This is a genomic window from Salipiger mangrovisoli, assembly GCF_015223355.1.
Taxonomy (GTDB): Bacteria; Pseudomonadota; Alphaproteobacteria; order Rhodobacterales; family Rhodobacteraceae; genus Salipiger; species Salipiger mangrovisoli.
Genome location: NZ_JADFFK010000003.1, coordinates 55,364 through 113,034 on the forward strand (window position 1 = coordinate 55,364; position 57,671 = coordinate 113,034).

Sequence of the window (57,671 nt, forward strand, 5' to 3'; positions counted from 1 at the left end):
GATCGCGGTGATGGTGGCGGTGACCCTTGTGCAGGTGTTCTGCCGCTACGTGCTGGGCAATGCGCTGCCCTGGCCGGACGAGGCGGCGCGCTTCTGCATGCTGTGGATGGCAGGGCTGATGGCGCCGACGGCCTTTCGCCGCGGCGGCTTCGTCGCCATCGACATCCTGCCCTCGATGCTGCCGCGCCGTCCGGCCAGCCTTTTGAACCTCGTGTTGCTGGTGATCAGCCTGATGGTTCTGGTGGTCGCGCTGCAGATCGGCTGGAAAGAGGTCACCGGGCTTGGCGGGCGCTTCGCCTCGGCTTCGCTCTACGTGCCAATGGCGCTGGATTTCAGTGAATGGCACCGGGTGCCGCGCAGCTGGATGATGGCCTCGCTGCTGGTCGGCATGGGGCTGCTGGTGCTGGTCAATATCGAGCTCATCCTGCGCAATCTCGCCGAGCTCTGCTCGGGCCGGGCGCTGGATCTAGTCCCGCAGGGCAAGGCGCAGGGAGCCGAATGACATGCTGATCTGGTTCCTTCCGCTCTTCCTTGTCTTCCTGCTGATCGGCCTGCCGGTGGTCTTCGGCCTCTTGGCGGCGCCGGGTATCCTTCTGTTCCTGAACGGGCAGGAGCGTGACATCACGTTGCTCTACCGCAACCTCTACAACGGCATGGACAGCTTCCCGCTGATGGCGATCCCCTTCTTCATGCTGGCGGGCGAGATCATGAACCGCGGCGGGATCACCCATCGCCTCGTCGAGTTCAGCCAGGCCTTCATGGGGCACCTGCGCGGCGGGCTGGCACATGTGAACGTGCTGTCTTCCATGCTGTTCGCCGGGCTCTCGGGCTCGGCGGTGGCCGACACTTCGGCGCTCGGCTCGATGCTGATCCCGGCGATGGAGAAGCAGGGCTACACCCGCCGTTTCGCCGCCGCGATCACTGCGGCGAGCTCGGTGATCGGGCCGATCATCCCGCCCTCGGGGATCATGATCATCTACGCCTACGTCATGGGCGAGAGCGTCGCGGCGCTGTTCCTTGCGGGGCTGGTGCCGGGGGTCCTCGTCGGCGTCGGGCTGATGCTGCTGATCAAGGTCATGGCCAACCGCTACGACTTCCCCGTCGCCTCGCGCCGGTACAGCTGGGGCGAGCGCGGGCAGGCGAGCCTCAAGGCCTTCTTCCCGCTGCTGACGCCGGTGATCATCCTCGGCGGCATCCTCGCAGGGGTCTTCACCCCGACCGAGGCAGCGGCGGTGGCAGTGTTCTACGCGCTCTTCATAAGCCTCTTCGTGCTGAAGACCCTGCGCTTCGCCGAGTTGCCCGACGTCCTGGGCCGCGCCGGGCTGACCTCGGCGGTGGTGCTGCTGCTGGTGGGCGCGGCCATGTCGTTCAAGACGGTGGTGTCGCTCTCGCACGCGCCGCAGCAGATGGCCGACTTCATCCTGTCGCTGACCGAGAACCCGCTGCTGCTGCTGTTCCTGATCAACCTGCTGCTCTTCGCGGTCGGCATGTTCCTCGACGCCGGCCCGGCGATCATCATCCTCGGACCGATCCTCGGCCCGGTGTTCACCGGCATGGGCGTCGATTCAGTGCATTTCGCCATCATCATGTGCGTGAACCTGACTGTCGGGCTGGCGACGCCGCCGATGGGGCTGGTGCTCTTCGTCGCCTCGGCGGTCTCGGGCGAGCGGGTGACGACGATTTCCAGGGCCATCGTGCCATTCCTCGCGGTCGAGATCGTGGTGATCTTCCTGATCACCTATTTCCCCGCGATTTCCATGACGATCCCGCGACTGACCGGGTTCGCGAACTAAGAAAATCCAGAGCTATCAGGGAGGATATCATGCTCAGGAAGACCCTTACGCTGGCGGCATCGCTGGCCCTCACGACGGCCCTCGCCATCCCGGCGATGGCGCAGGACTACACCATCCGCGCGGTCGCCAACTCGAACGAGAACGACGAGGATTACGACGGGCTCGAGGTCTTCAAGTCCTATGTAGAGAGCGCTTCGAACGGCGCGATCGCGGTCGAGATCTACATGGGCACGCAGCTCTGCTCGAACGGGGCCGAGTGCCTGCAGGGCGTGGCCGACGGCTCGATCGACGTCTACATCTCGACCTCGGGCGGCGCGGCGGGGCTGTTCCCCTACGTTCAGGTGCTGGACCTGCCGTACCTGATGCAGGATGACCGGGTGGCCGAGAAGGTGCTCTCGGGCGACTTCACCCGCACCATGCGGTCGATGGCGCTGGAAGATTCCGGCGGCATGATCCGCCTGATGACCATCGGCAACACCGGCGGCTGGCGCAACTTCGCCAACACCAAGCAGCGAGTGCAGACGCCCGGGGACCTCAAGGGCATGAAGATCCGCACGGTGGTTGCCGACCTGCCGCAGGAACTGGTGCGCGCGCTGGATGCCGCGCCGACGCCGATCCCGTGGCCCGAGCTTTTCACCTCGCTGCAGACCGGCGTGGTCGAGGGCACCAAGAACGGCATCACCGACATCATGTCGATGAAGTTCCCCGAGGCCGGACTGAAATACGTCACGCTCGACGGCCACGCCTACATGGGCGCGCTGTGGTGGATGTCGAACGAGAAGTTCCTGGCGATGCCCGAGGACATGCGCCGGGTGGTGGTCGATGGCTTCTACCAGTTGCAGCAGGCGACCTTCGCCTCGCCCAAGCGCAAGTCGATCCCGGCCTACAAGGAATTCACCGAGGCGGGCGGCGATCTCTACGTGCCCTCGCCCGAGGAGAAGCAGGCCTTTGCCGAGGCGGCACAGCCTGTCTACGAGTGGTTCACCGCCAATGTCGAAGGCGGGCAAGAGGTCTTCGACGCCATGCAGGCGGCGGTGCAAACCGCGACCGAGGAACTGGACGCCGAGCGCGCGAGCGACATCGAGTAACAGCAGGCAAAGACAGGCACGCCCCAAGCCGGGCGTGCCTGATCCGGCGCGGCTCCGCCTGGGACGCGCAGGACGGAAGCACAGGACGACCGCAGGGGCGGCACGGCCCCGCATCGAGGACAGGACATGAGCGCACACACCGCCACTCTTACCGATCCCCGCCGGCTTCTCGCCCGCGCGAAGGTCCTCGCCCCCGGCACGGCGCTGGCGATCGTGCTCGCGATGGCGGCGCAGTTCCTGTCGAACCATTACGGCGCGCCGGTCATGCTGATGGCGATCCTGCTCGGCATCCCGTTCCATTTCCTGTCGGAGCACGAAAATACCGGCCCCGGCATCACCTTCGCCGCCAAGGGGCTGCTGCGCATCGGCGTGGCGCTGCTTGGGCTGCGCGTCTCGCTCGACATGGTGCGGCAAATCGGCTGGGGCTTCGTGTTGATCATCGGACTCTGCGTGGCGGTGACCATCCTTGGTTCGATCCTGCTGGCGCGGGTCGTCGGCAAGGACCGCGCTTTCGGCTTCCTGACCGGCGGCTCGGTGGCGATCTGCGGGGCCTCGGCGGCGATGGCGATCTCGTCGATCCTGCCGCAGCGCGAGACCGCAGAGCGGGACCTGTCGTTCACGGTGATCTCGGTCACCGCCTTCTCGACGGTGGCGATGATCGTCTACCCCATCCTCGCCCAGTCGCTCGGGCTCGACCAACATCTGACGGGTCTTTTCCTTGGCGGCACGATCCACGACGTGGCGCAGGTTGTGGGCGCGGGCTATTCGGTCTCGGACGAGACCGGCGACATTGCCACGGTGGTCAAGCTGATCCGGGTGACCATGCTGGCCCCGGTTGTGCTGATCGGAGCGCTGGCCATGCGCCGCCATGCCCCCGCCGCCGAAGCGCGACCGCCGTTGCTGCCGGGCTTCGTCGCGGCCTTCCTGCTGCTGGCGGCGCTGAATTCCTTCCACCTGGTGCCGGAGGCGGTGATCGAGCCCGCCTCGGCCCTGTCGCGCGCGCTTTTGGTCACCGCGGTGGCCGCGGTGGGCATGAAGACCTCGCTCGCCAAGCTCGCCGACGTGGGCGGCACGGCCATCGCAATGCTGGCGGTGCAGACCGCCGTGCTTGCGGCGCTGGTGCTGATCCCGCTGATGCTGGGGCTGGTCTGAGCAGCAACCCGGCTTTCGGGTCGCGCGAAGCGCGGAAGCCGCCGCCCGGATGCGCCGCGAGCGCACAGGTCCTGCGCTTGGGCAAACAGCGCGCACGGTTGCGGGAGGGGGCGCACAATGACTAGCTATGCACCAAACGGGACCGGCAGCCGGGTGTTTCCCCTGCCGCAACAGCCCGAGGAGTATCGCTATGAAAAAAATCGGCTTCCTGTCCTTCGGACATTGGTCACCGCAGCGCGGCTCGGCCACGCGCACCGCTTCCGATGCCCTGCTTCAGGCCATCGACCTTTCCGTTGCCGCCGAGGAACTGGGGCTCGACGGGGCCTATTTCCGCGTGCACCATTTCGCACGCCAGCACGCCAGCCCCTTCCCGCTGCTGGCCGCGGTGGGTGCCCGCACATCAAGGATCGAGATCGGCACGGGCGTCATCGACATGCGCTATGAGAACCCGCTTTACATGGCCGAGGATGCCGGGGCCGCCGACCTGATCAGCCGGGGCCGCCTGCAGCTGGGCATCAGCCGCGGCAGCCCCGAGCAGGTGATCGAGGGGTGGCGCTACTTCGGCTACGGTCCGGCCGAGGATGAAACCGACGCCGACATGGGACGCCGCCACGCGCAGGTGTTCCTGCAGATGCTCGAGGGCCATGGCTTCGCCGAGCCGAACCCGCGCCCGATGTTCCCCAACCCGCCGGGCAAACTGCGGCTCGAGCCCCATTCCGAGGGGCTGAAGGACCGCATCTGGTGGGGTGCGGGCTCGAACAAGACCGCCGAATGGGCCGCCATGCTGGGCATGAACCTGCAAAGTTCGACGTTGAAGGACGACGAGACCGGCGAACCCTTCCACCTCCAGCAGGCGCAGCAGATCCGCGCCTACCGCGAGGCATGGAAGTCGGCGGGTCATTCGCGCAAGCCGCGCGTTTCGGTGAGCCGCTCGATCTTTGCCATCACCAGCGACGAGGACCGGATGTATTTCGGCCGCGGCGGCAAGGAGCAGGATTCGGTGGGCTTCATCGAACAGCAGCGCTCGATCTTCGGCCGCTCCTACGCCGACGAGCCGGACAAGCTGATCGAGCAGCTGAAGGGCGACGAGGGCATCAGAGAGGCGGACACGCTGCTGCTGACCATCCCCAACTCGCTGGGCGTCGATTACAATACCCATGTGATCGAGAATATCCTGACCCACGTGGCCCCGGCCCTCGGTTGGCGCTGAACACTCGATGCCCGGCCGCAAGGCCGGGCAGCGCGCGGCCCCGCGATGGTATAACGTCATGCAAACGTCATGCCGTGGTATCATAGCCGTCACAGATCGCGCTTACCCCGTCGCCGAACAAGAACGGGGGACACCACATGTTCAAGACCACCGGAATGGCGATCGGCTCGATGCTGCTCGCCTCGACCGCATTCGCCGCTACCGACATCACCTGGTGGCACGGCATGGGCGGGCGCAACGGCGAGGTGATCAACGAGATCTCGCAGCAGTTCAACGCCGCGCAGGACGCCTGCCACCTGACCCCGATCTCCAAGGGCACCTACGAAGAGGCGCTCTCGTCGGGCATCGCCGCCTTCCGCTCGGGCGAACAGCCGAACATCCTGCAGGTGTTCGACGCCGGTGCCGCCACGATCATCGCCGCCAAGGGCGCGACGATTGCCGCCGAGGATCTGATCACCGGCGCGGGTGAAGAGTTCAACCGCGAGAACTTCATCGCGGGTGTCCGGAACTTCTACGCCGACAGCGACGGCAAGTTCATCGGCATGCCGTTCAACTCGTCGGCACCGATCATGTATTTCAACACCGAGGCCTTCGAGAAGGCCGGTGTGCAGCCGCCGAAGACCTGGGAAGAGTTCGAAGAGGTCGCCCCGAAGCTGAAAGAGGCCGGCTACCTGCCGATGACCGCCTCGCAGCTGACCTGGATGATGGTCGAGAACTTCAAGTCGCGGAACAACCAGCAGTTCGCCACGAACAACAACGGCTATGACGCGACCCAGGGCACCGAGATCATCGTCAACGACGAGAACCAGGTGATGATGTTCGAGAAGCTGAAGGCATGGGCCGACGACGGTCTCTACGGCTTCTACGGCGCCGGCTGGGCCGACAACCTCAAGCCCTTCGAGGAAGGCAAGGCGGCGATGTGGATCGGTTCGTCGGGCAGCTTCGGCGGGTTGCAGAAATCGGCGGACTTCGACTTCGGCGCCGGGTTCATGCCCTATTGGGACAGCATCGAGGGTGCCGGCACCCAGAGCTTCATCGGTGGCGCGGCGCTTTTCGCCATGGCCGGCAAGCCCGAAGAGCAGAACACCTGCACCGCGCAGTTCTTCTCGTTCCTGACCTCGCCCGAGACGCAGGTCTACTGGCACAAGAACACCGGCTATGTGCCGATCACCGAGGCCGCCTACGAGATGGCCAAGGGGGAAGGCTACTACGATGAGCAGCCGGTGGCCGAGGTCGGCATCCAGCAGCTGATGCTGGAGACCGGTGAGTGGTCGAAGGGCTACCGCCTGGGCTTCTACCCGCAGATCCGCACCGTGATGGAACGCGAGTTCAACCGCATCTTCTCGGGCGAGACCGAGGTGAAGGCGGCCTTCGACACCATCCAGCAAGAGGGCAACGCGCTGCTCGCGCGCTTCGCCAAGACCGCCAACTAAGGACCGGCTCCGCCGAGTTCCGGGGTCCCGGGCAGCTGCCCGGGGCCCCGATGCCATTGCCGCGCCGCGCGGCGGCGCCTTTCCCGATCAGGACACAGCCCGTGACCGATACCCCGCTCAACATGGTGGAGGCCGACCAGACGCTGGTCACGCGCCTCCGCGCCTGGTGGTCCGGCGAGACCGCCAACCCCGCCAAGCGCGTGCAGTTCGACCGCCCGCTCACCCCCTGGCTTTTCCTGCTGCCGCAGCTCGCGGTGGTGGTGATCTTCTTCTACTGGCCCTCGGTGCAGGCGGTGACCTCCTCCTTCTACCTCGAGGACCCCTTCGGCTTCGGCGCGACCTTCGTCGGAATGGAGAATTACGCCGACGCGCTGAACAGCTCGGAATACCTCGGCACCGCCGCCTTCACCGCCTTCTTCTGCGTGGTCGTCACGACGCTGGCGCTGGGGATCGGCCTGCTGATGGCGGTCAAGGCCGACAAGGTGATCCGCGGCGCCGAAAGCTACAAGACGCTGCTGATCTCGGTCTACGCCATCGCGCCACCGGTCGCCGGGCTGATCGGCATGATGTTCTTCGACATGCACATGGGGCCGCTCAAGGATCTGGCGGCCTTCTTCGGCTACGACCTCAAGGTCGGCATCAACTACTGGGACACCGCCACCGCGCTGATCGTCATCGCCGTGTGGAAGCAGATCCCCTACAACTTCATCTTCTTCCTGTCGGGGCTGCAATCGGTGCCCGTCTCGGTGCGCGAGGCGGCGCTGATCGACGCGCAGTCCGGCTGGCGGCGGTTCTGGGACATCACCCTGCCGCTGCTCGCGCCCACCGCCTTCTTCCTGCTGGTGATCAACATCACCTACACGATGTTCGACACCTTCCCGATCATCGACGTCATCGTGAAGGACAAGCCCGCCAACAACCCGATGACGCTGGTCTACAAGGTCTATCTCGACGGGTTCAAAGGCAATGACATCGGCGGCAGTTCGGCGCAGTCGGTGATCCTGATGGGCGTCGTGGCGCTGCTGACCGTGTTGCAGTTCCGCTTCCTCGAACGCCGCGTGCACTACGGATAAGCCCATGCAGAAGATCAAACCCTTCGATCACCTGATCCTCATCCTCGGCGTGTTGTTTCTCTGCGCCCCGGTGGTGATGGCGCTGATGTCCTCGACCCACGCGGCGATCGACATCCACTCCAACGGCCTGTCGCTGCTGCCCGGCGGCAATGGCATCGAGACCTACACCAAGGTGCTGACCCACCGCGGCGGCTTTACCGGCGACGTCACCGGCCTTTTGATGCTGCGCAACTCGCTGATCATGGGGCTCGGCTTCGCTGTCGGGAAGATCGCGCTGTCGATGATGGCCGCCTACGCGCTGGTCTACTTCCGCTTCCGCTTCGCGACGCTGCTCTTCTGGGCGATCTTCGCGACGCTGCTCTTGCCGCTGGAAGTGCGGATCATGCCCTCTTACCAGGTCATGTCCGAGCTGCACCTGCTGAACACCTACACCGGCCTGATCGTGCCGCTGCTGGCCTCGGCCACCGGCACCTTCTTCTTCCGGCAGTTCTTCCGCTCGGTGCCCGACGAGCTGCTCGAGGCGGCGCGCATCGACGGGGCCGGGCCGGTGAAGTTCTTCATCGACATACTGGTGCCGCTGTCGAAGACGATGATGGCGGCGATCTTCATCATCATGTTCATCTATGGCTGGAACCAGTACCTCTGGCCGCTGCTGATGACCACGGACGAGAGCTTCTACACGCTCATGCGCGGCATCAAGTCGATCCTGCAGGTCTGGGTCGGCAGCCAGATCCCCGATTACAACGAAGCCTTTGCCCTCGCGGTGCTGGCCATGGTCCCCCCGGTTGCCGTGGTGGTGATCTTCCAGCGCATGTTCATCAAGGGCCTGACGGAAAGCGACAAATAATGGCTGAGCTTACTCTGAAGTCGGTCGGCAAGACCTATGCGGGCGGTGTCGATGCCGTCACGGACGTGAACATCGACATCAAGGACGGCGAGTTCATCGTTCTGGTTGGCCCCTCGGGCTGCGGCAAGTCCACGCTCCTGCGCATGGTGGCGGGGCTCGAGACGGTGACCCGCGGCGACGTGCATATCGGCGGGCGGCGGGTCAATGACCTCGACCCGGCCGAGCGCGACATCGCCATGGTGTTCCAGAACTACGCGCTCTATCCGCACATGAGCGTGCGCGACAACATGGCCTACGGGCTGAAGAACCGCGGCGAGAGCAAGGCCGTCATCGAGGAGCGCGTCGCCGAAGCCGCACGGATGCTGGAGCTTGGCCAGTACCTCGACCGCAAGCCGCGCGCGCTCTCGGGCGGGCAACGGCAGCGGGTGGCCATGGGCCGGGCGATCGTGCGCCAGCCCAAGGCGTTCCTCTTCGACGAGCCACTGTCGAACCTTGACGCCAAGCTGCGGGTCTCGATGCGCATGGAGATCCGCAAGCTGCAGCAGCGGCTCGGGACGACCTCGCTTTACGTGACCCACGACCAACTCGAGGCGATGACGCTCGCCGACCGTCTGGTGGTGCTGAACGGCGGACGGGTCGAGCAGATCGGCGCGCCTCTCGAGGTCTACCGCAAGCCTGCCTCGACCTTCGTCGCCTCCTTCATCGGGGCACCTGCCATGAGCCTTCTGGATGCGCAGATCGAGGGCGGGCAACTGCTGCTGGCCGGGCAGGCGCTCGCCGGTGTCGGCATTGCGCCGGGGCCGGTCACGCTCGGTCTGCGTGCCGAGGATTTGCGGATCGTGGCCAACGGCCTGCGGATGCGGGTCGAATACGTCGAGGAGTTGGGTGCGCAGCGTATCGTGCACGGCATGGTGGGCGATCAGGCGGTTGCGGTCATCGACCAGCACGACACGCCGCTTGGTCCGGACGTCCGGATCGCCGTCGATCCGACCCGGCTGCACCTCTTCGATGCGCGCAGCGGGCGGCGCATGGAGACGCGGCTGCACCGCGTGGCGGAGCCCGCGCAGTGATCCGCGAGACCAGTCCCGCGCTGCCTTCGCCCAGCCCGGCGGAGCTGGCCATCCGTGACCTGCCACGCAGCGTCGCGAGCCATGACGCCCATTTGGAGACGGTGCGCGGCATGAGCCTGATCGAGGTCGGCGGCGCCGTGCCCCATGCGCGGCTGCCGATGCCGCTGACCGTGGGCGCCTGGAACCTCGAACGCTGTCTCTTTCCCGAGGCTTCGGCCGCTCATGCGGGCGACTGCGACCTGCTGCTCGTCTCGGAGATGGACCACGGCATGGCGCGCACCAAGCAGCGCAACACCACAGCCGAGATGGCCGGAGCGCGGGGCATGAGCTATGCCTACGCGGTGGAGTTCCTTGAGCTGGGCCTCGGGTCGCCCATCGAGCACCAGTTCTGCGACGACAGCCACAATGCACGCGGCTATCATGGCAACGGCCTTATGGCGCGCGGCCCGCTGCACGAACCCTTTGCGCTGCGGCTCTGGGGCAAGCGGCAATGGTTCTTCGATGACGAGCAGCCGCGGCTCGGAGAGCGCATTGCGGTCGGCGCGCGCGTCGAGACCGAGGAGGGGCCTTTCGTTGCCGTCTCGACCCACCTCGAAAGCGCCTGTGGTCCCGACCATCGCGCCCGGCAGATGGCGGGGCTGATTGCCGCGCTGGATGCGGAGTTTCCCGGCCTGCCGGTGCTGATCGGCGGCGATCTCAACACCGGCAACCATGCAGGTGGCGACTGGCGCGCCGAGGGGCTTTTCGACCTCGCCCGCGCCGCCGGCTTCAGCATGCACGGCGGTCCGGAGGAGCAGACGACCACCCGTCCGAGCCTGATCACCCGCTGGCCTGAACGCGCAATGAAACTCGACTGGTTCCTTGCGCGCGGGATGACGCTCGGCCCGGTCGAGATCCGGCCCTCGCTGGGTGCCGACGGCACCCCGCTGTCCGACCACGACCTGATCGTGGCCCGCATCGAGGGCCTGTCTGCCGCGGGCTGAAGGCCCGCTCCGCTCAGATCAACCCGCTCATCTCTAGGAAGGTTTGAAGCTTGTCCTGCTGCGCCGGCGTGAGCGGCCAGGCCGAGGGGGGGCGGGTCGGCCCGCAGTCGAGGCCCGTCGCCAGCAGGGCGGCCTTCACGCCGGTCACATTGGTGCCGTTCAGCTCTTCGGCGCGGATGTCCTCGAAGGCCTGCATCTCGCCGATCAGGCGGTTGGCCTCGACGTAGTCCGACGCCTCGAGCGCGGCATGGATCGCCAGCGAGCGCTCGGGCCAGACGTTGATCAGCCCCGAGGTGAAGCCGCGCGCGCCGACCGCGTAGAAGGTTGGCGCCCAGACCTCGGCCAGTCCGCCCACCCAGGTAATCGAGGGATCGCAGGCGGCCTTGGCGGCGGCCAGCTTCTGCGGGTTCGGGGTGGCCCATTTCACGCCCTTGACGCCCGGCACGGCGCAGAGGTCGGCGATGGCACCGGTGCCGATCGCGTCGTTGCGCAGGTAGAGCATCATCGGCAGCCCGCCCGAGGCGTCGGCGATGGCCTTGACGTAGTCTACCGTGCCGCGCGGTGCGACGAAGGGGTCGGGCGGCTGGTGGATCATCAGCGCGGTGGCGCCTGCCTCGGCGCTGGCCTTGGCCAATTCGCAGGCGTCGCGGATGCCGCGGCCGATGCCGGCCAGAACCGGGGCGCGGCCGTCCACCATGGCACAAACCTCGCGGGCCATGGTGATCGCCTCGTCGGTGGTCAGCGCGTAGAACTCGCCGGTGTTGCCATTGACCACGGGCATGTGCAGCCCGGCGCCGAGCGCGCGGTCGAGGATCGGGGTCAGCCTGCCGGGCGCGATGTCGCCCGCCTCGTCGTAGGGGGTGACGAGGATGCCGGAAATGCCGGCGAGGGCGGTATCGAGGTCAAGCATCTGTGTCTCCTCAGAAAATGTCGGGCTCGCCGGCCGCGCGGCCGAAATCGCGTTCCAGGTAGTCGAAGTCGCAGCCCTTGTCGGCCTGTGTCACGTGGCGCGAGAACATGTAGCCCCAGCCGCGCTCGAAGCGCGGTTCAGGCGGCGTCCATTCGGCCTTGCGGCGGGCGATCTCGTCTTCGTCCACCAGCATGTCGAGACGGCGGTTCGGCAGGTCGAGCCGCACGATGTCGCCGGTTTTAAGCAGTGCCAACGGGCCGCCGACAAAGCTTTCGGGTGCGACGTGCAGAACGCAGGCGCCGTAGGAGGTGCCGGACATGCGCGCATCCGAGATCCGCAGCATGTCGCGGTGCCCCTGCTTGATCAGCGCCTTGGGGATCGGCAGCATGCCCCATTCGGGGAAGCCCGGGCCGCCGAGAGGGCCGGCGTTGCGCAGCACCATCACGTGATCGGGGGTGACATCGAGGGTCTCGTCGTCCACCGCTTTCTTCATCTCTGGGTAGCTGTCGAAGACCAGCGCAGGTCCTTCGTGGACGTGGTACTTGGGGTCGCAGGCGGCGGGCTTGATCACCGCACCATCGGGGCAGAGGTTGCCGCGCAGCACCGCCAGCGAGCCCTCGTGGTAGACCGGGTTCGACAGCGGGCGAATGACGTCGTCATTGTACACCTCGGCGCTGGCGATCTCTTCGCCCAGCGAGCGGCCGGTGACGGTGACGCAGCTGAGGTCGAGCATGTCCTGCATCTGCTTCATCAGCGCCCGCAGGCCGCCGGCGTAGAAGAAGTCCTCCATCAGGTAGTCCTTGCCCGAGGGGCGGACATTGGCGATCAGCGGCGTGACACGGCCAAGCGCGTCGAGGTGATCGAGCGTCAGATCGACCCCGGCGCGGCGCGCCATGGCGATGAGGTGCACCACGGCATTGGTCGAACAGCCGGTGGCCATGGCGACCTTGGCGGCGTTCTGCACCGAGGCGGGGGTGATGATCGTCTCGGGGGTCATGTCCTCCCAGACCATCTCGACCACGCGGCGGCCACAGTCGGCGCCCATGCGCTGGTGGCCCGAGTCGACCGCGGGGATCGAGGAGGCGCCGGGCAGGGTCAGCCCCATGGCATCGGTGATCGCGGTCATGGTCGAGGCGGTGCCCATGGTCATGCAGGTGCCCGCCGAGCGCGCGATGCCGCCCTGCAGGCCGAGCCATTCCTCGTCGGTGATGTTGCCGGCGCGGCGCTCGTCCCAGTACTTCCAGGCGTCAGAGCCCGACCCGAGGATCTTGCCCGCGTAATTGCCGCGCAGCATCGGCCCGGCGGGCAGGTAGATGAAAGGAACGCCCGCCGAGATCGCCCCCATGACAAGGCCCGGCGTGGTCTTGTCGCAGCCGCCCATCAGCACCACGCCGTCGAGCGGGTGGGCGCGGATCTGCTCCTCGGTCTCCATCGCCAGCATGTTGCGGTAGAGCATGGAGGTCGGCTTGTTGAAGCTCTCGTCGACCGAAAGCGCGGGCATCTCGACCGGCAGGCCGCCGGCCTGAAGCACGCCGCGCTTCACGTCCTTGACGCGCTCGGGGAAGTGGCTGTGGCAGGAGTTCAGCTCGGACCAGGTGTTGAGGATGCCGATGATCGGCTTGTCGCGGAAGTCTTCCTCGGCGTAGCCGAGTTGCATCATCCGCGAGCGGTGCCCGAAGCTGCGCAGGTCGTCGGGGGCGAACCAGCGGGCCGAGCGCAGCTCGGCCGGCGTCTTTCGGGGCGCTTGCGTCATGACTCTCCTCCAGTTCATTGCGCGTCTTTGGGAATTGTGTATGCGCATACATCGAGTCTCGTCAAGCGAGGGCCACAGATAATATGACGAAATGTGCGCTTGAGTGAAATCCTTGACAGGAGGCATGCGTGTGTGCTTCCCATTCATGTATGCGCTTACATAGCGTGGGGCGGAAAGGAGACCGTCCAGAGGAAAAGCTGGCCGTGCAGCGGTCACGAGGGAGGAAATCGATGAAATTTACCCGCAGAACCCTACTTGCCGCCGCTTCGGCTGCGGCATTGCTCGCCGCGCCGCTGGCTGCCGAGGCGCAGAACCTGCCGCGCAACATGCGCATGGTGATCGGCTCGACCTCGACGGGCGGCGACACCTATCAGAACTCCGCCATTGTCGCCGAGGCGCTGTCCGAGAAGCTGGGGATCAACATCAAGGTCGACGCCGTCGGCGCGACCGAGGCATTCAAGGCGGTCGGCCGCGACAAGCGTGGCACGACCATCATGATGTTCCACGACCAGAGCTTTCTGGGAAATCTCTACGGCGTGAGCGGCTACGACGATCCCTTCGCCAACTACGCGGTCGGCCCGACCGTGGCGATCAATCCGGGCAATGCCTACCTTGTGCCCGCCGACAGCCCCTACCAGACGATGGACGACATCTTCGCGGCCGCCGAGTCGGGAACGCGAGTGCGCGTCGCGATCCAGCCGGGCGGGGTGTCGGAGATCGGCTTCACCGCGATGAAGAACGCTGCCAAGCTGCGCGCGCCCGGCTCGGAGGAGAACATCGTCGCGGTCAACACCGGCTCGCAGTCCGACAAGAACCAGGCGATGTGGGATGACCTTGCCGACGTGATCAACGGTTCGATCCAGGCCAACGAGCAGTTCACCCAGCTCGACCCGTCGGACCAGAAGGCGATGCGCTTCGTCTGGATCACCGCACGTCCCGAGACGCTTGAGCAGGCCCCCGAAGCGGGCATGGGCAACACCACCCGCGACGACCTGCTGAGCTATGCCAGCCCAAAGACCCATGTGCCGCTGAACGAGTCCGAGGACTTCACCTTCGACAAGGAGTTCTTCTTCCTCTTCAACAAGGACATGGACCCGGCGATCATCGACGCGATCGACGCCGCGCTGACCGAGGTCTTTGACGAGGGCAAGATCCAGGAACGCCAGAAGGAGTCGTTCTTTATCCCCGACTTCCTGCCGACGGCCGAGGCACGCGAGCACCTGACCAAGAAGCGCGACACCTATCGCAAGGTGATCGACGATATCTCGGCGGGGTCGTGATCGCCTGACACGCCTGCACCCGGCCGGGGCTGCTCCGGCCGGGCTGACCTGCTCTCGCCCCTCAAAGGGAGGACCCAATGGGCGACATGACCCGCGTGACCATCGATTTCGACACGTCGCACCTGATCTTTCCCACACTCATCGCGATCATCCTCGGTCTGCTCGGCCTTGCGATCGTCCTGCGCGACCACGCGCGGCTCGCAGAAGCGGGCGTCCACTGGCACCGGACCTGGCAGCACATGGACAAGCCGCGCTTCCTGGGCGTGCTGGGTCTGACGCTGCTCTACTTCACGATGATGGTGCCGGTGGGGGAGATCTGGCCGAACACCGGCATGGGGTTCCTGCTGTGCTCGATCCCCTACGTGATGGCGGCCGGGCTGCTGTTCATGCACGCGCGCGCGCCCCGGCAGGTGCTGCCGCTGCTCATCGTCGCGCTGGTCGGGCCGACCTTCGTGTGGTGGCTCTTCACCTATCCGCTCTTCCTGACGCTTCCCTGAGGTCCGGACCATGTTCGAGTTCATCTCTCCGCTCTTCGTTTCGCTGGTCCTCGGCGGAACGCTGGTCGGCATCATCTTCGGCGCCATCCCCGGCATGACCGCCACCATGGCGGTCGCGGTCTGCCTGCCCCTGACCTATTCGCTGGGGCTCGAAAACGGGCTGGCGCTGCTGCTCGGCCTGTACGTGGGCGGCATCTCGGGCGGGCTGGTGCCGGCGATCCTGCTCGGCATTCCCGGCACGCCAAGTTCGATCACCACAACCTTCGACGGCTACCCCATGGCGCAGAGGGGAGAGGGCGAGAAGGCGCTGCGCATCGGCATCGTTGCCTCGCTGGTCGGCGGGCTGATCTCGCTGCTGGTGCTCGACCTCTTTGCGCCGACGCTGGCGGATTTCGCGATCAAGTTCTCCTACGTCGAGAAGTTCCTGATCATCCTCTTCGCGCTCACGGTCATGGCGGCGCTCTCGTCGGACATGCTGCTCGGCATCTTCTCGGGGGTGCTGGGGATCTTCATCAGCCTGATCGGCACCTACGACATCTCGGACGGCGGCAACGGCGAGCTGCGCCTGGTGCCGCCGGGCACCGAGTACTGGCTGGAAAGCGGCTTCTCGCTGCTGCCGGTGCTGATCGGTCTCTTCGGCCTTGCGGCGATCCTCGAACAGGCCGAGATCGGCGTGCCGAGGGGGCATTCCGCCAGCGAGGTCAAGGTCGGCAAGCATTCGCGCTTCTCCTTCGGCGTGTTCCGGGGCCAGGGTGTGAACCTCGTGCGCTCGTCGCTGATCGGCACCTTCATAGGCATCCTGCCGGGGGTCGGCGGCTCGGCGGCGTCGATCATCAGCTACACCAACGCCAAGACCTTCTCGAAGACCCCCGAGCGCTTCGGCAAGGGCGAGCCGGGGGGCATCATCGCCTCGGAGTCGGGCAACAACGGTCTGACCGGCGGGGCGTTGGTGCCGCTGCTGTCGCTGGGCATTCCCGGCGATTCCACCACGGCGCTTCTGATCGGGGCCTTCACCCTTCAGGGCGTGCAGGTCGGCCCGCTGTTCATCGGCAACAATCCCGGGACATGGGACGCGATGATCTTCGCCATGCTGATCGCCAACATCGCGATGTTCGCCATGATGTATTTCGCCATTCGTTACTTCGCGATGGTGGTGACCATCCCCAAGCACATCCTGTTCCCGGTGATCCTGATGATGTGCGTGATCGGGGCCTACACGATCAACTACGGCATCATGTTCGACGTCTGGACATTGCTGATCTTCGGTGTGCTGGGCTGGCTGTTCACCAAGCTGAGGCTCGAGGTCGCGCCCTTCATCATCGGCTTCATTCTCGGACCTTCGGCGGAAATCTACTTCGTCAAAAGCCTCGAGAGCTTCGGTGACGTGACCATCTTCTTCACCAAGAGCTGGATCGCCGTGGTGCTCTGGCTGCTGATCGTCGGCTCGGTCGCCGGGGCGGTCTTGATGTCGAAAAAGAAACAGCGGATCGCGGAAGAGCCGGTCTGAGCCTTGCGTCCGCCGTGTGGTGGATCGAGAATGCGCGCGATGAACGACGAACACGTGAAAAAGCCGCGTGCCCCCCGCAAGGGACAGGGCCGTGGCGTGACCATGGAAACGGTGGGACGGTTGGCCGGCGTGAGCCAGGTGACGGTCTCGCGCGCGCTGTCCGACCCCTCCAAGGTCTCGCCCGCCACGTTGGCCAAGATCCACGAGGCGATCGCCCAGACCGGATTTGTGCCCAATGCGTTGGCCGGGGCGCTGGCCTCGAGCAAGTCGATGCTGATCTCGGCGCTGGTGCCCTCGATCACCAACATCGTCTATTCGTCGATGGTGAAGGCCTTCTCCGAGGAGATGCGCCGCGAGGGCTATGAGATCCTGCTGTCCGAGACGGGGTTCAACGCCGAGGAAGAGGAAAAGCTGATCGCCGCGCACCTGTCGCGCCGCCCCGACGCCATGTTCCTCACCGGCATCCACCACAGCGCGCAGGCACGCCGGATGCTGCTGGCGGCCGAGATCCCCGTGGCCGAAGTCTGGGACATCACCGACAGTCCCATCGACTTCTGCGTCGGCTTCAACCACGCCGAGACTGGCCGCGCCGCGGCGGATTTCGCGCGCCGGAAAAGCTATCCTCAGGTCGGTGTGGTCTCTGCCGGGGACGAGCGGGCCCGGCGCCGCAGCGAGGCGTTCCTGCGCCAATGGCACCGCAGCGGTGAAGGGGCGTCCGTCTCCATGCTGTTCGATGCGCCGGCGACGCTCGCCAACGGCCGGGCGGGGTTCCGCGGCCTGCTCGACAAGGGATTTACCGGCGGGCTGGTGCATTGCTCGTCCGACCTGCTGGCGCATGGGGTGATCATCGAGGCGCAGTCCCGCGGGCTCGACGTGCCCGGTCGGATCGCGGTGCTCGGCTTCGGGGATCAGCCCTTTGCCGATGCTGTTGAGCCGCGGATCACCACGGTGCGGGTGGACATGGCCGCCTTCGGCCGTGCCGCGGCGCAGTCCATGCTGGCGCGCCTCGGGGGTGATCGGACCGGGCCGCCGGTCATCGACCTCGGTTTCGAGATCGTCGAGCGCGAGTCAACCTGACCCCTTCATCCCCTGTGTCCCTCCGCCCCTGCGGCCGTCCCGATCGCAGAGGCGGCGCGTGGCCTGCCGCGGTCAGGATTGGGTGTAACAGTGCGTACACGCATGGGCCCCGAGGGGGGAGAATTGCCCGCGCAACATGGCTCGTCGGTCTGAATGATCCTCACCAAGGCATAGGACACACCCGAAAAATCCGTCCTATCCCGGCCGCTGACGTGGTTGATGGTCCTGCTGGGCGTGCGCGTCGCGCTGGCGGGGCTCGCGCTTCTCGTCTCCGGCATCCAGATCGCGCGGCGCGCCCGCGGGCGCGGTGCTCTATTCGGTGGCCTTCGCGCTGACCGTGATCTAGGCCTTCTGGCAAGCGGGCCTCGACTTCTGGGCGCTGCCCGCGCGCATCTTCACCTTCCTCTGCGCCTTCGTGGCGAACATCGCGCTGCATCCTCTGACGCTGAAGCGCGCGGGCCGAAAGCCGATGGCTGGTGCATGGCTCGGCATGGCTGCGGTGGCGCTGGTCGCCGCGCTCGGCATGGACTGGGGGATGTTCCAGCCGCAGGGCAGGTACATCTCGCAGGTTGCCGCCGGCGAAACCCCGGCACCGGTGGATGCCGCTCAGGACTGGACCAGCCACGGCACCCATGGCGACGAGACCCGTTTCGCCGCGCTTGACCAGATCATCCCCGACAACGTCGGCGGACTGGAGATTGCGTGGACCTTCCGCGCCTGCGACACCCCGGTCAGCCTTTGTGGTGGCGCCGCCGAGGATCAGGGCATCCCGCGTCAGGTTAGCGATGACCTCTGTCTCTGCGCGCCGAACAATATGGTGATCTCGATCGACGCCACCTCGGGCGCCGAGACTTGGCGCCATGACGTCCCGACCGAGACCCGTACCTGGGTGCGCTGCCGCGGTCTGGCCCATGTCGACACCGCGGGGCCGCTGCCGCAGCTGACGCTGCCGGGCACCACCGTCGTCGTGGGTGGCCGCGCGGCCGACAACGTGGCGCTCGACATGTCGGGCGGCGTGATGCGCGGCTTCGACGCGATCACCGGCGCGATGACATGGGCCTTCGATCCGGGCACCCCCGAGGACCGCGCGGCCCTTGCGGAAGGCAGCGCCTACACACGTTCGCCCCCGACCGTCTGGGCGCCGAAGAGTTATGACGCGGCCTTCAATTCGGTCTTCATGCCGGTCGGCACCGCCGCCATCGGCCTTCGGAGCGTCAAGCGATCAACGGAAGACGAGAAATACAGCGCCTCGATCCGCGCCCTTGTCGCCACCTCCGGCGACGAAAGGGGGGTCTACCAGACCGTGCACCATGACCCGTGGGACTTCGACGTGCCGATGCAGCCGACACTGATGGACTTCAAGGGCCCGCCCGCACTGGCCTTCGGCACAAACGCGGGGCAGATCTGCGGGCGCGACCGGGTCACCGGCCAGCCGCTCACCGAGGCCGACAAGTGGGGCGCAACCCCCTTCGATCAGGTGATATACCGGGTGATCTTCGAGGGCTGCCGCTCCGAGGGCCTGTTCACTGCGCCGGGCACGGACCACTCGCTGTCCTCTCCGGGCTCGCTCGGCGGGATTGAGCTGGGGCGGCTTGGCCGATGACCCGAGGGGCAACACCGTCTTCGTCAACGGCACGCGTCTCGGTCTCCGGGTGCACATGATGGAGCAGGATCCCGAGGCGGGGTCCTCGGTCGGGGTGACGATGCCGCAGTGGATACCGCCGAGCAGGATCACCGGCAGCATCTGCGCGGGGAAGCTCCGCGGGGTGGCGCGGGGCAGCTGCGAGAGGGGCACTGCCCCGTCGATGGGGACCTGCGCCTGCGGGCGATGACGGCGTTCATAAGGCGGCTGAGCCGCTGCCAAAGAGAGCGGAGGGTCATTATGCGGGATCCTGTCCCGAGGTGCGGGGAAGGGGTAAGGCGCAGGCCCAGCCACCCGCGATGTGCGTTGCCGGAGAATACGCTGGCTTGCTTGCCGACGGCGGAGACCGCGTCGATCATCTCCGCAAGCCAGTCGGCCGAGGACTTCGAGCCCTTGTAGACCGCGATCACATGGGTCTGGAAGGCGGCGTTGTCCGGCGTTTGGACGTCGAGGCCGTTGGCCCCCATGTCAGCCGCCTGATCGAGCGTGATCTTGTCGAGCGCGGCCTTGCCGAGGGGATTGAGCACCCCCGTCGGACTTTACGCTGCGCGTCGCCGGGATGCCGTTGTCCCGCCTGTCGATCACGCACGTCTGCAACGCGGTGTAGACCTCGGCAAAGGGCACCGGCACCGGGGTCGCGCCCAAGGCGGTTCCGACGACCTGCCAGCCCTCGCCCGGCGGCATCCGCAGCTTGTGGCCGTCGAGACCCTCGGGGGTCATGATCCGCTTGTTGCCGACAGAGCCGAGGCGGCGCGCCTGTGCAGGGGATGGAGAGGAACTTTGTCTTCTCCTCGATTTCCGCCAACATCTCGTCCAACGCATTGGAATCGTGGACCGCGCGCATGTGCAGGTAGTCGCGGAACGGGACCGGCGTGCCCGGCACCGAGGTCGAGGGCGCCTGGTTGCAGACCTCGAAGATCGCGAGGTTGCCCAGGTCGAGCTTGCCGCACCGCATTGCGGTCAGCTCGGCGCCCTGCTTGAGCAGCCTCGCGCCGTGGAAGGACTTGAAGTCGACCGCCTCGCCAAGACAGGCGCCCAAGCTCTCGCGCAGAGCGGAGGTGCAAATGTCGTTCTCGGAGACGCTGTACGACCAGCCCAGCTCGACCTTGGCACCGGCGCTTGCGGGCGCGGCAAGAGCGACTGCGGACGCGGCGATGCCGGATCATTGCCGTCGCCACGCGCGAAATCCTGCGTCACGGTTTTGACAGGGCCAGCATCGACGAGATCGCCTCGGACACCGCGACGCCGAGCGGATGGCCTATTATCATGTCGCCTCGAAGCTCGGCCTATACCGGGCAGTGCCCGAGACCACTTACGTGCGCGTCGGTCAACGCTGTAGGGGGTGGCGAGGAACCGGAGATCCCGGCGATGTTGCCTGCAGCCGCGCCGCCGTCCGCCTTCAGGCCCCTTGAGCGCGGCGACACGAGCCGGGCGCAAGAGCGATAGGTCGGGACGGCGCAATGTGCTAAGGATCCTGCATGTCTCTGGAGGACCGAGCATGAAATCAATGTCCCTGCTTCTTATTGCGTGTTTGGCCGGTCAGGCTGCCCTGGCAGAGGACCCGCTTGTCCAGCCGGTGATCGATGGCTGCATCGATGCGCTGGCGGCGCGCGGCGACGCCTCGCGCCCCGGCGGCGAGGTGATCGACACCATGTATTCCGAGGCCGGGTCGATGATCTTTCTTCAGGATGCGGACGGCCAGATCTGGCAATGCTTCGGCTACCGTGACGGGACGATCGAGTCGCTCGACCCTGCCGATGCGCAGGCCGCCGAGGCGGCGCGGGCGCGCGCCGCCGAGACCGCGGCCCTCGCGCCCGAGCGCATCGCCTTCGCGCCGGGACGCAGCGGCGCAGAGGTGTCCCGCGAGCTTGCCGCGGGCGAGGCGACGCAGTTCGTGCTGGGGGCGCGGCAAGGCCAAGTGCTCGATCTGCGCATCGTGCCGGACGGCGGCGCGATGTATTACATCCTGCGCAATCCCGACGGCTCCATCCTGCTGCCGGGCACGGATGTCGCAACCCCCTTCCGCGGGCCCCTGCCGCAGACGGGCGACGTCAACGTCGAGGTGGTGAGCCAGGACAGCACACCGCGGACCTTCGCGCTGACGGTGACCATCGAGTGAGCGGCGCACGGTGGAGAAGGGGCGGGCGGGGCAGGGTGCCATGACCGCCGCGGCTCCGATCCGCAGCCCTCGCCGCTTGCCCATCGCGCTTGCGACGCTGGTCGCCTGGATGGGAGTCACGATCTTCGGGGTCGGTTTGCGGGACGCGCCGGTGGAACTCGAGGACATCGCGACGAACAGCATTGCCTGGCAGGTGCTGATGGCGGGGCTGGTTCTGGTTGCCGTGATTGTCTGGCGCGGCTGGCGGGACCTCGGGTTCCAGGGGCCGGAGCCCGCGACGCTCAGGCTGCTCTGGCTGCCGGGGCTGGTCGTGCTGCTGCTCTTCGCGCTGGCCCTGGTGCTGGGGCTGCCCGCGCCGATGACGATGCTGCTGGTGCTGGTCAATACGCTGCTTGTCGGCTTCTCCGAAGAGGTGATGTTTCGCGGCGTGCTGTTCGCCGCCCTGCGCGAGCGTCTGCGGATCTGGCCGGCGATCCTCTGGACCACGGCTGCCTTCGGAGCGGTACATGTGCTCAACGGCTTCCTGACAGGAAGCTTCCTGCTGGCCGGGCTACAGGCGATCGCGGCCTGCTGTTCGGGGCTGCTGCTGATGGCACTTCTGCTGCGCACCGGCTCGATCTGGGTGCCGATCGTGTTTCACGCGCTCTGGGACTGGGCGACTTTCACCGTGGTACTGAGCGCCGGGGCCCTCGCGGATCTCCAAGAGGGAGAGCCCGGCGGCGGCATGACCGAGCTCGCGCCGCAACACTTCGTGCTGCCGTTCCTGCTGGTCCTGCCAAACCTGCTCTATGGTCTTTGGCTGCTGCGCCGAATCCACCGCAGGGCAGTCGCGGACGAGGCGTCGGTAGAAGGGCGCGGCCTTCGCAATCCATGATAGAGTTGACGGCATCCCACGTTCGTTAGGCGTGATCTTTTGCCTAAAATATGTGCGGATGGGTCGGGGCAGGTCGGTAGCGGTGCGCAAAGCATGTCGCGGGCTTGACCGAACAGGCCGTTCGCGCTGATTAACAATGTGAACATAGTTGGCAAACGCGCCTCGCGATCCCGCATCCCGTCCATCCGGACGGCAGGGATCTGCGGGGCTTTTTCGTTTCTGGAGGCCCTGTGACCCGCGAAATCGACCTTGGGATCCTGTTTTCCCGCTCCGGCACCTACAGCCTCATCAGCGAGGCAAGCAGGGCTGGCGCGCTGAAGGCCGTGGCGCAGGTCAACGCGGACCCATCACTCGACATCACCTTCCGCCCGGTCGAGCGCGACCCGAAGGGCAATGTCGATGCCTATGCGCCGCTCTGCGAGGAAATCCTGCAAGGCAGCGGCGCGCGCCACGTGATCGGCTGCACCACGTCGTGGAGCCGAAAAGAGGTGATCCCCGCCCTCGAGCGGATGGACGGGGCGCTGTGGTATCCCACCCCCTACGAGGGCTTCGAGGCTTCGGACCGCATCGTTTACACCCACGCGAGCCCCAATCAGCACCTGCTGCCGCTGCTCGACTATGTCTTTGCCGAGTTCGGCGCGCGCGCCTATCTGACCGGCTCGAACTACATCTGGGGCTGGGAGATGAACCGGCTGGCGCGTGAGATCGGCACGCGCGCCGGGGGCGAGGTGCTCGGCGAGCGCTACCTGCCGCTCGGCTCCATAGAGATCAGCCGCATCGTCGAGGAGATTGCCGATCTCCGTCCGGATTTCGTGTTGAACCAGCTGATAGGCCCGTCTCAATATGCCTTCCTCGAAGCCATCGCGGATCTGCGCCAGCGCGCCCCCTATTTTGCCGCGGGCAATTGCCCGGTGCTGTCGTGCAACGTCACCGAATGCGAGTTGCCGGCGATGGGCGCGGCGGCCGAGGGGCTGATCTCGGCCGGGCCGTGGTTCCGCAATCTGCATCCGGCTCTGCCGGGCAACTTCGGGCGCGAGGACTTCGGCTCGTCGCTGGAGGCCGCGGGACACGCCTCGGTGATGATGCTGGCGCGGCTGCTGGCGGACGCGCCAGGCTCCGAGGCGCTGCCGCTGTCCGAGTTGCTGGACCAGCCGCGCGCGGCGCGCATGGGGCTGAGTGCCCGCACGCATCACACCCGCCTGCCGGTGGCCATCGCGCAGGTCAGGAATGGGGCGTTCGTTCCGCTGCGCACCGGCGCGCCGGTCGAGGGTGATCCCTACCTGACGCGCGAGCGCGAGGCCGCGCTGACCAAGCTGCGGGTGATCAAATGAGGCGGCGGCTGCGCATTCCCGACTTGGGCGGCGCAAGAGCCGCCATCCTGCACCGGCCCCATGCCACGGTGACAGCGCTGGTGCGCCAGTTGCAGGCCATCGGGCTCGAGGTCGATTGCCACTGGCCGGACCTGCCGGTCTCGGCGCGCGGGGCGGACTATCTCTTCATCGACGTCGACACCGCCTATGACGAGCAGTTCCCCTGGCCGCCGGGCGAGGCGCCGCTGCCGACGATCGCGCTGATCGGATCGGAGGCGCCGGGCCGCATCGAATGGCTGATGACCTTCGGCGCCGATGCGCAAATCCTCAAGCCCGTCGGCGATGGCGGCGTCTATTCCGCCTTGCTGATCGCCCGCGCGACCTTCGATGCTCGGCGCGAGCTGTCGGGCGAAATCGACGCGCTGCGGCGCCGCCTCGGTCAGCGCCAGACCGTGGTGCGTGCCGTGGCCACGCTCGCCGCGCGCGGCAAGACCGAGGACCAGGCCTACGAGCAGCTGCGCGCCATGGCGATGGCCTGGCGGGTGAGCTTCGAAGAGGCCGCGGACCGGATCGTCGCCGCTTCCACCCCTCCCAAAGACGAAGGCAGCACGCATGGCTGACACCGCCGCCTCCCTCCCCCCGACCGCACCGGCGAGCGCCCTGCGCCGCCTGCTGCGCCGAAAGCTGGCGCTTTTCGGTCTGGCGATCATCGTGCTGGTGGTCGGAGGCGCCGTCTGCGCGCCCTGGATCGCGCCTTTTGCCCCCGACGAGCAACTCTTTGACGGGCTGACGCTGTTCGGCGAGCCTCTGCCGCCGGGCGGGCAATTCCTGATGGGCACCGACCTGCTCGGGCGCGACCTCTTCACCCGGATGCTCTACGGTGCGCGAACGTCGCTGATCATCGGCGTGGCCGCCAATGGCGTGGCGCTGGTGATCGGCACGCTGGTGGGCGTGCTGGCAGGCTTCAGGCGCGGCTGGCTCGGTGCGCTGCTGATGCGCTTCACCGATCTGATGATGGCCTTCCCGGCGCTGCTGCTGGCGATCTGCCTCGCGGCGATCTTCCAGCCTTCGCTGTGGATTGTCGCCATGGTGATCGCGCTGGTGAACTGGGTGCAGACCGCCCGCGTGGTCTACACCGAGACCACCAGCCTGGCCGAGCGCGAGTTCGTCGCCGCCGAGAAGACGCTGGGGGCCTCGCAGGCGCGCATCCTCTTCCGCCACATCCTGCCGCACCTCGTGCCGACGCTGATCGTCTGGGGCACGCTCGGCATCTCGGTCACCGTGCTGCTCGAGGCGACGCTGAGCTTCCTTGGCGTGGGCGTGCAGCCGCCGACGCCGAGCTGGGGCAACATCATCTTCGAGAACCAGACCTATTTCCAGGCGGCACCCTGGCTGGTCTTCATCCCCGGCGCGGCGATCCTGCTGCTGGCGCTGGCCTTCAACCTCGTCGGCGACGCGCTGCGCGACGTGCTCGACCCGACGCAGAGGGGGAACGACTGATGCTCGGCTACCTGACCCGCCGCCTGATCCAGTCCGCGCTGATCCTGCTGGGCGTCAGCTTCATCACCTTCCTGCTGCTCTACGTGCTGCCGGCCGACCCGGTGCGTCAGATCGCCGGGCGCTCGGCCACGGCGCAGACGGTCGAGAACATCCGCCACCAGCTCGGCCTCGATCAACCGCTGATGGTGCAATACTGGCGCTACCTCACCGGGCTGGTCCAAGGCGACATGGGTCGCAGCTACCTGCAGAAGACAGAGGTTTCGACGCTGATCGCCGCGCGGCTCCCGGCCTCGTTGCTGCTGATGGCAGGGGGCATCGCCTGCGAGTTGCTGATCGGGCTGACGCTCGGCATCGTCGCCGCCGTGTTCCGCGGCCGGCCGCTGGATCAGGGGCTGATGGTCACCAGCTTCGTCGCGGTTTCGGCGCCGCAATTCGTGGTGGGTCTTCTGCTGCTCTACGTCTTCGCGGTGCAGCTGGGATGGTTCCCGATCGGCGGCTATGGCACCTTTGCCCATCTCGTTCTGCCGGCGGTGACGCTCGGGATCATGGGCTCGGGCTGGTATAGCCGGATGATGCGCTCGTCGATGGTCGAGGTGCTGCGGCAGGACTACATCCGCACCGCCCGCGCCAAGGGGCTGACGCGCGGCCGCGTGCTGCTTCGCCACGCGCTACCCAACGCCATCCTGCCGATCATCGCGATGATCGGCATCGACATCGGCATCTTCATGGGGGGCATCGTCGTGGTCGAGAGCGTCTTCGGCTGGCCCGGCATCGGCCAGCTGGCCTGGCAAGCGATCCAGCGCGTCGACATCCCGATCATCATGGGCGTCACCATGGTGTCGGCCACCGCCATCGTGCTCGGCAACCTGCTGGCCGACCTGATCACCCCCTTCATCGATCCGCGCATCAAGCTGCGCTGAGCTCCATTACCCCAAACCCCGGCATTTTCCGGGGAGTCACGACCACCACTCACGACCCGACAACCACTCACCAAGAAGACCAAGGCCACCACTCACGGACGACGGTCGACAAAACCAACAGGGAGAACGACAAGATGAAAGCACTGCTGACTTCCACCGCGATCCTGCTCGCCTCGGCGATCCCGGCGCTCGCGCAGGACTACACGCCCGATCCCAATGCCAAGGCGGGCGGGACGATCACCGTCACCTACAAGGACGACGTCGCCACGCTCGATCCGGCCATCGGCTACGACTGGCAGAACTGGTCGATGATCAAGTCGCTCTTCGACGGGCTCATGGACTACGTGCCCGGCACCACCGAGCTGCGCCCCGGCCTCGCCGAAAGCTACGAGGTGAGCGAGGACGGCACCGTCTTCACCTTCAAGCTGCGCGAGGGGGTGAAGTTCCACAACGGCCGCGAAATGACCGCCGAGGACGTGAAATACTCGCTCGATCGCGTGACCAACCCCGAGACGCTTTCGCCGGGTGCGGGCTTCTTCGCCTCGATCGCCGGCTTCGACGAGATCTCGTCGGGCGCGGCCGACACGCTCTCGGGCGTCGAAGTGGTGGACCCGCTCACGGTCAAGATCACCCTCTCGCGCCCCGACGCGACCTTCCTGCACGTGATGGCGCTGAACTTTGCCTCGGTTGTGCCCAAAGAAGCGGTGGACGAATACGGCACCGATTTCGGCAAGCACCCGGTCGGCACCGGCGCCTTCAGCCTTGGTGAATGGACCATCGGCCAGCGGCTCGTCTTCGAGAAGAACGCAGACTACTGGCGGGACGGCGTGCCCTATCTCGACGGCGTGACCTTCGAAGTCGGGCAGGAGCCGATCGTGGCGCTGCTGCGCCTGCAGCAGGGTGAGGTGGATGTGCCCGGCGACGGCATCCCCCCGGCGAAGTTCCAGGAAGTGATGGCTGACCCGGCGCAGGCTGCGCGCGTGGTCGAGGGCGGGCAGCTGCATACCGGCTACATCACCCTCAACGTCGGCATGGAGCCCCTCGACAAGCTGGAGGTGCGCGAGGCGATCAATATGGCGATCAACAAGGAGCGCATCACCCAGATCATCAACGGCCGTGCGGTTCCGGCCACCCAGCCGTTGCCGCCGTCGATGCCCGGCTACACCGAGGGCTACGAGGGCTATGCCTTCGACGTCGAGGGTGCCAAGGCCAAGCTCGCCGAGGCGGGTCTGGAAGGCGGCTTCTCGACCGAGCTCTACGTGATGAACACCGATCCCAACCCGCGCATCGCGCAGGCGATCCAGCAGGACCTGAAGGCGATCGGCGTCGAGGTGGACATCCGCTCGCTCGCGCAGGCCAACGTGATCGAGGCCGGCGGCGCTGGCGCGGCGCCGATGATCTGGTCGGGCGGCATGGCGTGGATCGCCGACTTCCCCGATCCCTCGAACTTCTACGGCCCGATCCTCGGCTGCGCCGGCGCGGGCGAGGGCGGCTGGAACTGGTCGAAGTTCTGCGACGAGAGCATTGATGCCATGGCCACCGAAGCCGACAGCTTCACCGACCCCTCGGCGCCCGAGCGCATGAACATGTGGTCCGACGTCTACATGAAGGTCATGGAGGCCGCGCCCTGGGTGCCGGTGTTCAACGAGCAGCGCTACACGATGAAGTCCGAGCGCATGGGCGGCGACGACGCGCTTTACGTCGATCCGGTGTCGATCCCGGTGAACTACGACTACGTCTACATGACCGAGTGATCCCATGTGCAAGCACTGCGACTACACCATCCACGGCGCGCAGCACCATTTCGGCTGGGACAACTCCGTTGCCCCGGCCCTGACGGTCGCGCCGGGCAGCACGATCCTGTTCAACTGCATGGATTCTTCGGCGGGCCAGCTTGGCCCGTCGAGCACCGTCGCGGACGTGGCCGCGCTTGATTTCTCGAAGATCAACCCGGTGTCGGGGCCGATCTACATCGACGGGGCCGAGCCCGGCGACGCGCTGAAGATCACCCTCGAGGGCTTTGCCCCTCGGGTCCAGGAGGGCTCGGCCTGGGGCTGGACGGCGAATATTCCCGGCTTCGGCCTGCTTGCCGATCAGTTCACCGACCCGGCCCTGACCCTGTGGAAGTATGACGCCGAGACGTTGGCTCCGGCGCTCTGGGGCAGCACCGGCAAGGTGCCGCTGAAGCCGTTCACCGGCACCATCGGCGTGGCCCTTGCGGAGCCGGGGTTGCACTCCATCGTGCCGCCGCGGCGCACGGGCGGGAATCTAGATATCCGCGACATCTCGACGGGCACGGTGCTCTACCTGCCGGTCGAGGTGGCCGGGGCGCTCTTCTCGGTGGGCGACACTCACGCGGCGCAGGGCGACGGCGAGGTCTGCGGCACTGCCATCGAAAGCCCGATGGATGTGACGCTGACGCTCGACCTGGTGAAGGGCGCCAACCTCAAGATGCCGCGCTTCACCACGGCCGGGCCGGTGACGAACCACCTCGACGCCAAGGGCTACGAGGTCACCACCGGCGTCGGGCCAGACCTGATGAGCGGCGCGCGCGACGCGGTGGCGGGGATGGTCGACCTGCTCTGCGCGCAGCACGGCATGTCGGCGGTCGACGCCTACATGCTCGTCTCGACCTGCGGCGACCTGCGCATCTCCGAGATCGTGGATGCGCCGAACTGGGTGGTCTCCTTCTACTTCCCGCGCGCGGTCTTCGAATGACGCTCGCGGCGCAAACCATGGCTGCCCCCGTTCAGGGGGCGGCTGCCACGCCGCTCTTGTCGGTGCGGGACCTGACGGTTTCGGTGCGCGATCGCGGCGTGCTGCGGCCGCTGGTCGAGGGGCTGAGTTTCGATCTTGCCGCCGGCGAGACGCTGGCCATCGCCGGCGAGTCCGGCTCGGGCAAGTCGATCACCTCGCTGGCGCTGATGGGGCTGCTGCCCAACAACGTTGCGGTCACCGCTGGCCAGGCGCTGCTCGACGGCACCGATCTTCCGCGGCTGCCCGAGGCCGAGATGCGCGGCCTGCGCGGGGCGAAGGTGGCGATGATCTTCCAGGAGCCGATGACCTCGCTCAACCCGGTGCACCGCATCGGCACGCAGCTGATCGAGGCGATCCGTGCGCACGAGCCGGTGCCGCAGCGCGCCGCCCGCGCCGCCGCCATCGAGGCACTGCGGCGGGTGCGCATCTCCGAGCCCGAGCGGCGGATGGGGCAATATCCGCACGAGCTTTCCGGGGGAATGCGGCAGCGCGTGATGATCGCCATGGCGCTGGCCATGCGCCCGGCGCTGCTGATCGCCGACGAGCCCACCACGGCGCTCGACGTCACCGTCCAGCGCGAGGTGCTGGAGCTGCTGCGCGACCTTCAGGCAGAGACCGGCACCGCCATCATCCTCATCACCCATGATATGGGCGTGGTGGCCGAGACCGCCGACCGCGTCGTCGTCATGAAGGCCGGGCAGGTGGTGGAATCCGGCCCGGTGGCGCAGATTTTCGACGCCCCTGCGCAGCCTTACACCCGCGACCTCCTGGCCGCTGTGCCGCGGCTCGGGGCGGGGGCCGAGCGCGGCGCGCTGCTGCCGCCCGAAGCGCCCGTGCCTGTCGCCCGGCTGATCGATGCGCAGGTACGCTTCGACATAGGCGCCAATTTCTTCGGCCGCCCGACCCATCGCGTGCACGCGGTCGAGGGCGTGAGCTTCGATATCCGCCCCGGCGAGACCTTCGGCCTGGTCGGCGAGTCCGGCTGCGGCAAGTCCACCATCGCCAAGGCGCTGGCGGGGCTCGTGCCGCACCGGGGGCTGATCGAGGTGGCGGGCAAGAAGCTTTCGGAGCTGACCGCGCAGGGCCGCAAGGAGATCTGCCGCGACGTGCAGATGGTCTTCCAGGACCCGATGGCGGCGCTCGATCCGCGCATGACCGTGGGCGAGGCGGTGGCCGAGCCGCTGCTGATCCACGGCGTGGGCAACGCCGAAGAGCGCCGCGACCGCGCCGCGGATCTCTTCCAGCGCGTCGGCCTCACGCCCGAACAGATGACCCGCTACCCGCATGAATTCTCAGGGGGGCAGCGGCAACGCATCTGCGTCGCCCGCGCCCTGGCGTTGAAGCCGAAGCTGATCATCTGCGACGAGAGCGTCTCGGCGCTGGATGTGTCGGTGCAGGCGCGGGTGCTGGCGCTGCTCGAGGAGTTGCAGCAGGAGATGGGCGTCTCCTATCTCTTCATCAGCCACGACATGGCGGTGGTCGAGAATGTCGTCGACCGGCTGGCGGTCATGTACCTAGGCCAGATCGTCGAGATGGGCACACGCGATCAGGTCTTCGGCGATCCGCGCCATCCCTACACGCAACGTCTGCTCGACGCGGTGCCGATCCCCGACCCGGCGCGCCGCGGCCGTGCGCATGTGCGGCCCGCAGGCGAGATGCCCTCGCCGATCCGGGCGCTGGGAGACGCGCCGGCACGGCTCGCGTTGCGCGATGTCGGCGGCGGGCACCTCGTGGCAGCGGCGGCTTGAGCCGCCGCGGCGCAGGCTAGGTGGGCTCGTCCTCTGCGTGCCGCCCCGCGCCGCCCATGCCGAGCCCCATCCCCATTCCGCCGCCGCCTCCGGCCCCTCCGGATTTTCCGCCAGATCGGTCGCCGGAGCCGCCGTCGCGGCTGTTGGCCGATTTCCCGGAGCCCGAAGCAGGCCGGGTGGGGCCCTGCGCGGGGATCGTCACATCTGCGGGGATCGCGCTCAGGTCGAGCGCCTCGCGGATGTAGTCGCGCAGCGAGATGACCAATTCGCCGGTCTGGATCGGCTGCCCTGCCGACATCTGGTTCGCCGCCCGTGCCGCGAGTCGGACCTGATCGTCGGTGCCGAGCAGCAGGATGTCCGAGAGCGCGGCCTCGACCGCATCGCGGATGCGGCGCGTCCGGTCCGAGCCCAGGGAGCCAATATTCGCCTCGGCGGGGCGCTGGCGGAGGTCTCGCATGTGGCTCGGGTCAACGTCCAGCGTTCCTGTGAAGGAGCCGCCGAGCACCTTGTAGGCGGCGATGAGTGTCTTCAGCCGCTCGTTGATCTGGCGGTTCATGCGCTGTTGCCGCTGTTGCAGCGTCAGCATCATGAAGATCCGCATCCCGACGGCAAGAAGAGTGAAGAGCACCAGGCCCAGCAAGGTTCTGAGAAGTGCTTCCCAGGAAGTGAAGTCGAGGGTCCGCAAGGCGTGCCTCCGTGGCGACAGGTCGGTAAATCCGGGCGTCGCCGGACGAGCTTACCCCCGAGCCTGGAGAGGGCAAGGCAATCCGCCAAGCGCGCGCCGCTCAGGCGTCACGCCGCGCAGCGACAGGCTGGGCCTTGGCAAATCCCGCGCTTTGGGGCAGAGGGACGGCATGAGCCTGACCTCCTTTACCCTTCATGGCCGGGACGGGGCCGCGCGCACCGGGGTGATCTCCACCCCGCGCGGCGAGATCCGCACCCCCGCCTTCATGCCCGTCGGCACCGCCGCCACCGTCAAGGCGATGCTGCCCGAAAGCGTGCGCGCCACCGGCGCCGACATCCTGCTGGGCAACACCTACCACCTGATGCTGCGCCCCGGCGCCGAGCGGGTGGCGCGGCTTGGCGGTCTGCACAAGTTCATGAACTGGGAGCGGCCGATCCTGACGGACTCCGGCGGCTTCCAGGTGATGAGCCTCTCGGGCCTGCGCAAGCTCACCGAGGAAGGGGTCACCTTCAAGAGCCACATCGACGGCTCCAAGCACATGCTGTCGCCGGAAAGCTCGATGGAGATCCAGCGGCTGCTCGGCTCGGACATCGTGATGTGCTTCGACGAATGCCCGGCGCTGCCCGCCGACCGCCAACGGATCGAGCAGAGCATGCGCCTGTCGATGCGCTGGGCGCAGCGCTCGCGCGATGCCTTCGGCGACCGGCCGGGCCATATGCTTTTCGGTATCCAGCAGGGCGGCCTCGAGGAGGACCTGCGCGGCGAGAGCGCCGAAGCACTGACCTCGATCGGTTTTGACGGCTACGCTGTCGGCGGTCTTGCCGTCGGTGAAGGGCAGGAGGCCATGTTCCAGGTGCTCGACTTCGCGCCCGGCCAACTGCCCGAGGACAAGCCGCGCTACCTGATGGGGGTCGGCAAGCCCGACGACATCGTCGGCGCGGTCAAGCGCGGCATCGACATGATGGATTGCGTGTTGCCCTCGCGCTCGGGGCGCACCGGCCAGGCCTGGACCCGGCACGGCATGGTCAACATCAAGAACGCCCGCCATCAGGACGACCCGCGCCCGCTCGACGAGCACTGCACCTGCCCGGCCTGCCGCAGCTACTCGCGTGCCTACCTGCACCACGTCTACCGCGCCGGAGAGATGATCTCGGGGATGCTGCTCACGTGGCACAACCTGCACTATTACCAGGAGCTGATGCAGGGCATGCGGGACGCGATTGCCGGCGGCCGTTTCGCCGCCTTCGAGGCGGAGTTCCACGCGCAGCGTGCCGAAGGGGACATCCCGCCGCTCTAGGCGGTTGGTGGTCAGCGCAGCCGGGCGGCGATCAGCCGCCCGATCAGCCAGAGCCCGGACAGCGCCGCGAAGCTCGCGAGGAAGAGCGCCTTGTAGCCCACGTCCGTCGCGGGCCGGACCCAGCAGGTGAGCGCGACCGCGATCAGGATCAGGAAGAGGTAGGGTAAGGTGCGCCTGCCCAGATCAGTCATCGCGGTCTCCGCTTCGGGGCGGAAAGCCGAGGCGACTGAGCCATGCCGGTCCGGACTCCTCGGCCCATGTGCGCAGTTGCAGACGGGTGAAGGCAACCCGTCCCATGCGCTCGATCAACCCGCGCGCGTAGCTGTCCTGATGGTTGATGTCCGCATCCCATCGCGCGAAGCGGGCGTGTGCCTCCTCGGCGCTCGTCACGTCCGACAGGTCGTCGAAGAGGATCGGTTTGCCGGGGTTGGCAAAATTGGCACCGGGTTGCCAGGCCATGAGAAACGGTCCGCGGCGGAACGGGTTGAGCAACCCGCTGTCCACCGCCGCGCTGATTGCGACGCGCGCGATGGGCATCTGGTAGCGTTGCAGGGCGATCGGGCAGGCCTCGCGGGGCTGGGCCTGCGTTGCCCGCTGTGCGGCCGCAGAGCTCTGCATCGGCCAGACGGTGACGACGATCCGCGCGGGGGGAGTCGCCGGCTGTGGCTGCGGCGCAAGGGTTGCCACGAACGCGGCGCAGATCAGCAGAAGTCGCGCGCTTTCGGTCTTGTCCCCCTCTGTCTCGCTCGGCGGGGTGTTGAAGGCGATCACCCCGTAGGCGGCGAAATCCTCGGGGGACACGTCGCCTGGCCCGGCGAAGAGCCGCGCCGAGCGTGGCTGGAGCCTGCGGCGCGGGGCCGGGGCGGCGGCGGGCGGCACCGTGTCGACGCCGGACGCTTCGGGAAAGGCCGGGGCAGGCAGCTCGCGTCCCGCCGGAAAGGCGAACTGCGCGCGCAGAGCGGCGTTGCCCTCGCGCAGCGGGGCGTAGAGCCGCTCTGGCAGAAAGCCAAAGAGCACGAACAGCAGCAGGGCTGGCAGAAGATCACGCATCGGGGGAGGGCCGACAAACCTATGCAGTTGCGGGAAAACGGTTTTGAGCAATTGCGAGATGGTAGCATGGCGGCGCGGTCGCAGGAAAGCGGCGGGTGGCCGGGGTGCAATTTTCCTGCGCGCGCCGCAGGGGCGTGTGGCGCAGTGCGTTTTCGCACAAGGGTCTGCGCGCTTGCCGCGGCGCAGCGCGTGCCTATCTTTGCACTCCGACGCCGGGACAGCCCGGTGCGACCTAGGCCCAAAGCAAGGGAGACGCTCCATGACCGAGGCCCTGTTTACCCCCTTCACCGCCGGTGCCATCGAGATGGCCAACCGCGTGGTGATGGCTCCGCTCACCCGCAACCGCGCAGACAATGACACCGCCGAGGTGAATGACCTGCACGTCGAGTATTACCGCCAGCGTGCCGGCGCCGGCCTCATCGTGACCGAGGCTTCGCAGATCTCGCCGCAGGGCAAGGGCTACATCCAGACGCCGGGCATCTATTCGCCGCGTCAGGTCGAGGCCTGGAAGAAGGTGACCGACGCCGTGCACGCCGAGGGCGGCAAGATCGTCATCCAGCTCTGGCATGTCGGCCGGATCAGTCACACTTCGCTGCAACCGGACGGGCAGGCCCCCGTTGCCCCCTCGGCCATCCCGGCAGGCGGCAAGACCTTCACGCTGAATGGCTTCGAGGAAACCTCGACACCCCGTGCGGTGGAGACGGGCGAGATCGCCGGTATCGTCGCCGACTATCGCCACGCCGCCCGCGCCGCCATCGAGGCGGGCTTCGACGGGGTCGAGGTGCATGGCGCCAACGGCTACCTGATCGACCAGTTCCTGAAGACCGGCGCCAACCAGCGCGAGGACCAGTACGGCGGCTCGATCGAGAACCGCGCGCGATTCCTCTTCGAGGTGCTGGATGCCGTGACGGACGAGATCGGCGCGGACCGCACCGGCCTGCGCCTGTCGCCCTTCTCGCCCGCGAACGGCATCAGCGATGCCGATCCCCAGCCGCTGTTCGAATACGTCGTGGGCAAGCTCAACGCCTACAAGCTGGCCTATCTGCACGTGGTCGAAGGCACCACGGGCGGGCCGCGCGCGCTGAACGACGGTGAAAGCCTCGACAAGTTGCACGCGCTCTACGAGGGCGTCTGGATGGGCAACAACGGCTATGACCGCGAAATGGCCATCGAGGCGGTCAAGTCGGGCAAGTCCGACCTCGTCGCCTTCGGTCGCCCGTTCATCTCCAACCCCGACCTCGTGACGCGCCTCGAGAAGGCCGCGCCGCTCAACGATGGCGATCAGGGCACCTTCTACGGCGGCGGGGCGGAGGGCTACACCGACTACCCGACGCTGACAGAAGCCGCCTGAGGGCGGTGGGGAGCGCGGCACCGGTGGTTTCCGGTGCTGCCGTTAAGGCTGTTGCAAGGTTTTGGTGCCGCGCCCCCCGCAATCTCCTGCCTTCCGCCAATTGCCCGCTTGCGCCCGGCGCAGCAGAGCGTCACATTGGTGGGAACCGGGTCCGGCGCGCTTGAAAAGCTAACGGCAGCGCCCCACCTGAATACCTCGACAGGGGACGGCAGAGGTCGCCGATATCCGGGGCCGGACCGTCCTGCCAGTAGCAAGGAATGCGTATGCAACAGCCTCTCAACACATCCTATCCGGTGCTGCCGCTGCGGGACATCGTCGTCTTCCCGCACATGATCGTGCCGCTCTTCGTAGGGCGCGAGAAATCGGTGCACGCGCTGGAAGAGGTGATGGCCGACGACAAGCAGATCCTGCTTGCCGCCCAGATCGATCCCGCCGTCGACGATCCCGATTCCGACGGCATCTACAAGACCGGCGTGCTCGCCAACGTGCTGCAGCTGCTGAAGCTGCCCGACGGCACCGTGAAGGTGCTGGTCGAGGGGCAGGCGCGCGTCAAGATCACCGAGTATCTCGACAACGCGCGCTTCTTCGAAGCCAAGGCCGAGTATCTTTCCGAGATGCCGGGCGACCCCGCCGCGATCACCGCGCTGGTGCGCACCGTGGCCGAGGAATTCGAGCGCTACGCCAAGGTCAAGAAGAACATCCCCGAAGAGGCACTGTCGGCGGTTTCCGAAACCACCGACCCGGCCAAGCTCGCCGACCTCGTGGCAGGCCATCTCGGCATCGAGGTGGAGCAGAAGCAGGAGCTTCTGGAAACGCTGCCGATCTCCGAGCGGCTCGAGAAGGTCTACGGCCTGATGCAGGGCGAGCTTTCGGTCCTGCAGGTCGAGAAGAAGATCAAGACCCGCGTCAAGTCGCAGATGGAGAAGACCCAGCGCGAGTACTACCTGAATGAGCAGATGAAGGCCATTCAGAAGGAACTCGGCGACGGCGAGGACGGCCAGAACGAGATCAACGAGCTGGCCGAGAAGATCGAGGCGACCAAGCTCTCGAAGGAGGCCAGGGAAAAGGCCGACGCCGAGCTCAAGAAGCTGCGCAACATGAGCCCGATGTCCGCAGAGGCCACGGTCGTGCGCAACTACCTCGACTGGATGCTGTCGATTCCGTGGGGCGTGAAAAGCCGCGTGAAGAAGGATCTGGGCCGCGCCCAGGAGATCCTCGATCACGACCACTACAGCCTCGACAAGGTCAAGGAACGCATCGTCGAGTATCTCGCGGTGCAGGCGCGCAGCCAGAAGCTGAAGGGGCCGATCCTCTGCCTCGTCGGCCCGCCGGGCGTGGGCAAGACCTCGCTGGGCAAGTCGATGGCCAAGGCCACCGGGCGCGAGTTCATCCGTATCTCGCTGGGCGGCGTGCGTGACGAGTCCGAGATCCGCGGCCACCGCCGGACCTATATCGGCTCGATGCCGGGCAAGATCATCCAGGCACTGAAAAAGGCCAAGACCACCAACCCGCTCATCCTGCTCGACGAGATCGACAAGATGGGTCAGGACTTCCGGGGCGATCCGGCCTCCGCGATGCTCGAGGTGCTCGACCCCGAACAGAACGGCACCTTCGTCGACCACTACCTCGAGGTGGAGTACGACCTGTCGAACGTCATGTTCGTGACGACCTCGAACTCGTACAACATGCCGGGGCCGCTGCTCGACCGGATGGAGATCATTCCGCTCTCGGGCTACACCGAGGACGAGAAGCTCGAGATCGCCAAGCGCCACCTGCTCGACAAGCAGATCAAGGCGCATGGCCTCAAGAAGGGCGAGTTCTCGGTCACCGACGAGGCGCTCACCGACATCCTGCGCTACTACACGCGCGAAGCCGGTGTGCGGAACCTCGAGCGCGAGGTGGCCAAGCTGGCGCGGAAAGCCGTGACCAAGATCGTCAAGGGCGAGACCAAGCATGTCGAGGTGACCTCGGCGAACCTCGACGGCTTCCTGGGCGTGAAGAAGTTCCGCTACGGGCTGGCCGAGGAGGAAAGCCAGGTGGGTGTGGTCACCGGCCTCGCCTACACCTCGGTGGGTGGGGATCTCTTGCAGATCGAGGCGCTGCGCCTGCCGGGCAAGGGCCGGATGAAGACCACCGGCAAGCTCGGCGACGTGATGAAGGAGTCGATCGAGGCCGCCTCCAGCTACGTCCGCTCGATCTCGCCGCAGATCGGGGTGAAACCGCCGAAGTTCGACAAGATGGACATCCACGTCCACGTGCCGGACGGTGCCACGCCCAAGGACGGCCCCTCGGCCGGCCTGGCGATGGTGACGGCGATCGTCTCGGTGCTGACCGGTCTGCCGGTGCGCAAGGACATCGCCATGACCGGCGAGGTCACCCTGCGCGGCAATGCCTCCGCCATCGGCGGGCTCAAGGAGAAACTGCTCGCGGCGCTGCGGGGGGGCATCAAGACGGTGTTCATCCCCGAGGAGAACGAGAAGGACCTCGCCGAGCTGCCGGACAACGTGAAGCAGGGGCTCGAGATCATCCCGGTCAAGCACGTCTCGGAGGTGCTGGAGATGGCGCTCATCGGCAAGCCCGAGCCCATCGAGTGGGACGAGGAGGCCGAGGAGGCCGCCGCCGCCCTGCGTGCCAAGGAAGACAAGGGCACCGGCGCCACGGCGCACTGACCGGTGCCACGGCACAAAGCTTCAGGGGCGGGCCTTCGGGTCCGCCCCTTCGCGTTTCCATCGATTGCCCGTCAGCGCATCGCCTTTCTTCTAGGCCCAAATATCCCGGGGGAGGCCGCGCCAGCGGACGGGGGCAGAGCCCCCAAGATCCCCGACGGCCGGGCCATGCGCCGCGGCGGCCGCGCCCTCCGGGATGTCGTCGCGGCATGCCGAAAGATTTGTGAATTTTTTGCCCCGCTCCCTCTTGCGCCCCCCATGCCATATGAGTAAAAGCCCGCCTACCGGGTGATTAGCTCAGTGGTAGAGCGCTTCGTTCACATCGAAGATGTCAGGAGTTCAAATCTCTTATCACCCACCACTCTTCCAAGAGGCGCGCTGTCCGGTTTCCCCGAGGCGCGCCTCTTCTCGTTTCTGGACCTGCGGTCCCGCCGCCGCTCAGCCGCGGTAGCGCAGCGGAGGTGGCGGCGGCGGGCCGCCATCAGCCAAGCCTATGTCGCGCGCCAGCCAGGCATCCGAGCAAAGTTCGGCGCTGCGCCGCGCGATCCGCCGCGCGATGCGCCAACGCCGGAAGGTTTCGAAAAGGCGGCGGCGCGCGGGCTGCGGGCCAGTTTTCGGGATAGGGGCGGTCACTGTCTGTCTCCTTGCAGAGTCGCGGAATGCCTGTGAAACTGCTTTCTCAAGTCCACTTGAGGTCAAGCAGAGTTTCCAAAGGAGGCGTCGTGCCGCGCCCGCTGCCCCGCAGACGTATCAACGACCTCAGCGTCGGCGAAGTCGCCGCCCGCGCTGGCGTCGCGGTTTCGACGCTGCATTTCTACGAATCCGAGGGCCTCATCGAAAGCTGGCGCACCGAGGCCAACCATCGCCGCTACGACCGACGCGAATTGCGCCGCATCGCGGTGATCCGCATGGCACAGCAGCTGGGGATCCCCTTGGCGGAGATCCGCGAGATGCTGTCGGCCGTGCCGCGCGACAGGGCGCTTTCGAGGGCCGACTGGCAGGCGGTATCACGGGGCTGGCGCGCCCGGCTCGATGCCCGAATTCGCAAGCTTGAGCAGCTGCGCGACAACCTTGACGGTTGCATCGGCTGCGGCTGCCTGTCGCTGGAGACGTGCCCGCTCTACAATCCTTCCGACCGGCGTGGACACGAGGGTCCGGGGCCGCGCGCGTGGATCGACGAAATGACGAAGGATCAGGCTTGAAAGCCGCCGGAAGCTTGGCTAAACCGCCCCTCACGGGTGATTAGCTCAGTTGGTAGAGCGCTTCGTTTACACCGAAGATGTCGGGAGTTCGAGTCTCTCATCACCCACCATTTTCAATCACTTAGCGGATTCGCTGTCCTCTGGGTTCCGAATTTCGGGAATCTGTTTCCCAAAGTCCGGTAGCAGCAACACCGTCTCGCGGTTCATGTGCTCAACCTCTGCGCATCTTGCGTAATGCTTCGACATGCGCTCAGACAGGTGCCCGAGCATTGCCTGAACGCGCTGGATGCCGCCGAATAGTTCGGGGTTTCGGGCAACGGTGTTGGCGATGACTGTGGCGTGCGTCGTTCGCAGGCCGTGGAAGGTCGGGCGGAAGTGCCCGGCTTCGATTTCCTCGACAGAGTGGGGCCGCAACTTGAGGCGGATCAGCTCCTTGGTCCAGGACGCGCCGAAGCCTTTCCCCCAAGGTTTGCCGCGGCTGTTGGTCGACACGGGCAGGGCGGGGGGCGACGATCTGAGCCTTGCGCCGCGCTGCGCGTTCTTCCTCGATGATCGCCAGAACGACCGGGTGCAGGGGGACAGTCACCGGATTGCCGGTCTTACCCTGCTCGATGGTCCAGATGCCGTCTCGAATCTGGGTCTCGCACATGCCGATCACGTCAGCGCGGCGCTGCCCGGTATAGAGCGCGACCAGGGCGATCTTCACGATATGCCGCTTGCCTCGGCCAATCAGGATTTCGAGCCGGTCGTCAGGCCATGGCTCATGGGTCTCCTCGCTGTGCACGCGCTCGATCCGGCGGCAGGGGTTGTCGTCTGCAAAGCCTCGCGTTCTGCCCCAGCTGAACACTGCGCTCATGTCGTCAAGCCGCCGGTTGGCAGTCGCTGGGCGATCAGAAAGACTATCGTAGACCGCCTGCACATGGATGGGCCGGATTTGGTCAGCGTCGAAGGCGCCCCAGCGATCAGCCATCAGGTCCAGGGCGTAGTCCCGAAGGAGCCGGCTCGCTTTGGGGAGCCTGGCATATCTCGCGCTGTCTTTGTGGTCTCGGATAAGGCGGGCGATTGCCTTCGGGCTCTCGAACTCTCCTGGGACTGTGCCGAAGGCTTCGTGGTGCGCCGCGTTGTAAGCTGCGCGGTATTCGGCATCGAACGGATGCGGAAGTGAGCGGCGAAGCTCCTTGCCCTTACGCACCAGACGGAAGAAGAAGTACTCCTTGCTCCGCGCAACCTTGCGCTGAACATTCTTCTCATGGCGGATGTCGCCGGCCACGGCCGGCCCTCAGGATTGGATCGGCATCGTCGGGCGACTCTGCCGCGCCATCGATGAATTTTTCAACCTCCGACCACTTCCATCGGGTCGCTCCGCTCGGCATCTTCCGCGGCTTGGGCAGGTGGCCCTCGCGTGTCCAGTCCCAGATCGTGCTCTCGGAGATGTCCATCAAGACGCCAAGCGTCTTCGCGCTGACATATGCCACCGGTCGGGCCTCGACGCCGAACTCCGCGGGCTGCACATGGGTGATGCGATCGGGCGGCATGCCTCCAGCTCCTTCTATCGGGGGTTAGTTGGACTGGTCGCGTGCGGGGACAGGCCTGCGCGCGATGCGTTCCAGGGGCGAGCTCGCGCATGGCGATCTCGACTGCGTCGGCGGTGCCGCGTTTTTGCAGACAGGTTCTCTGCAGACCCATGCGGCCGACCATCGCCGGCAGCTCTTCGGCGCTGTCCGCGATCATGTGGCTCATCTTCATGCGCCGGAAGCGCCTCACGGTGGTGCGATACGTATCGTCGACGTAGACGGTCATACTCTCGCCTCCACAGCATCTAGTGATTGAAATTTCTGGGAATTGAGTGATCCAAGAATCTCGGCAACCGCGGGCTGAACGGTCTCGACAGACTCAGCGTGCTCACTCAGCGTTAATATAGTCCGTGAGTGGGCTGACGCGCCCGAAGACTCCTTGGTGCAAAACGCCGGAATTATCCCGGTGCTGAGGGTGAGGGCAAAACTTTGAAGGAAGAACTTTTTCATTACCAGTTGCCCCGGTTTGGACAATTTGCCCCCAATCCGGGGCATTTGGTGGGTGACGCCACTCACGCCGTGGGTCCCTTCATCGCAAATCCGCCCCACTGGTCAGCCCATGCAGCCGCCATGCCGGCGAACGTCTTGCTCCGGAACTTCCATCGGTCGGGCCCAGGCGGCGCGCGGTGGATTGCGGACCAGCGCTCATGCTCGTCGGTGCCCGGTCACTGCGGCGTCAGCTTGTTGGTCGGCACCAGCTCGGGCAGGTTCCGAAGGTGGAGGCCTGTCGCCTTGAAGGCGGGATCGCCGAAGCACCACGGCTGGACGATCTGAGGCTTGGCCCAATTCCGGATCCTCTCGCGGGCATGTCGGTGCACAACGGAGTTCTCTACGGCCACGTGCGGGATCGGAGCGTTCAGGCACTCGCTGAACAGGTCCGCGCCCTCGTCGAGCTCGGACCACATCTCCTCGCGACTGCGCCCGGCCGGCGGCACAGAAAGCCACCGGACGCCGGAATTCCAGAGACGCGTGCAGGGCGGGTTGCCGATCATGAGCAGGTCCCAGCCCCACGGCAGCACGTTCCGGATATCGTTCTGGATGTGCCGGTTGGCGGGCGCGTCCGCGGGCAGGATATCGCACTGCCACGCGGCGATGCCGCGCTTGCGTAGCTCTTCGAGCACGACGCACGAAGTGGCACATCCGACGAGGGCGCGAAGGGCGCGCATCTCCTACGTCGAGGGGCCCGTCTCGAGCGGTCAGAACGTGGTGCTCTGGCTGACCGTCGCGCGCACCCGGCTCGGGAAGAACTGCCGTCTCGCCGACTGGACGCCGCTCTTCTCGGACAGCCGCAACGTACCCCTTGCGGGGACGCGTCCGCATCCGAGCGGGGTCCGCCGGCAGATCGGGTACCATTTCGAAAAGCTCCGGGTCGAGATGGTGCCGCCGCCTGGGCTCTTGCCTGGGCGGATCGAGCTTTACCTGGTGCTCGACTATGACTGTGCCGCGCGTCCCGGACCGAACGGACGTGGTGACTTACCAGCTCTTGGGGTGAGGTGAGCGCGACCGATGGGCCGGGGAAGCCCTCACTGAAAAGCGCAACCCTCGGGACGGGAGCAAAACGTGCCTAGTGGGGAAGAGGTGGTCGCGCTCTTTGCCACGGTTACGTTGCGGTAAGGTCAGGGGGTATGCCGGCTGGAAGCAGTGGTAACATTCTGTGGCTGAAATGTCTCGGGATTGAGGTCCATCCCTGAACCCTTGGCGCTGGCGCGACACCCTTGTCAGCTGCCCTTCGGCGGGTGAGTGACCGCCGCGCAGCATCGTTCAATGGAAGTGCTCCTCGACCCACGCAGGGAAAGTGTCACGCCTGGCCTCAACCTTAGAACGAACCTACCCTTTTGCAAGGCCCCGCCATCGCGCGGGGCTTTTTCATGGAGATCGCAATGCGACAGGAAATCCACGCCCTCCAGGCGGGGGCGAATGCGCTCGGCTTTTCGGCCGGGCGCGCAGATGGCCTCTGGGGGCCGAAGACCGAGGCGGGCCTGCTGGCGCTGCTGGCGGCGCAAGAGGGCCGTTGGGGCGATCCGGTCGCGGCGATGCTTCGGGCGATCATCGACCTCGGCTATCTTGCCGCCGGGCCGGTCAGCCGTGTCTGGACGCCCGAGCTTGACCTTGGCCTGCGCGCCCTTGTCGAGGCCGATGGGCTGCCGCGCGCGGGCGCGATCGTTGAGGATGTGACGGTGTCGCCCGGCTGGGGCGGCTGGGTCTCGCACGAGAAACAGGTGCTTCAGGGGAGCGCCGGCTTCCTGGTGAGCCTCTTCGTGCTGCACACCACGGCGACCTCGGCGACCTGGTGGAAGGGCAAGTCCAATCGGCAGATGTTCGAGGAAGTGCGCGGCTGGCACCTCGCCAATGGCTGGCGCGACATCGGCTATCACGGGCTGATCTTCCCGGATGGCGAGGTGATCGGGCGTGCCGTTCGAGATCGACAACGTCGAGGTCTACGACCTGAGCGAGGTGGACCCGAGCGTCGTGCCCTGCGACGTGATCATCGTCGGTGGCGACAGCAACAGCGCCAACGCGACCTCCCAGAAATTTGGCGAGGACATCGACAGCGCGGATCGCGAGACGCCGTTGACCCGCGCATTTGGTACATGCCGCGCCTGCGCGTGACGGGCATCTACGGTACCACTGGCTCCGTCCGCCACGTCCCGCAGCCTTGCATTGAGCCGGTGGTCACGGTGGAAGCTGTGCGCATGTCTTCAGGCCATGCCGTGGCTGGCCGCTTGGTCGAATGGTCCGCCGTGTGCGGCCGGTCGCTCTTGGTCATGGCGATGGGTGATCGTGGTTCGGGCCTGATGAACACCGAGGACTGGCGCTCCGGCAGCGCCGTCGCGATCACCGGAGGGCGCATGTGGAGCGAGCTGGTGGTAATGAAGGCCGCGGTTGAGGCTCTCGGCCCGGCACACGAGATCGTCGGCGCGCTCTGGTCGATGGGGGCGAATGACAGATACAACGCGGGCAGCGTCGATGCCTATGACGCGGCGCACCTGCCAGTCTACTCGATGTTCTTCTCGGACGTGCGGGCGCTGGTGGGCGACATCCCGATGGTGCTCTGGAACATCGGCGACCAACTGGTCCGCAACGCCCAGACCTCCGGCAACCTCGGCTTCGGCATCTACATGCAGGACTGGCTCGCCCGGTTCGACAAGGACAGCGGCCACAGCAATGCGATCCCCAACCTCAAGGTGGTCCACCCGCAGGACGGCAACCAGCTCGCAGGTGATGATGACCCGCACTACAATGCGCACGGGGTGCAGCAGAACGGACGGGATGCCGGGGATGCGCTGCTCGCGCTTCTCGGAAGATAACGCGGGCCCAATTCGGCGGTAAGCTGAGGCTGGGCGATTCAGGTCCGGCCGGTGGCGCAGGGCTACGCGCCTAGTTTCGAGGAAGCTAGGGAAGAAGCACGGAGGCAGGTCAGGTGATCCACAGTGTGCGGAGTTTCTGAAAGCCTACGCGAAAGTGACGCAAGTCGAAAGGTTGCGGTCCCCAGGGGAATAAGGCAAATTAAAGGCGTTCAGGACAGTGAGAGTGACGAGGGACCAATTTGCCCAAGCGACACAGCCTTCTTTCGATCTTTGTACGCATTCTGGTTTTCGCTGCCGTCTTCGCGATAGCAGGTTGGTTGGTCGGGATAACATCAGCCGATATATTCTGGTAATCCGGATACACCAATAAAGTAGCGCCCCACGGGGCGTCTCTTTCGCTAAGTGGAGTCTTCTGTATGGCGCGTTCGCGGGTATGCCAGATCCCGCTCGCGGAAGTCATGCAACTCCTCGCGCGCGTGTTGGCAAGCGTCGAAAGTCTGCTCAAACCTAGCAAGAATCTGATCAAGCTATTCCGGTATCCCGGTCTCGCGAGTTTTCTGGACCGGGGCCGTTCGGCCACTCGCAGCCCTTCGCTGCAGCGGCGAGTGCATCACAGGCCGTGCTTAGAAGCGGATGTTCGCCCGAAGGCCCCGTCCTGGACCTGAGGGAGCGGGACAACAGGCGGAAGCCGGACGGGCGCCTTTGCTCACCAAGAAGGTGCGCATTCAGCCGTTTGGACGCCCCGGCGGTGCAGAGCGAATGATCACCGAGTCCCTTGCTACATGGCCATGCCGACAACGTAGATGCCCCAAAGGATCAAGGCAGCACCCGCAGCTTTCGAAAAGCCCCGACCAAAAGGCAGAAGTTTCTCAATCGCCACGAAGGCGGCGAGCCCCACGATCCAATAGAGGTTCATGATGCCGCCGACGAAGAGCAGTGCCATCAGCCCCCAGCAGCAGCCCAGGCAGTAAACCCCGTGCTCCAGCCCCATCCGGAATGCTCCGCCTATGCCCGGCTTTTGGTGTTTGCTTAGGTAATGCATCGGAGACCGGCAGTGAACGAGGCACGATGCCTTCAGCGGTGTGATCTGGAACGCCCCGGCTGCGATCAGTAGCAACCCGCCGGGCACGGTATCGGTCAGCGTCATCAGGGTCGGCGAAACGAGCCCCGTGGCCTCGCCTCCCCATTGCGCGAGCACTGCCAGCACGCTGAACCCCGCCCAGACGGCAAGATAGCCGCCCAGGAAGGTCGTGGACGCGGCGGGAAGGGCGCCGCGTCTTTCGGCATGCCTTTGCAGTGCAGCATGCAACAGGACTGACGGGGCAACGCCGGGCAGCATCATGGCGACCATCATGACCCACCACATGAGGAAGACGAGCACCGCATGCGACATGCTCCAGTCGCCTGCCTTCCGGGGGGCGGGCATGTCCCTCATGCCCCGCATGGCGGTCATCTCGATCGAGGACATTTCCATCCCGACACCGAAAACCGTGTAGAGCCCGGAGAGAAGGAACAGCAGCCCGATCGCCGTGACGAGTAGGGCACGGTCTCGACGAAGCATTCGTTCGACGGTGCTGAGCTCGGTCATGAGCGTCGTCCTCGGGCTCAGGCGGCTTCGAGAACGCCGTCGTTCGACAGGTGAATGTCGGCAATATAGGCGTGACGGTCCTTCATCTCGCCCATCCTGATCGCGCCACTGGCTCTCGTCGTGCCGAGCGCGACCTCCGAGATCCGAAACTCGAACCCGTGCGGCAGGTCGATACGCGCGCGATGCGGCGCGCCGGTCACGGGATTGCGGATCGGGTAGGTCTCCATCTCGACGACACCGGGAATGGTGCAGCGGCCGGTACGGTTCTCCATGTCCATCTCGAGTGCGATCGGCCTGACGAGCGTTTCGAGCTTGTTCGGGCTCATGGCCGAGAGCATCCAGAACATGGTCGCCATTTCCTGCGTGTCTTCGCCCGCCATGATCCGCTGCAGCGCATCCCGCTGTTCGGGCCTGGCGGCTTCATCGATGACGAGCTGGATCGTGCCATTGCCCTCGTGGATCGGGCCGGGGAATTGGACCAGCATTGCGGTCACCGTGCCGCCCAGATCCACATCGCCATGAAACCCGCTGTCCCAGCGGAACGCGCCGACGAACTCGCAATTCCCATATGTTGGAAGCGACATGAACTGGCACGGGCACCCCGCGTCACAATTGCAATTGTTCAGTTCTTGTCCGTGCAATTCCCAGGGGATCATTTCCGCCTCCCTCTGTGTGCTGAAACCCCATGATAGCATACATTCGCGGAACGGGCTTTCACCCTTGGCATTTGCCAAACGTCCTGGGAGGATTCGATGGCAAACTGGCGCGAGAGAAGTTGTCCCGCATGACGCACTCTCGATGGGTCGGGGTTTGGCTGGGGTGCAGGAGCGGACCGCCTGCGGAGAAGCGGCCCTGATTTTTCAGAACTCCACGGCCTCAGAGATGGCGAGGGCGTCGTAAAGTTCCACGCCCAGATAGCGCACCGTGCTGTCCATTTTGCTGTGTCCAAGCAGGAGCTGGACCGCGCGCAGCTTTCCGGTCTTACGGTAGATTTGTGCAACCTTGGTCCGGCGCATCGAGTGAGTGCCATAAGCACTTGGCTCGAGCCCGATCGAAGTCACCCAGTCCCGGACGAGACGCGCATACTGCCACGTTGAAATGCGGGTGCGAGAGAGGCCGCGCAGAGCCCCCTGATGACGTTCGTTTGGAGCGCCCTGACACCCGGGCAGTTCGCGCGCGACCCCTCCACCGCAGAGCTCCCGCATCCACATATTCACCCGGCGGCATGGGGAGTTGTGGTAGAGTTATGTCTGTAGAGTGCCTGGTGCTTCCTTTGAGCGTCCGTCTTAGGGAGGAGACATCCGATGCTGCATTTTTTTAATCATAGATATACCTTATCATTTCGCGCCACCCTCGCGCTGATCATCTGCGCCGGAGCGATTGTGCCGCCAGCCGCCCGTGCCCAGGAATACTCGACCGCGCAGGAAGACACCGAGACGGTGCTCGCGCCCGAGGACTTCTCGCCCTACGCTGGCAGGAACTTTCCGCAGATCCCGCTCTGGGGGGACTCGCACCTGCACACCATGGTTTCGGTCGACGCCGGCACCATGACGCGCCTGTCGCAGGAGGACGCCTACCGCTTTGCCCGCGGCGAGGAGGTGACGACCACCCATGGGCTCAGGGCCAAGCTCTCGCGCCCGCTCGACTGGCTGGTGATCTCGGACCACGCCGAGATGTACGGGCTCATGCCGCAGCTCCTGTCCGGCGACGCCCAGGTGCTCTCCACCGAGCAGGGGCGGCTCTGGTACGAGGCGCTGACGGCAGGCGATGCGCAGAAGGCCTTCGACACGGCGATGGAAATCGTCGCCTCGCTGTCGGACGAAGACCCGCCGATTGACAATCCGAAGGCGATCAAACACGCATGGGAGGCTTACACGGCGCTGGCCGACCGCTAGAACGAGCCGGGCGTGTTCTCGGCCATCATCGGTTATGAGTACACCACCGAGGGTGCCAACAACCTGCACCGAAACGTGCTCTTCCGCGACGACGCGCTGCGGGCCAACCAGACGCGGCCCTTCTCGCAATACGACAGCAAGAACCCCGAGGACCTCTGGGCGTCGCTGGCGGATTTCGAGGCGCGGACCGGCGCCGAGGTGCTCGCCATCCCGCATAACGGCAACCTTTCGAACGGGCGGATGTTCTCGCTCAATGCCTATGACGGCTCGACCCTCACCGAGGAGATCGCGCAGATGCGCGCGCGGTTCGAGCCGCTCTACGAGGCGACGCAGATCAAGGGCGACGGCGAGGCGCATCCTTTCCTCAGCCCCGATGACGAGTTCGCCGATTTCGACACCTGGGACGCCGCGAACCTCAACGGCACCGAGGTGAAGACGCCCGACATGCTGGCCGGCGAATACGCGCGCGAGGCGCTGAAGCGCGGCCTTGCCATCGAGCGCGACCTGGGGGTGAACCCGTTCAAGTTCGGCATGGTCGGCGCCACGGACTCGCACACCGGCATGGCGACCGCGCAGGAGGACAACTTCTTCGGCAAGCACTCGGGCGTCGAGCCCGAGCCGCACCGCTGGGAGCACGTGGTGATCGAGGCACCGGACCCGGCGCTCACCATCTACGGCTGGAAGCAGGCCGCGGGCGGGCTCGGCGCGGTCTGGGCCACCGAGAACACCCGCGCGTCGATCTTCGACGCGATGATGCGCAAGGAGACCTATGCCACCACCGGCTCGCGGATGACCGTGCGTTTCTTCGGCGGCTATGATTTCATCGAGGCCGACACGCTCACCCGCCTGCCCGCCGACGCGGGTTATGCCAAGGGCGTGCCGATGGGCGGCGACCTCGGTGCTGCTCCCGAGGGCGGCGCGCCCAGCTTCCTCGTTGCGGCGCTGAAGGACCCGCTTTCGGGGAACCTCGACCGCATCCAGATCGTGAAGGGCTGGATCGACGCCGCGGACGAGACCCACGAGAAGGTCTACGACGTGGTCTGGTCGGGAGACCGGGTGCCGGACGAAGCCGGCAAGCTGCCCGACGTCGGCAACACCGTCGACGTGGCGAGCGCCAGCTGGACCAATTCCATCGGCGCGCCCGAGCTGATCGGCGTCTGGACGGATCCCGAGTTCGACGCCTCCCAGCCCGCCTTCTACTACGCCCGGGTCATCGAGATCCCGACACCTCGCTGGACGGCCTACGAGGCCAAGCGCTTCGACATCAAGATGGCGGACGAGGTGCCGATGACCACCACCGAACGGGCCTATACTTCGCCGATCTGGTACAGCCCGATGTGATTTTATCTGGAGTGTTCAGTGGGGATGGGCGGCCCGAGAGCCGCTCATTCCTCTCTGTGGCGCTGCAGCGAACGTCCGCACTCTCGACCACGGTCTCATAGACGATGCTGCGCGGGGTCGCGAAAGTCCGGTGTGGAAACGTCGCGGCGCGGCAATGGTAGCACCGGCGAACGGCAGGTGCGGTCCGCGAGCCCCGATGGGGTGGTTTCTGCCTGAGCCACGGCTCTCTGCGCGCCGCTGCATGAAGGCTCGAAATCCGAACGCGACATTCGCTCGTCCCTTGATCTCACCCTTGGCCCGATACGCCCGTAGCTCCCTGCAGGGCCTGGCCGCGAGCGCCGAGCTCTTCATCAAGAACGGCGCCAGCTTGGGGAGGTTTTTCGAAATCGGGCAGGGTAAGATCGGAAAGGCCTCTGGCCGTAGAGTTTCGCCCACATCAAAAGGGGATGAAAGCGGATGATCAGCCTCTATACGACGGTCCTTCGGCTGCTGAAGGCAATCCTGAGATCGCGGAAAATTCCCGAGTTCCGCGCGGCGCTGGTGCTTGCCGCCCTAACCCTGCTTTCGGGTACGGTCTTCTATCATGGGGTCGAGGGCTGGCGCTGGATCGATGCATTCTATTTCAGTGCCACGACCATATCGACAGTCGGTCTCGGCGATCTGTCTCCCCAAACCGACGTCGGTAAGGTCTTTACCGTGATCTACATTTTCGTCGGCGTCGGCATCTTCGTAGCGCTGTTTTCACAGCTCGCCCGTGCGCTGATCAAGCCAGGAAAGAACGACGAAAATGGCCGGGATAGCGTGTGAGATCGCCTCATATGTGATCCCACCCGTTGAATGAATTCGCGATGCTGGCGCGTCGCTCCCGAGGCCACATCTCGGAACCCTGCTCAGATAGGAAAGGCCGTACAGGCACGCGCGCTTGACGACGCGCTTGCCGCAAGAATGGCAGCGCTGCCATGAGGGGGCCACGCCTGTCTGCGACAGCGCTCACGAGACAGCTGAATTGATTTCTGACAGGAGCGTGTGGGCTCTTCGTAACCACCAACGCGATGCGCATGCTAAACTCGGCACTCACAAGCTCGGTCATTGGAAAGCGAAACGACAGATGATCTGGATCGTCCTTCACTATTTGATCGTCGGAGCCTGCGTGTTGCGCATCCTGCTCCGTCAGCACCGGGATCCTTCAGCAAGGGCGGCCTGGGTCTTGATCACGCTCGCGGTCCCTGTCGTCGGCGTTCTGGCATACCTGCTTTTCGGCGAGACGAGCATCGGTCGTCGGCGCCTCGCGCGGCTCAGGCGTATCGAGCAGATGCTCCCGGATGCCGCACGCTTCCCGGCGGACGCGCCTGGCTTGGGCCGCTTGCCAAGGGCAGATGCCCTGTTTCGGGTTGGCGAGTCGATCTCTGGATTTGAGCCCTGTCCCGGGAACGTTGCCGAGCTCATGGCCGACAGCGATGCGACGGTGGATGCCATCGTCGCCGACATCGACGCGGCGACGGACCACGTGCATCTCCTGTTTTACATCTGGGTTGAGGACAACAACGGCAGCAAGGTCGCGGCCGCGCTCATACGCGCGGCACAGCGCGGCGTGATGTGCCGTGCGATGGTGGATGATATCGGGTCACGGCGTCTGATCCGCTCCGGGCTTTGGACCAAGATGAAGAACGCAGGGGTCCATCTGGCTTCGGCCTATCAGGTCGGCAACCCGCTGCTGCGGATCTTCAACGGTCGCATCGATCTGAGAAACCACCGCAAGATCGTCGTCATCGACGGCCGGGTGACCTACTGCGGCAGTCAGAACTGCGCCGATCCGGCCTTCGTGCAGAAGGCGAAATATGCGCCCTGGGTCGACATCATGCTGCGCATCGAAGGGCCCGTCGTCCAGCAGGCGCAGCGGGTCTTCGCCGCCGACTGGATGGAGGCGGTGGATGAAGACCTCTCCGCCCTCGTCGCCCCCGAGATCGCGCCGATCCCGAACGGTTGGCCCGCGCAGGTCGTGGCGACAGGGCCCAGCGTGCGGGCCTCTGCGATGCCCGAGATGTTCACCAGCCTGATCTACGCGGCACGGGACGAGCTGGTGCTGACGACCCCCTACTACGTCCCCACCGAGGCGATCCAGCAAGCACTTTGCGCCGCCGCCTACCGGGGCGTGAAGGTCACCGTGATCTTCCCGGCCCGCAATGACTCCCTCTTCGTTGGTGCCACGAGCCGCAGTTACTACGCGGGCCTTCTCGCATCGGGCGTCTCGGTCCGCGAGTATCTTCCCGGCTTGCTGCACAGCAAGACGCTCGTCGTGGATGGCGAGATCGCCCTGATCGGATCGGCCAACCTGGACCGGCGCAGCTTCGATCTGAACTACGAGAACAACATTCTGCTGGTGGACAGGAAGACCTGCGAGAGCATTCGGCAGAGGCAGGACACGTACATCAAAGATGCAAGGCGCGTTACGCCTGAAGAGGTCGCCGCCTGGTCCCTCCCGCAGCGGCTCTGGCAGAACGCCGTGGCCATGGTCGGACCGATCCTCTGATCGCCACCGGACCGACCGGCGGGCCAGCGTCAGCCTTGCAAGGCCAAGCTCCTATTCCAGGTAGTCGATGTGACCGTCCTTGGAGAGCAAGACAGCAAGCCAGCGAAGGCCGGGCACCTCGGAGGCGACCACCATCACGATGACGGTGAGCGGCACGGCGAGGAACGCTCCGAGCGCCCCCCACAGCAGGGACCAGAACATCAGCGAGACCGTGATCATGACAATGCTCATATTCAACGACTTGCCCTGCATCATCGGCGTTATCACGTTGCTGATGACCTGATCGGCTCCGCCATAGAAGACGATCACCGCCGCCAACGGCCAGAGGCTGTCGAACTGCGCCAGCGCCACCAGCGAGGGCAGTAGAATGCCGATGAACGCTCCGATGTTCGGGATGAAGCCGACGAAGAAGATCATGATCGCCAGGAAAGACGCAAAATCGAGGCCGATCAGCCGAAAGACAAGGTAAGCCACCGCGCCGCTCATGGCACTTGTCACCGCGTTGACCCACATGAAGTTCTTGATGCCGATGGCCGCTCGCCGGACGATAACCGCGAAGTCCGCGCCATGCGGGTCGGGCGTGGAGAGAATTGCAACCTTCTTGCGCCAGTCCGACCGCTCGAGCACGAGAAACACGAAATAGATCGTGAGCAGGGAAACCTGTGCGATGCTGCCGACGAGGCCGCCCGCCAGGAAGACCAGAAGATCGCCGATCTTCAAGCTCTTAAGCGCCTGGTCGATTGCATCGACGGCCCGCGGCCCGATGAGACCTTCGAGCTTGATCGCCATGCCGCCGAGACGCTCCTGATATCTCGGCAGAGCCTCGACGATCTCCTGCGCGGCGTTCGAACAGATGACCGCAATGATCCAGGTGGTCGAAATGAAGATCGCGAGAGCCAACGCATGGGCCTGCCACCCCGATATGGGCCGCCCGAAGATCGAAATGCGGGAAATCCTGTCCGTGAAGGCCGTCGCGAGGACGAAGATCAGGAATGCCAGCGCCAGAAGTTTCAGAAGGTCCTGACCAAACCAGAGCGTCACGATGACGAACGGCAAGCCGACTATGGTCTTGAACCAATCAGGAGCAACAACCTGAGCTGATCTCATGTCTTCCTGTCCCAGACGATCTGCGCACAGTCTGCGACAGGGAACGCCTTCCTGTCACCGGTAAAGGTCGGACTGCGCCAAGCGGACCCCTCGGGGGCCGGGTGCGGCCTTGCCTCGGCCAATACCGGGCTGGTTCAGACGCGGACGGGACTAAGCCGGGGCTTGGTCCGCTACGGACACAGGTGGCGCGACCGAAATATTTGATCTGAAATCTAGAGGCTGCGGATATGATTGATCCTGTCCTATTCGATCGATGCATCAGCGCAGGCCGGGCAGGACCACTTTTCAGCACTTTCGTTTTGGGAGAAATGATATGTTCACAAGGTCTTGTAGCGGAATTTTTCTCACATGCGCCCTGACCGGACTGTGCGCTCCGGCGGTCGCCCAAGACGCGGAACTGCCATCGCTTCAGATGGAAGGCGTTGAACAGATCACAATCGAGGTGGATCTCGATGGCGCCGTCGAGCGCCTGTCCCGGGCGGTGCAGTTCCCCACCATCTCAAATCAGGACCGCAACGACTTCGACACCAAGGCCTTTGACGACTACCACGCTTTTCTCGCAGAGGCCTATCCCAAGGTTCACGCATCGCTCAAGCGCGAAGTCCTGGGCGACCCGCGGCCCTACAGCCTGCTTTACACTTGGGAGGGCAAGAACCCCGACCTGCCGCCGGCGCTCTTCTATGCTCACCAGGATGTCGTGCCGGTTCCCGAGGACTCGCTCGATCAATGGGATCAGGAGCCTTTCTCGGGGACCGTCGCCGATGGCTACATCTGGGGTCGCGGCGTGCTGGACGACAAGAACCAGATCCATGGCATTCTCGAAGCCGCGGAGATGAAGCTCGAGGAAGGCTGGCAACCCGAACGGACGCTGTATTTCGTTTTCGGTCAGGACGAGGAGGTCGGCGGACCTGAAGGGGCGAGATACGTCGCGGACGTTCTGGAGCAACGCGGGATCGAGCGGTTCGCCTTTGTCATGGACGAGTCGGCGCCGCTGATCCCGGGGGTCCTTCCCGGCATTCCGGACAACACAGCCCTGATCGGCATCGCGCAGAAGGGGTACATCAGTCTCGAGCTGGCCATGCACGGCGTCGGTGGTCATTCCTCGCAACCGCCGGAAGAAACCAACATCGGGATTCTCGCGAAGGCGATCACGAAGCTTGAGGCTGCGCAGTTCCCCTATCGCATCCATGAGGCCGTCCGCCACCAGTACAGGTACATGGGTCCCGAGCTGGAGGAATCGAGGCAACCCATGTTCGCGGCGGTCGCCTTCGGAAAAGAGGGCGAGATGACCGACCTCGAGAAGGAGTTCATCGCAGAAATGGCGACCAATCAGGTCACCCGGGCCATGCTGCACACGACCATCGCCGTGACCATGTTCAACGCCGGCATCAAGGACAACGTGCTGCCCCCCGCCGCCACGGCCGTGGTGAACTTTCGCCCCATGCCCGGGGACACGCCCGACGTGATCATCGACCATGTCCGGAAGGCGATCGACGACGACCGGATCACGATCACCGACATCTCGGCCTCCACACCCGCGACAGCCGTCGCGGACCCAGACGGACCCGGCTACAAGGCGCTGGAAAAGACGATCCGCCAGATTTGGGGCAATGACCTCATCGTCGCGCCCTTCTTCGTCATCGGGGGGTCGGACTCCAAGCACTTCCAGGCAAGGGCCTTTGCGCCGGATGTCTACACGATCACCGGCATCCAGCTGGACTCCATGAAGGAGTTCGCGGGCTTCCATGGCGTCAACGAGCGCATCAAGGTGGACGAGTACGGCAAGACCATCGGCTTCTTCTACCAAATCATGACCAACCTCGACGATCTTTAGAAACCCGTCTCGGAGAGCGTCCGCCATCATGTGAAAAAAGGTGGCAAATGTGACGCCACCTTTTTTCACGTATTGTCTGATGGAAAGGTGAAAGTCCGCACGGTCGCCCTGTGCGTCGAGCTGAATGCTGCACTCTGTATCGACGTGTATCGACCGACCGCCGGGGGCTGATCTGGTCTTTCGTGAGCGGGCCGATACCCCACCTCTTCCTCTCGGCATCGAGCGGATTGTTCATCGTCAATGAGCTCAGCCTCGGCAACATAATATTGTTCTCTCTGAGGAGAGGGAGGACTGGCCATGCGGCCGAGAGCGATCGTTGCGGTCTTGTTGGGTGTCGCAGGAACCACCGGTGCTGCGGCGGATTTCAGCTACGACACGGCTGCGCTGCCGGGCGCGAAACCGTGGACGTCCGAAGATTTCAACGACAACCCGAGCGACTTTCGGTTCATCGTCATCGGGGACCGGACGGGGGGCGCGAACGTCGAGGGAACCTTCGGTCTGGCGGTTGAACAGGTTCGGCTGCTGCAGCCCGAGTTCGTGATCAATGTCGGTGACCTGATCGAAGGCTACAGCGATGACCCAGCGGAATTGAACGCCGAATGGGACGAGGTCGATGCCATGCTGGCGAAAATGGAGACACCTTTCTTCCGCACGCCCGGCAATCACGACATCGCAAATTCGGTCGCGCAGGAGGTCTGGCGCGAGAGGTTCGGAGCGACCTATTACAGCTTCGTCTACGTCGACACCCTGTTCCTCGTGCTCGACAGCGAGGACCCGCCCCGCGAGGCGCCGGCCGGCATGAAAGACAAGATCGCGCTCTACAACCGGCTTCAGACAGAGGACCCGGAACGCGCCAAGGCAATGCTGGCCGAGTTCATGTCGGACGAGTCCGTTGTCGCAGGGCTTGCGATGAAGGCAGAGTTTGACGAAGCGCAGACCGCTTTCGTCCGAGAGGCACTGGCTCAGAATCCAGACGTGCGCTGGACGTTCCTGTTCCTCCATGAGCCGGCCTGGGAGAACCCTTCGGACAGCTACATGGCACTCGAGGACATGCTCAGGGGACGGGATCACACCATCATCGCCGGCCATCTGCACTACTACGACTACGACAACATCGACGGCTATGAGCACATCACGATGGGACCAGCCGGCGCGTCCTTCCACCAGGAGGGCCCGGGAAACGTCGATCACCTCATGTGGGTGACGATGACGGAGGATGGACCCGAGATCGCCAACATCGCCCTGAAGGGTGTGTTCGACCGCAAGGGCCTCGATCCCGATCTTTTCGGTGCCTACGATCGCAAAGGGGCCGAATGACGGAACTCGTTTACGGCCCGAGATTGCGCGGAGCCAGCGAACGTTCACAAGGGTCCGCGATCCGATCGACATTTCGCTGCGCCGCGGTGTAGGCCGAGGTCCCAAAAACGACCACTTTGGAAAGGCTCTGCGCGGAATTCCGGGCTTTGCAGTTCCGCTTCAGCCCCTCTGAGAGGGGGATAAAGGTCCAGCCATTCGCTGGATTATTCGGCGGCTTCAAGCGTGCTCTTGAAGATCACGCCATCCTTCATGATGACAGCGAGATTCTCCTCGGGGGCACCGATAAGTTCGATGTCCTGAAGCGGATTTCCATTCACAAGCAGGAGGTCGGCATAGGCCCCAACCTCTATGACGCCCAATTTGCCTGGGTAGGGATTGCGAGGCCCGCTGAGTGCGATGAGTTCGGCCGCGCGGGATGTCGCCTGAACAAGAATCTCGAAGGGGCTGAACCATTTCGATCGGGCCACGAGTTCCTGTGTCTGGAGGCTTGCATCCGCACCAACCACGAGATCGGTACCAAAAGTCAGCTTCGCATTGTATTCCTTTGCCATCGCGAAGAAGTTCTCGGTGTCTTGCAAGACAAGTTTCTGCTTGGCCTTTGATGCCTCGGAGAAGCTCGGAATGTCGATTGTGAAAACGATGTATTGCGAGGTGAACCAAACCCCATGGTCGACCGCATATTTCATCGTCTCCTCGTCGATCATCTGGCCGTGCTCTATGACCTTGACGCCAGCATCGATTGCGCGGCGGACCGACGCGCTGTTGTAAGCATGGGCGCCGACATATGTATTCCAGTCTTCCGCGGCATGGACTGCTGCGCGCATCTCTTCGGGTGTCATCTGCTTGGAGTCGAGCGGGTCATGTTCGCTCCCGACACCCCCGCCGGCCATGATCTTGATGAAGCTTGCGCCCTGACGAAGGACTTCGCGCGATGCGGCCAGGACTTCCGCGGGACCATCCGCCATATATGAGAAGTTGACACGGCGGTCGGGCGTCATCCCCACCCAGTCGAAGCGCGGATGTCCTGCATAAGGCAACCGGTTGTCACCGTGGCCGTTCGTTGGTCCGACAATGGGACCGGCGGACACGATCCGCGGTCCCGGTACGAGCCCTTCGTCGATCGCCCGCTTTAGCCCAAAACTGTCCCCGCCGGGATCCCGCACGGTCGTCACCCCGCGCATCAGGGTGCCGGTTGCGTACACGCCCTGCGCGATACCGATGTAATAGAGGTTGCCAGTCAGCAGGTCGGCAGGTGTGAGACCGCCTTGGTTGAGATGCTGGTGCGTGTCGATCAGGCCGGGCATCAGCGTGCGCCCCTCGCCGTCGATAACGGTCGCGCCCTCAGGCGAAATCTCGTCGGTAGAGACCGCTGCGATCAGGTTGTCCCCGACAAGGACGTTCGCATTTTCGATCAGAGTGTCGTGGACGCCGTCGAAGACGTTCACGTTGATGAAAAGTGTCTTCAATGGTGTTTCGGGGCCTTGGGCGAGTGCTGGTGCCGCAAGGATCATCGCAACCGCTGAAAGGGCAGAAATCAGACGCTTCATGCTCAGGGTTCCTCTCGCTTGTCGCGTGTCGAGGCGCGGGCCTTCGACCTTCCTGTGCTCCCGAAGTGCGGTTCGATCAGTTGGCCTTCAATCCAATCGCCATCCACGCCCCCACGCGTTCCGATGAAGACGATTTGCGTCCGCGGCTCGCGTCCAGCCCAGGGTTGACCAACCGTGAGCGTGGCGCGCTTGCCCGTCGACTGTAGCACAACCGGATACCCCGGTTTCTCGAGCAGGTTGACGATGCCTTTCGCCCGAAAAATCGTTTTCGGTAACTGGCTCAGGCAGTCGTGCAGGCGCTGAACATGGAGCGGTACCATGCTCTCGTAGGTGAACGTGTCGAAGGTTGCTTCGTGCTGGTGATGCCCCGGGGGCTCGGAGTCCACAGCTGAACCAGACTGGGTTGCCCCGCCCATGCCCAGTACGAGGTCTATGGGCACGCGACCGTGCTCGACTTGAAGCGGCCGAACATGGGGAGACAGCGCGTTGACCCATCTGCTCGCGCGCATCCGCTCCGCCTCATCGACGAGGTCGCACTTGTTGAGTAGGACGATATCCGCTGCGATGACCTGCCGGGACGCGAGACGCAGCATGTCTCCTTCCAGCGTTGGGGCCAGTTCGCAATCCACCACAGTGACAATGCCATCGAGCGGAGCAAAGCGCTGAAGCTCCGGATCGGTGAACGCTCTCGCGACGTCGAGTGGGTCCGAAACTCCAGAGGTCTCGACTATGATTTGTTCCGGGGGGCTGTCCTGCCGGACAAGCCGCGCCACCCCGGCGATCAGGCTCTCCGACAGGCTGCAGCAGATGCAGCCGTTTGCCAGCGCAACAACATC

At 65.4% G+C, this 57,671-nt stretch carries 48 protein-coding genes, 2 tRNA genes and 4 pseudogenes (2 of these 54 running past the window's edge); 37 read left to right on the forward strand and 17 right to left on the reverse strand.

Translation table 11 applies throughout. The features are described 5' to 3' along the window. From IQ782_RS05290 to IQ782_RS05335, 10 genes are all read left to right on the forward strand, one after another. Positions 1–502, forward strand: the 3' portion of a protein-coding gene (locus IQ782_RS05290; RefSeq protein ID WP_194133586.1) for a TRAP transporter small permease. Its footprint begins 86 nt before the window's first position; only the last 502 of its 588 coding nucleotides appear in the window; its start codon lies off the left edge, out of view; it ends in the stop codon at positions 500–502. A gap of 1 nt (position 503) precedes the next feature. Beyond that, complete coding sequence (locus IQ782_RS05295) at positions 504–1,793, forward strand: TRAP transporter large permease (RefSeq protein WP_194133587.1); 1,290 nt, start codon at positions 504–506, stop codon at positions 1,791–1,793. A 29-nt stretch (positions 1,794–1,822) separates the two neighbouring features. Further along, entirely contained in the window at positions 1,823–2,881 is a 1,059-nt protein-coding gene (locus IQ782_RS05300) for a TRAP transporter substrate-binding protein (RefSeq protein WP_194133588.1), read from the forward strand. Positions 2,882–3,007: 126 nt separating this feature from the next. Continuing rightward, a complete protein-coding gene (locus tag IQ782_RS05305; RefSeq protein WP_194133589.1) occupies positions 3,008–4,033 on the forward strand; it encodes a YeiH family protein in 1,026 nt (341 codons plus the stop codon). Between the two features lie 190 nt (positions 4,034–4,223). Then, positions 4,224–5,243: an LLM class flavin-dependent oxidoreductase gene (locus IQ782_RS05310; protein ID WP_194133590.1), complete on the forward strand. Its 1,020-nt coding sequence runs from the start codon at positions 4,224–4,226 to the stop codon at positions 5,241–5,243. A gap of 137 nt (positions 5,244–5,380) precedes the next feature. Continuing rightward, positions 5,381–6,676 (forward strand): extracellular solute-binding protein, encoded by a 1,296-nt coding sequence (locus tag IQ782_RS05315; RefSeq protein WP_194133591.1) that lies wholly within the window; start codon positions 5,381–5,383, stop codon positions 6,674–6,676. A 101-nt stretch (positions 6,677–6,777) separates the two neighbouring features. Next, the gene (locus tag IQ782_RS05320) at positions 6,778–7,749 is read left to right on the forward strand and encodes an ABC transporter permease subunit (RefSeq protein ID WP_338092553.1); all 972 of its coding nucleotides are present in this window, start codon (positions 6,778–6,780) and stop codon (positions 7,747–7,749) included. A 4-nt stretch (positions 7,750–7,753) separates the two neighbouring features. Then, positions 7,754–8,596 carry a sn-glycerol-3-phosphate ABC transporter permease UgpE gene (gene ugpE / locus IQ782_RS05325; RefSeq protein ID WP_194133592.1) on the forward strand — a complete coding sequence of 281 codons (843 nt, stop codon included), beginning with the start codon at positions 7,754–7,756 and terminating at the stop codon, positions 8,594–8,596. Beyond that, positions 8,596–9,666, forward strand: coding sequence for a sn-glycerol-3-phosphate import ATP-binding protein UgpC (locus IQ782_RS05330; protein WP_194133593.1), 1,071 nt, complete (start codon positions 8,596–8,598; stop codon positions 9,664–9,666). The genes ugpE and IQ782_RS05330 overlap by 1 nt, the downstream gene beginning before the upstream one ends. Beyond that, a complete protein-coding gene (locus IQ782_RS05335; protein ID WP_194133594.1) occupies positions 9,663–10,649 on the forward strand; it encodes an endonuclease/exonuclease/phosphatase family protein in 987 nt (328 codons plus the stop codon). Before IQ782_RS05330 ends, IQ782_RS05335 begins: the two co-directional genes overlap by 4 nt. 13 nt (positions 10,650–10,662) lie before the next feature. On the opposite strand, the gene IQ782_RS05340 is transcribed toward IQ782_RS05335, so the two are convergent. Together IQ782_RS05340 and araD are read right to left on the reverse strand one after the other, a co-directional pair. Beyond that, positions 10,663–11,559, reverse strand: coding sequence for a dihydrodipicolinate synthase family protein (locus IQ782_RS05340; protein ID WP_194133595.1), 897 nt, complete (start codon positions 11,557–11,559; stop codon positions 10,663–10,665). A gap of 10 nt (positions 11,560–11,569) precedes the next feature. After that, a complete protein-coding gene (gene araD, locus IQ782_RS05345; RefSeq protein WP_194133596.1) occupies positions 11,570–13,312 on the reverse strand; it encodes an L-arabinonate dehydratase in 1,743 nt (580 codons plus the stop codon). A gap of 230 nt (positions 13,313–13,542) precedes the next feature. Between araD and IQ782_RS05350 the strand changes: the two genes are divergently transcribed. The 5 genes from IQ782_RS05350 (at position 13,543) to IQ782_RS05370 (ending at position 19,276) form a co-directional block, all read left to right on the forward strand. Continuing rightward, positions 13,543–14,592: a type 2 periplasmic-binding domain-containing protein gene (locus IQ782_RS05350; protein WP_194133597.1), complete on the forward strand. Its 1,050-nt coding sequence runs from the start codon at positions 13,543–13,545 to the stop codon at positions 14,590–14,592. Between the two features lie 77 nt (positions 14,593–14,669). Next, entirely contained in the window at positions 14,670–15,089 is a 420-nt protein-coding gene (locus IQ782_RS05355; RefSeq protein ID WP_194133598.1) for a tripartite tricarboxylate transporter TctB family protein, read from the forward strand. 10 nt (positions 15,090–15,099) lie between these two features. Further along, entirely contained in the window at positions 15,100–16,596 is a 1,497-nt protein-coding gene (locus IQ782_RS05360; RefSeq protein ID WP_194133599.1) for a tripartite tricarboxylate transporter permease, read from the forward strand. Positions 16,597–16,635: 39 nt separating this feature from the next. Beyond that, entirely contained in the window at positions 16,636–17,673 is a 1,038-nt protein-coding gene (locus IQ782_RS05365; protein ID WP_240989115.1) for a LacI family DNA-binding transcriptional regulator, read from the forward strand. A 469-nt stretch (positions 17,674–18,142) separates the two neighbouring features. Further along, entirely contained in the window at positions 18,143–19,276 is a 1,134-nt protein-coding gene (locus IQ782_RS05370; RefSeq protein ID WP_194133600.1) for a PQQ-binding-like beta-propeller repeat protein, read from the forward strand. A 507-nt stretch (positions 19,277–19,783) separates the two neighbouring features. Here the strand turns inward: IQ782_RS05370 and IQ782_RS05375 are convergent. Beyond that, on the reverse strand, positions 19,784–20,137 hold the full coding sequence (locus IQ782_RS05375) for a type 2 periplasmic-binding domain-containing protein (RefSeq protein WP_277347834.1): 354 nt from the start codon (positions 20,135–20,137) through the stop codon (positions 19,784–19,786). Between the two features lie 685 nt (positions 20,138–20,822). Here IQ782_RS05375 and IQ782_RS05380 point away from each other — a divergent pair. The 9 genes from IQ782_RS05380 (at position 20,823) to IQ782_RS05420 (ending at position 30,543) form a co-directional block, all read left to right on the forward strand. After that, complete coding sequence (locus IQ782_RS05380) at positions 20,823–21,434, forward strand: hypothetical protein (protein WP_194133602.1); 612 nt, start codon at positions 20,823–20,825, stop codon at positions 21,432–21,434. 40 nt (positions 21,435–21,474) lie between these two features. Further along, complete coding sequence (locus tag IQ782_RS05385) at positions 21,475–22,308, forward strand: CPBP family intramembrane glutamic endopeptidase (RefSeq protein ID WP_194133603.1); 834 nt, start codon at positions 21,475–21,477, stop codon at positions 22,306–22,308. Positions 22,309–22,538: 230 nt separating this feature from the next. Continuing rightward, positions 22,539–23,639: a transporter substrate-binding protein gene (locus tag IQ782_RS05390; protein WP_194133604.1), complete on the forward strand. Its 1,101-nt coding sequence runs from the start codon at positions 22,539–22,541 to the stop codon at positions 23,637–23,639. After that, entirely contained in the window at positions 23,636–24,238 is a 603-nt protein-coding gene (locus IQ782_RS05395) for an ANTAR domain-containing response regulator (RefSeq protein WP_194133605.1), read from the forward strand. The genes IQ782_RS05390 and IQ782_RS05395 overlap by 4 nt, the downstream gene beginning before the upstream one ends. Beyond that, entirely contained in the window at positions 24,231–25,118 is an 888-nt protein-coding gene (locus tag IQ782_RS05400) for an ABC transporter permease (protein ID WP_194133606.1), read from the forward strand. Before IQ782_RS05395 ends, IQ782_RS05400 begins: the two co-directional genes overlap by 8 nt. Further along, entirely contained in the window at positions 25,118–26,038 is a 921-nt protein-coding gene (locus IQ782_RS05405) for an ABC transporter permease (RefSeq protein ID WP_194133607.1), read from the forward strand. Before IQ782_RS05400 ends, IQ782_RS05405 begins: the two co-directional genes overlap by 1 nt. A 134-nt stretch (positions 26,039–26,172) precedes the next feature. Continuing rightward, complete coding sequence (locus tag IQ782_RS05410) at positions 26,173–27,792, forward strand: ABC transporter substrate-binding protein (protein ID WP_194133608.1); 1,620 nt, start codon at positions 26,173–26,175, stop codon at positions 27,790–27,792. A 4-nt stretch (positions 27,793–27,796) separates the two neighbouring features. Then, a complete protein-coding gene (locus IQ782_RS05415; RefSeq protein WP_194133609.1) occupies positions 27,797–28,756 on the forward strand; it encodes an acetamidase/formamidase family protein in 960 nt (319 codons plus the stop codon). Between the two features lie 17 nt (positions 28,757–28,773). Continuing rightward, positions 28,774–30,543, forward strand: a complete 1,770-nt coding sequence (locus IQ782_RS05420; protein WP_420832625.1) for an ABC transporter ATP-binding protein — start codon at positions 28,774–28,776, stop codon at positions 30,541–30,543. Positions 30,544–30,559: 16 nt separating this feature from the next. Here IQ782_RS05420 and IQ782_RS05425 read toward each other — a convergent pair whose 3' ends face one another. Then, positions 30,560–31,228: a hypothetical protein gene (locus IQ782_RS05425; RefSeq protein WP_194133611.1), complete on the reverse strand. Its 669-nt coding sequence runs from the start codon at positions 31,226–31,228 to the stop codon at positions 30,560–30,562. Between the two features lie 169 nt (positions 31,229–31,397). Between IQ782_RS05425 and tgt the strand changes: the two genes are divergently transcribed. Further along, a complete protein-coding gene (gene tgt / locus IQ782_RS05430) occupies positions 31,398–32,525 on the forward strand; it encodes a tRNA guanosine(34) transglycosylase Tgt (RefSeq protein WP_194133612.1) in 1,128 nt (375 codons plus the stop codon). Positions 32,526–32,536: 11 nt separating this feature from the next. Here tgt and IQ782_RS05435 read toward each other — a convergent pair whose 3' ends face one another. Continuing rightward, a complete protein-coding gene (locus IQ782_RS05435; protein ID WP_194133613.1) occupies positions 32,537–32,716 on the reverse strand; it encodes a hypothetical protein in 180 nt (59 codons plus the stop codon). Beyond that, on the reverse strand, positions 32,709–33,575 hold the full coding sequence (locus IQ782_RS05440) for a hypothetical protein (protein ID WP_194133614.1): 867 nt from the start codon (positions 33,573–33,575) through the stop codon (positions 32,709–32,711). Before IQ782_RS05440 ends, IQ782_RS05435 begins: the two co-directional genes overlap by 8 nt. A 259-nt stretch (positions 33,576–33,834) precedes the next feature. Here IQ782_RS05440 and IQ782_RS05445 point away from each other — a divergent pair, with 259 nt between their 5' ends. The 3 genes from IQ782_RS05445 (at position 33,835) to IQ782_RS05455 (ending at position 37,953) form a co-directional block, all read left to right on the forward strand. Further along, a complete protein-coding gene (locus IQ782_RS05445; RefSeq protein WP_194133615.1) occupies positions 33,835–34,926 on the forward strand; it encodes an alkene reductase in 1,092 nt (363 codons plus the stop codon). Positions 34,927–35,189: 263 nt separating this feature from the next. Beyond that, positions 35,190–37,595, forward strand: coding sequence for an endopeptidase La (lon, locus tag IQ782_RS05450; RefSeq protein ID WP_194133616.1), 2,406 nt, complete (start codon positions 35,190–35,192; stop codon positions 37,593–37,595). Between the two features lie 283 nt (positions 37,596–37,878). Then, positions 37,879–37,953, forward strand: a tRNA-Val gene (locus tag IQ782_RS05455). A gap of 77 nt (positions 37,954–38,030) precedes the next feature. Here the strand turns inward: IQ782_RS05455 and IQ782_RS05460 are convergent. After that, positions 38,031–38,225, reverse strand: coding sequence for a hypothetical protein (locus IQ782_RS05460; RefSeq protein WP_194133617.1), 195 nt, complete (start codon positions 38,223–38,225; stop codon positions 38,031–38,033). Between the two features lie 26 nt (positions 38,226–38,251). Here IQ782_RS05460 and soxR point away from each other — a divergent pair, with 26 nt between their 5' ends. Next, on the forward strand, positions 38,252–38,794 hold the full coding sequence (gene soxR, locus IQ782_RS05465; RefSeq protein WP_194133618.1) for a redox-sensitive transcriptional activator SoxR: 543 nt from the start codon (positions 38,252–38,254) through the stop codon (positions 38,792–38,794). 34 nt (positions 38,795–38,828) lie between these two features. Continuing rightward, positions 38,829–38,904, forward strand: a tRNA-Val gene (locus IQ782_RS05470). Positions 38,905–39,044: 140 nt separating this feature from the next. Here the strand turns inward: IQ782_RS05470 and IQ782_RS05475 are convergent. The 4 genes and pseudogenes from IQ782_RS05475 to IQ782_RS05485 form a co-directional block, all read right to left on the reverse strand. Further along, the gene (locus tag IQ782_RS05475) at positions 39,045–40,064 is read right to left on the reverse strand and encodes a site-specific integrase (protein WP_194133619.1); all 1,020 of its coding nucleotides are present in this window, start codon (positions 40,062–40,064) and stop codon (positions 39,045–39,047) included. Further along, the gene (locus IQ782_RS29690) at positions 40,042–40,329 is read right to left on the reverse strand and encodes a helix-turn-helix transcriptional regulator (protein WP_240989116.1); all 288 of its coding nucleotides are present in this window, start codon (positions 40,327–40,329) and stop codon (positions 40,042–40,044) included. The genes IQ782_RS05475 and IQ782_RS29690 overlap by 23 nt, the downstream gene beginning before the upstream one ends. 133 nt (positions 40,330–40,462) lie before the next feature. Then, positions 40,463–40,594, reverse strand: a pseudogene (locus IQ782_RS30375) (DUF4031 domain-containing protein); the annotation flags it as partial. Positions 40,595–40,880: 286 nt separating this feature from the next. Further along, positions 40,881–41,534, reverse strand: a pseudogene (locus IQ782_RS05485) (hypothetical protein). On the opposite strand from IQ782_RS05485, the gene IQ782_RS05490 reads away from it, so the two are divergent. Further along, complete coding sequence (locus tag IQ782_RS05490) at positions 41,500–41,865, forward strand: hypothetical protein (protein WP_194133621.1); 366 nt, start codon at positions 41,500–41,502, stop codon at positions 41,863–41,865. The pseudogene IQ782_RS05485 and the gene IQ782_RS05490 overlap by 35 nt on opposite strands. A gap of 383 nt (positions 41,866–42,248) precedes the next feature. Continuing rightward, complete coding sequence (locus tag IQ782_RS05495; RefSeq protein ID WP_194133622.1) at positions 42,249–43,676, forward strand: peptidoglycan recognition protein family protein; 1,428 nt, start codon at positions 42,249–42,251, stop codon at positions 43,674–43,676. A gap of 778 nt (positions 43,677–44,454) precedes the next feature. Here the strand turns inward: IQ782_RS05495 and IQ782_RS05500 are convergent. The 3 genes and pseudogenes from IQ782_RS05500 to IQ782_RS05510 form a co-directional block, all read right to left on the reverse strand. Then, entirely contained in the window at positions 44,455–45,264 is an 810-nt protein-coding gene (locus tag IQ782_RS05500; RefSeq protein ID WP_194133623.1) for a DUF2182 domain-containing protein, read from the reverse strand. A gap of 17 nt (positions 45,265–45,281) precedes the next feature. Next, on the reverse strand, positions 45,282–45,959 hold the full coding sequence (locus IQ782_RS05505) for a DUF1326 domain-containing protein (protein ID WP_338092554.1): 678 nt from the start codon (positions 45,957–45,959) through the stop codon (positions 45,282–45,284). A 165-nt stretch (positions 45,960–46,124) separates the two neighbouring features. Further along, positions 46,125–46,373: pseudogene (locus IQ782_RS05510) on the reverse strand (tyrosine-type recombinase/integrase); the annotation flags it as partial. Between the two features lie 195 nt (positions 46,374–46,568). Here IQ782_RS05510 and IQ782_RS05515 point away from each other — a divergent pair. From IQ782_RS05515 to cls, 3 genes and pseudogenes are all read left to right on the forward strand, one after another. Beyond that, a pseudogene (locus IQ782_RS05515) lies at positions 46,569–48,500 on the forward strand (DUF3604 domain-containing protein). A gap of 456 nt (positions 48,501–48,956) precedes the next feature. After that, positions 48,957–49,307, forward strand: a complete 351-nt coding sequence (locus IQ782_RS30150; RefSeq protein WP_194133625.1) for a potassium channel family protein — start codon at positions 48,957–48,959, stop codon at positions 49,305–49,307. Between the two features lie 301 nt (positions 49,308–49,608). Beyond that, positions 49,609–51,030 carry a cardiolipin synthase gene (cls, locus tag IQ782_RS05525; RefSeq protein WP_194133626.1) on the forward strand — a complete coding sequence of 474 codons (1,422 nt, stop codon included), beginning with the start codon at positions 49,609–49,611 and terminating at the stop codon, positions 51,028–51,030. A gap of 51 nt (positions 51,031–51,081) precedes the next feature. Here cls and IQ782_RS05530 read toward each other — a convergent pair whose 3' ends face one another. Then, entirely contained in the window at positions 51,082–52,137 is a 1,056-nt protein-coding gene (locus IQ782_RS05530) for an AI-2E family transporter (protein WP_194133627.1), read from the reverse strand. A 412-nt stretch (positions 52,138–52,549) separates the two neighbouring features. Between IQ782_RS05530 and IQ782_RS05535 the strand changes: the two genes are divergently transcribed. Together IQ782_RS05535 and IQ782_RS05540 are read left to right on the forward strand one after the other, a co-directional pair. Next, the gene (locus IQ782_RS05535) at positions 52,550–53,971 is read left to right on the forward strand and encodes a M20 family peptidase (protein ID WP_240989118.1); all 1,422 of its coding nucleotides are present in this window, start codon (positions 52,550–52,552) and stop codon (positions 53,969–53,971) included. Between the two features lie 297 nt (positions 53,972–54,268). Further along, positions 54,269–55,288, forward strand: a complete 1,020-nt coding sequence (locus IQ782_RS05540) for a metallophosphoesterase family protein (protein WP_194133628.1) — start codon at positions 54,269–54,271, stop codon at positions 55,286–55,288. 203 nt (positions 55,289–55,491) lie between these two features. Here the strand turns inward: IQ782_RS05540 and IQ782_RS05545 are convergent, their stop codons facing one another. After that, positions 55,492–56,835, reverse strand: a complete 1,344-nt coding sequence (locus IQ782_RS05545; RefSeq protein ID WP_240989119.1) for a metal-dependent hydrolase family protein — start codon at positions 56,833–56,835, stop codon at positions 55,492–55,494. Positions 56,836–56,837: 2 nt separating this feature from the next. After that, on the reverse strand, positions 56,838–57,671 hold the 3' portion of the coding sequence (locus tag IQ782_RS05550) for a CobW family GTP-binding protein (protein WP_194133629.1). It continues 189 nt past the right edge of the window; only the last 834 of its 1,023 coding nucleotides appear in the window; the start codon falls outside the window, past its right edge; its stop codon occupies positions 56,838–56,840.

Coding starts and splice junctions, on each gene's coding strand:
- IQ782_RS05295 (WP_194133587.1), top strand. CDS start 504: ATGCTGATCTGGTTCCTTCCGCTCTTCCTTGTCTTCCTGCTGATCGGC.
- IQ782_RS05300 (WP_194133588.1), top strand. CDS start 1,823: ATGCTCAGGAAGACCCTTACGCTGGCGGCATCGCTGGCCCTCACGACG.
- IQ782_RS05305 (WP_194133589.1), top strand. CDS start 3,008: ATGAGCGCACACACCGCCACTCTTACCGATCCCCGCCGGCTTCTCGCC.
- IQ782_RS05310 (WP_194133590.1), top strand. CDS start 4,224: ATGAAAAAAATCGGCTTCCTGTCCTTCGGACATTGGTCACCGCAGCGC.
- IQ782_RS05315 (WP_194133591.1), top strand. CDS start 5,381: ATGTTCAAGACCACCGGAATGGCGATCGGCTCGATGCTGCTCGCCTCG.
- ugpE (WP_194133592.1), top strand. CDS start 7,754: ATGCAGAAGATCAAACCCTTCGATCACCTGATCCTCATCCTCGGCGTG.
- IQ782_RS05330 (WP_194133593.1), top strand. CDS start 8,596: ATGGCTGAGCTTACTCTGAAGTCGGTCGGCAAGACCTATGCGGGCGGT.
- IQ782_RS05340 (WP_194133595.1), bottom strand. CDS start 11,559: ATGCTTGACCTCGATACCGCCCTCGCCGGCATTTCCGGCATCCTCGTC.
- araD (WP_194133596.1), bottom strand. CDS start 13,312: ATGACGCAAGCGCCCCGAAAGACGCCGGCCGAGCTGCGCTCGGCCCGC.
- IQ782_RS05350 (WP_194133597.1), top strand. CDS start 13,543: ATGAAATTTACCCGCAGAACCCTACTTGCCGCCGCTTCGGCTGCGGCA.
- IQ782_RS05355 (WP_194133598.1), top strand. CDS start 14,670: ATGGGCGACATGACCCGCGTGACCATCGATTTCGACACGTCGCACCTG.
- IQ782_RS05360 (WP_194133599.1), top strand. CDS start 15,100: ATGTTCGAGTTCATCTCTCCGCTCTTCGTTTCGCTGGTCCTCGGCGGA.
- IQ782_RS05365 (WP_240989115.1), top strand. CDS start 16,636: ATGAACGACGAACACGTGAAAAAGCCGCGTGCCCCCCGCAAGGGACAG.
- IQ782_RS05370 (WP_194133600.1), top strand. CDS start 18,143: ATGGCTGGTGCATGGCTCGGCATGGCTGCGGTGGCGCTGGTCGCCGCG.
- IQ782_RS05375 (WP_277347834.1), bottom strand. CDS start 20,137: ATGCGTTGGACGAGATGTTGGCGGAAATCGAGGAGAAGACAAAGTTCC.
- IQ782_RS05380 (WP_194133602.1), top strand. CDS start 20,823: ATGTCCCTGCTTCTTATTGCGTGTTTGGCCGGTCAGGCTGCCCTGGCA.
- IQ782_RS05385 (WP_194133603.1), top strand. CDS start 21,475: ATGACCGCCGCGGCTCCGATCCGCAGCCCTCGCCGCTTGCCCATCGCG.
- IQ782_RS05395 (WP_194133605.1), top strand. CDS start 23,636: ATGAGGCGGCGGCTGCGCATTCCCGACTTGGGCGGCGCAAGAGCCGCC.
- IQ782_RS05400 (WP_194133606.1), top strand. CDS start 24,231: ATGGCTGACACCGCCGCCTCCCTCCCCCCGACCGCACCGGCGAGCGCC.
- IQ782_RS05405 (WP_194133607.1), top strand. CDS start 25,118: ATGCTCGGCTACCTGACCCGCCGCCTGATCCAGTCCGCGCTGATCCTG.
- IQ782_RS05410 (WP_194133608.1), top strand. CDS start 26,173: ATGAAAGCACTGCTGACTTCCACCGCGATCCTGCTCGCCTCGGCGATC.
- IQ782_RS05415 (WP_194133609.1), top strand. CDS start 27,797: ATGTGCAAGCACTGCGACTACACCATCCACGGCGCGCAGCACCATTTC.
- IQ782_RS05420 (WP_420832625.1), top strand. CDS start 28,774: ATGGCTGCCCCCGTTCAGGGGGCGGCTGCCACGCCGCTCTTGTCGGTG.
- tgt (WP_194133612.1), top strand. CDS start 31,398: ATGAGCCTGACCTCCTTTACCCTTCATGGCCGGGACGGGGCCGCGCGC.
- IQ782_RS05435 (WP_194133613.1), bottom strand. CDS start 32,716: ATGACTGATCTGGGCAGGCGCACCTTACCCTACCTCTTCCTGATCCTG.
- IQ782_RS05440 (WP_194133614.1), bottom strand. CDS start 33,575: ATGCGTGATCTTCTGCCAGCCCTGCTGCTGTTCGTGCTCTTTGGCTTT.
- IQ782_RS05445 (WP_194133615.1), top strand. CDS start 33,835: ATGACCGAGGCCCTGTTTACCCCCTTCACCGCCGGTGCCATCGAGATG.
- lon (WP_194133616.1), top strand. CDS start 35,190: ATGCAACAGCCTCTCAACACATCCTATCCGGTGCTGCCGCTGCGGGAC.
- soxR (WP_194133618.1), top strand. CDS start 38,252: ATGCCTGTGAAACTGCTTTCTCAAGTCCACTTGAGGTCAAGCAGAGTT.
- IQ782_RS29690 (WP_240989116.1), bottom strand. CDS start 40,329: ATGCCGCCCGATCGCATCACCCATGTGCAGCCCGCGGAGTTCGGCGTC.
- IQ782_RS05495 (WP_194133622.1), top strand. CDS start 42,249: ATGCGACAGGAAATCCACGCCCTCCAGGCGGGGGCGAATGCGCTCGGC.
- IQ782_RS05500 (WP_194133623.1), bottom strand. CDS start 45,264: ATGACCGAGCTCAGCACCGTCGAACGAATGCTTCGTCGAGACCGTGCC.
- IQ782_RS05505 (WP_338092554.1), bottom strand. CDS start 45,959: ATGCTATCATGGGGTTTCAGCACACAGAGGGAGGCGGAAATGATCCCC.
- IQ782_RS30150 (WP_194133625.1), top strand. CDS start 48,957: ATGATCAGCCTCTATACGACGGTCCTTCGGCTGCTGAAGGCAATCCTG.
- cls (WP_194133626.1), top strand. CDS start 49,609: ATGATCTGGATCGTCCTTCACTATTTGATCGTCGGAGCCTGCGTGTTG.
- IQ782_RS05530 (WP_194133627.1), bottom strand. CDS start 52,137: ATGAGATCAGCTCAGGTTGTTGCTCCTGATTGGTTCAAGACCATAGTC.
- IQ782_RS05535 (WP_240989118.1), top strand. CDS start 52,550: ATGGAAGGCGTTGAACAGATCACAATCGAGGTGGATCTCGATGGCGCC.
- IQ782_RS05540 (WP_194133628.1), top strand. CDS start 54,269: ATGCGGCCGAGAGCGATCGTTGCGGTCTTGTTGGGTGTCGCAGGAACC.
- IQ782_RS05545 (WP_240989119.1), bottom strand. CDS start 56,835: ATGAAGCGTCTGATTTCTGCCCTTTCAGCGGTTGCGATGATCCTTGCG.